Annotated in this window: 55 protein-coding genes and 1 other RNA gene (1 of these 56 cut by a window edge); 26 read left to right on the top strand and 30 right to left on the bottom strand. The window is 67.6% G+C overall.

The window, feature by feature from the left end:
* Positions 1-226 precede the first annotated feature (226 nt).
* The 9 genes from SOM39_RS08510 to SOM39_RS08470 all read right to left on the bottom strand — a co-directional run bounded on the left by SOM39_RS08510 (position 227) and on the right by SOM39_RS08470 (position 10,101).
* Positions 227-1,504, bottom strand: coding sequence for a citrate synthase (locus SOM39_RS08510; protein WP_068853878.1), 1,278 nt, complete (start codon positions 1,502-1,504; stop codon positions 227-229).
* Positions 1,505-1,828: 324 nt separating this feature from the next.
* On the bottom strand, positions 1,829-2,095 hold the full coding sequence (locus SOM39_RS08505; RefSeq protein ID WP_093533653.1) for a type B 50S ribosomal protein L31: 267 nt from the start codon (positions 2,093-2,095) through the stop codon (positions 1,829-1,831).
* 113 nt (positions 2,096-2,208) lie between these two features.
* On the bottom strand, positions 2,209-3,147 hold the full coding sequence (locus tag SOM39_RS08500; protein ID WP_093533652.1) for a nucleoside hydrolase: 939 nt from the start codon (positions 3,145-3,147) through the stop codon (positions 2,209-2,211).
* 144 nt (positions 3,148-3,291) lie between these two features.
* Positions 3,292-5,403, bottom strand: coding sequence for an ATP-dependent DNA helicase RecG (gene recG / locus SOM39_RS08495; RefSeq protein WP_320458056.1), 2,112 nt, complete (start codon positions 5,401-5,403; stop codon positions 3,292-3,294).
* Positions 5,404-5,410: 7 nt separating this feature from the next.
* Complete coding sequence (locus SOM39_RS08490; RefSeq protein ID WP_184127160.1) at positions 5,411-5,797, bottom strand: Rid family detoxifying hydrolase; 387 nt, start codon at positions 5,795-5,797, stop codon at positions 5,411-5,413.
* 56 nt (positions 5,798-5,853) lie between these two features.
* Positions 5,854-8,013: a bifunctional (p)ppGpp synthetase/guanosine-3',5'-bis(diphosphate) 3'-pyrophosphohydrolase gene (locus SOM39_RS08485; protein WP_320458055.1), complete on the bottom strand. Its 2,160-nt coding sequence runs from the start codon at positions 8,011-8,013 to the stop codon at positions 5,854-5,856.
* A 154-nt stretch (positions 8,014-8,167) separates the two neighbouring features.
* Positions 8,168-8,467, bottom strand: a complete 300-nt coding sequence (rpoZ, locus tag SOM39_RS08480) for a DNA-directed RNA polymerase subunit omega (RefSeq protein ID WP_068853884.1) — start codon at positions 8,465-8,467, stop codon at positions 8,168-8,170.
* Between the two features lie 111 nt (positions 8,468-8,578).
* Positions 8,579-9,244, bottom strand: coding sequence for a guanylate kinase (gene gmk / locus SOM39_RS08475; protein WP_093533650.1), 666 nt, complete (start codon positions 9,242-9,244; stop codon positions 8,579-8,581).
* Positions 9,241-10,101 carry a YicC/YloC family endoribonuclease gene (locus SOM39_RS08470; protein ID WP_095363589.1) on the bottom strand — a complete coding sequence of 287 codons (861 nt, stop codon included), beginning with the start codon at positions 10,099-10,101 and terminating at the stop codon, positions 9,241-9,243. The genes gmk and SOM39_RS08470 overlap by 4 nt, the downstream gene beginning before the upstream one ends.
* A gap of 120 nt (positions 10,102-10,221) precedes the next feature.
* Between SOM39_RS08470 and rph the strand changes: the two genes are divergently transcribed.
* From rph to pepQ, 7 genes are all read left to right on the top strand, one after another.
* On the top strand, positions 10,222-10,950 hold the full coding sequence (gene rph / locus SOM39_RS08465; protein ID WP_093533648.1) for a ribonuclease PH: 729 nt from the start codon (positions 10,222-10,224) through the stop codon (positions 10,948-10,950).
* Positions 10,947-11,336 carry a VOC family protein gene (locus SOM39_RS08460; RefSeq protein ID WP_068853888.1) on the top strand — a complete coding sequence of 130 codons (390 nt, stop codon included), beginning with the start codon at positions 10,947-10,949 and terminating at the stop codon, positions 11,334-11,336. The genes rph and SOM39_RS08460 overlap by 4 nt, the downstream gene beginning before the upstream one ends.
* Positions 11,333-11,926 carry an RdgB/HAM1 family non-canonical purine NTP pyrophosphatase gene (gene rdgB, locus SOM39_RS08455; RefSeq protein WP_068853889.1) on the top strand — a complete coding sequence of 198 codons (594 nt, stop codon included), beginning with the start codon at positions 11,333-11,335 and terminating at the stop codon, positions 11,924-11,926. Before SOM39_RS08460 ends, rdgB begins: the two co-directional genes overlap by 4 nt.
* Positions 11,927-11,939: 13 nt before the next feature.
* Positions 11,940-13,145: a radical SAM family heme chaperone HemW gene (gene hemW / locus SOM39_RS08450; protein ID WP_320458054.1), complete on the top strand. Its 1,206-nt coding sequence runs from the start codon at positions 11,940-11,942 to the stop codon at positions 13,143-13,145.
* An 82-nt stretch (positions 13,146-13,227) separates the two neighbouring features.
* Positions 13,228-15,684: a DUF1631 domain-containing protein gene (locus SOM39_RS08445; protein WP_320458053.1), complete on the top strand. Its 2,457-nt coding sequence runs from the start codon at positions 13,228-13,230 to the stop codon at positions 15,682-15,684.
* Positions 15,681-16,028: a PilZ domain-containing protein gene (locus SOM39_RS08440; protein WP_068853891.1), complete on the top strand. Its 348-nt coding sequence runs from the start codon at positions 15,681-15,683 to the stop codon at positions 16,026-16,028. The genes SOM39_RS08445 and SOM39_RS08440 overlap by 4 nt, the downstream gene beginning before the upstream one ends.
* 82 nt (positions 16,029-16,110) lie before the next feature.
* Positions 16,111-17,436 (top strand): Xaa-Pro dipeptidase, encoded by a 1,326-nt coding sequence (pepQ, locus tag SOM39_RS08435; RefSeq protein WP_320458052.1) that lies wholly within the window; start codon positions 16,111-16,113, stop codon positions 17,434-17,436.
* A 662-nt stretch (positions 17,437-18,098) separates the two neighbouring features.
* On the opposite strand, the gene SOM39_RS08430 is transcribed toward pepQ, so the two are convergent.
* Together SOM39_RS08430 and SOM39_RS08425 are read right to left on the bottom strand one after the other, a co-directional pair.
* The gene (locus tag SOM39_RS08430; RefSeq protein WP_320458075.1) at positions 18,099-19,427 is read right to left on the bottom strand and encodes an aminopeptidase P N-terminal domain-containing protein; all 1,329 of its coding nucleotides are present in this window, start codon (positions 19,425-19,427) and stop codon (positions 18,099-18,101) included.
* Positions 19,428-19,434: 7 nt separating this feature from the next.
* Positions 19,435-19,983 (bottom strand): UPF0149 family protein, encoded by a 549-nt coding sequence (locus SOM39_RS08425; RefSeq protein WP_320458051.1) that lies wholly within the window; start codon positions 19,981-19,983, stop codon positions 19,435-19,437.
* Positions 19,984-20,112: 129 nt separating this feature from the next.
* Here SOM39_RS08425 and SOM39_RS08420 point away from each other — a divergent pair, with 129 nt between their 5' ends.
* The 8 genes from SOM39_RS08420 (at position 20,113) to SOM39_RS08385 (ending at position 24,143) form a co-directional block, all read left to right on the top strand.
* Positions 20,113-20,334, top strand: coding sequence for a TIGR02449 family protein (locus SOM39_RS08420; RefSeq protein ID WP_068853894.1), 222 nt, complete (start codon positions 20,113-20,115; stop codon positions 20,332-20,334).
* On the top strand, positions 20,331-20,627 hold the full coding sequence (locus SOM39_RS08415; RefSeq protein WP_068853895.1) for a cell division protein ZapA: 297 nt from the start codon (positions 20,331-20,333) through the stop codon (positions 20,625-20,627). The genes SOM39_RS08420 and SOM39_RS08415 overlap by 4 nt, the downstream gene beginning before the upstream one ends.
* Before the next feature lie 91 nt (positions 20,628-20,718).
* Positions 20,719-20,903, top strand: a non-coding RNA gene (gene ssrS / locus SOM39_RS08410) — 6S RNA.
* A gap of 70 nt (positions 20,904-20,973) precedes the next feature.
* Positions 20,974-21,549 (top strand): 5-formyltetrahydrofolate cyclo-ligase, encoded by a 576-nt coding sequence (locus SOM39_RS08405; protein ID WP_095363585.1) that lies wholly within the window; start codon positions 20,974-20,976, stop codon positions 21,547-21,549.
* 8 nt (positions 21,550-21,557) lie between these two features.
* The gene (locus tag SOM39_RS08400) at positions 21,558-22,034 is read left to right on the top strand and encodes an EVE domain-containing protein (RefSeq protein ID WP_068853897.1); all 477 of its coding nucleotides are present in this window, start codon (positions 21,558-21,560) and stop codon (positions 22,032-22,034) included.
* 25 nt (positions 22,035-22,059) lie between these two features.
* On the top strand, positions 22,060-22,707 hold the full coding sequence (gene rpiA, locus SOM39_RS08395; RefSeq protein ID WP_093533643.1) for a ribose-5-phosphate isomerase RpiA: 648 nt from the start codon (positions 22,060-22,062) through the stop codon (positions 22,705-22,707).
* Between the two features lie 47 nt (positions 22,708-22,754).
* Positions 22,755-23,210 (top strand): DUF192 domain-containing protein, encoded by a 456-nt coding sequence (locus SOM39_RS08390; protein WP_320458050.1) that lies wholly within the window; start codon positions 22,755-22,757, stop codon positions 23,208-23,210.
* An 87-nt stretch (positions 23,211-23,297) separates the two neighbouring features.
* Positions 23,298-24,143, top strand: a complete 846-nt coding sequence (locus SOM39_RS08385; RefSeq protein WP_068853900.1) for a SirB1 family protein — start codon at positions 23,298-23,300, stop codon at positions 24,141-24,143.
* Positions 24,144-24,262: 119 nt separating this feature from the next.
* Here SOM39_RS08385 and SOM39_RS08380 read toward each other — a convergent pair whose 3' ends face one another.
* Positions 24,263-24,454: a rubredoxin gene (locus SOM39_RS08380; RefSeq protein ID WP_068853901.1), complete on the bottom strand. Its 192-nt coding sequence runs from the start codon at positions 24,452-24,454 to the stop codon at positions 24,263-24,265.
* Positions 24,455-24,526: 72 nt separating this feature from the next.
* Between SOM39_RS08380 and thiE the strand changes: the two genes are divergently transcribed.
* Together thiE and hemL are read left to right on the top strand one after the other, a co-directional pair.
* Complete coding sequence (gene thiE / locus SOM39_RS08375) at positions 24,527-25,174, top strand: thiamine phosphate synthase (protein WP_320458049.1); 648 nt, start codon at positions 24,527-24,529, stop codon at positions 25,172-25,174.
* Positions 25,171-26,460: a glutamate-1-semialdehyde 2,1-aminomutase gene (gene hemL, locus SOM39_RS08370; protein WP_320458048.1), complete on the top strand. Its 1,290-nt coding sequence runs from the start codon at positions 25,171-25,173 to the stop codon at positions 26,458-26,460. The genes thiE and hemL overlap by 4 nt, the downstream gene beginning before the upstream one ends.
* A 25-nt stretch (positions 26,461-26,485) precedes the next feature.
* On the opposite strand, the gene azu is transcribed toward hemL, so the two are convergent.
* Complete coding sequence (azu, locus tag SOM39_RS08365) at positions 26,486-26,932, bottom strand: azurin (RefSeq protein ID WP_176472636.1); 447 nt, start codon at positions 26,930-26,932, stop codon at positions 26,486-26,488.
* Positions 26,933-27,057: 125 nt separating this feature from the next.
* Here azu and SOM39_RS08360 point away from each other — a divergent pair, with 125 nt between their 5' ends.
* A complete protein-coding gene (locus SOM39_RS08360; protein ID WP_320458047.1) occupies positions 27,058-27,672 on the top strand; it encodes an HAD-IA family hydrolase in 615 nt (204 codons plus the stop codon).
* 76 nt (positions 27,673-27,748) lie between these two features.
* Here the strand turns inward: SOM39_RS08360 and SOM39_RS08355 are convergent, their stop codons facing one another.
* Positions 27,749-28,978: an acetylornithine transaminase gene (locus SOM39_RS08355; protein ID WP_320458046.1), complete on the bottom strand. Its 1,230-nt coding sequence runs from the start codon at positions 28,976-28,978 to the stop codon at positions 27,749-27,751.
* Positions 28,979-29,052: 74 nt separating this feature from the next.
* Here SOM39_RS08355 and SOM39_RS08350 point away from each other — a divergent pair, with 74 nt between their 5' ends.
* On the top strand, positions 29,053-29,925 hold the full coding sequence (locus SOM39_RS08350; protein ID WP_320458045.1) for an ion transporter: 873 nt from the start codon (positions 29,053-29,055) through the stop codon (positions 29,923-29,925).
* Between the two features lie 93 nt (positions 29,926-30,018).
* Here SOM39_RS08350 and SOM39_RS08345 read toward each other — a convergent pair whose 3' ends face one another.
* The gene (locus SOM39_RS08345) at positions 30,019-30,861 is read right to left on the bottom strand and encodes an SDR family oxidoreductase (RefSeq protein ID WP_217537998.1); all 843 of its coding nucleotides are present in this window, start codon (positions 30,859-30,861) and stop codon (positions 30,019-30,021) included.
* An 86-nt stretch (positions 30,862-30,947) separates the two neighbouring features.
* Between SOM39_RS08345 and SOM39_RS08340 the strand changes: the two genes are divergently transcribed.
* Positions 30,948-31,640 carry a hypothetical protein gene (locus SOM39_RS08340; protein ID WP_320458044.1) on the top strand — a complete coding sequence of 231 codons (693 nt, stop codon included), beginning with the start codon at positions 30,948-30,950 and terminating at the stop codon, positions 31,638-31,640.
* A 188-nt stretch (positions 31,641-31,828) separates the two neighbouring features.
* Here the strand turns inward: SOM39_RS08340 and SOM39_RS08335 are convergent, their stop codons facing one another.
* The 3 genes from SOM39_RS08335 to SOM39_RS08325 all read right to left on the bottom strand — a co-directional run bounded on the left by SOM39_RS08335 (position 31,829) and on the right by SOM39_RS08325 (position 33,316).
* Positions 31,829-32,323, bottom strand: coding sequence for a hypothetical protein (locus SOM39_RS08335; protein ID WP_320458043.1), 495 nt, complete (start codon positions 32,321-32,323; stop codon positions 31,829-31,831).
* A 53-nt stretch (positions 32,324-32,376) separates the two neighbouring features.
* Positions 32,377-32,592, bottom strand: coding sequence for a hypothetical protein (locus SOM39_RS08330; protein ID WP_320458042.1), 216 nt, complete (start codon positions 32,590-32,592; stop codon positions 32,377-32,379).
* 61 nt (positions 32,593-32,653) lie between these two features.
* Positions 32,654-33,316 (bottom strand): phosphotransferase, encoded by a 663-nt coding sequence (locus SOM39_RS08325; protein WP_249833054.1) that lies wholly within the window; start codon positions 33,314-33,316, stop codon positions 32,654-32,656.
* A 56-nt stretch (positions 33,317-33,372) separates the two neighbouring features.
* Between SOM39_RS08325 and SOM39_RS08320 the strand changes: the two genes are divergently transcribed.
* Positions 33,373-35,361, top strand: coding sequence for a bifunctional DedA family/phosphatase PAP2 family protein (locus tag SOM39_RS08320; protein ID WP_093533631.1), 1,989 nt, complete (start codon positions 33,373-33,375; stop codon positions 35,359-35,361).
* Positions 35,362-35,413: 52 nt separating this feature from the next.
* Here the strand turns inward: SOM39_RS08320 and SOM39_RS08315 are convergent, their stop codons facing one another.
* The 3 genes from SOM39_RS08315 to SOM39_RS08305 all read right to left on the bottom strand — a co-directional run bounded on the left by SOM39_RS08315 (position 35,414) and on the right by SOM39_RS08305 (position 38,332).
* Entirely contained in the window at positions 35,414-36,025 is a 612-nt protein-coding gene (locus SOM39_RS08315; RefSeq protein ID WP_320458041.1) for an LON peptidase substrate-binding domain-containing protein, read from the bottom strand.
* A gap of 11 nt (positions 36,026-36,036) precedes the next feature.
* Positions 36,037-37,401 carry a UDP-N-acetylmuramate:L-alanyl-gamma-D-glutamyl-meso-diaminopimelate ligase gene (gene mpl / locus SOM39_RS08310; RefSeq protein ID WP_320458040.1) on the bottom strand — a complete coding sequence of 455 codons (1,365 nt, stop codon included), beginning with the start codon at positions 37,399-37,401 and terminating at the stop codon, positions 36,037-36,039.
* A gap of 367 nt (positions 37,402-37,768) precedes the next feature.
* Positions 37,769-38,332 (bottom strand): adenylate kinase, encoded by a 564-nt coding sequence (locus SOM39_RS08305; RefSeq protein ID WP_320458039.1) that lies wholly within the window; start codon positions 38,330-38,332, stop codon positions 37,769-37,771.
* A gap of 139 nt (positions 38,333-38,471) precedes the next feature.
* Here SOM39_RS08305 and SOM39_RS08300 point away from each other — a divergent pair, with 139 nt between their 5' ends.
* On the top strand, positions 38,472-39,728 hold the full coding sequence (locus SOM39_RS08300; RefSeq protein WP_249833055.1) for a 6-phosphofructokinase: 1,257 nt from the start codon (positions 38,472-38,474) through the stop codon (positions 39,726-39,728).
* Between the two features lie 62 nt (positions 39,729-39,790).
* Here the strand turns inward: SOM39_RS08300 and SOM39_RS08295 are convergent, their stop codons facing one another.
* Positions 39,791-40,294: a hypothetical protein gene (locus tag SOM39_RS08295; protein ID WP_320458038.1), complete on the bottom strand. Its 504-nt coding sequence runs from the start codon at positions 40,292-40,294 to the stop codon at positions 39,791-39,793.
* Between the two features lie 349 nt (positions 40,295-40,643).
* Between SOM39_RS08295 and SOM39_RS08290 the strand changes: the two genes are divergently transcribed.
* Positions 40,644-42,671 (top strand): sodium-translocating pyrophosphatase, encoded by a 2,028-nt coding sequence (locus SOM39_RS08290; RefSeq protein ID WP_320458037.1) that lies wholly within the window; start codon positions 40,644-40,646, stop codon positions 42,669-42,671.
* A 144-nt stretch (positions 42,672-42,815) separates the two neighbouring features.
* Here SOM39_RS08290 and SOM39_RS08285 read toward each other — a convergent pair whose 3' ends face one another.
* Together SOM39_RS08285 and SOM39_RS08280 are read right to left on the bottom strand one after the other, a co-directional pair.
* Positions 42,816-43,178: a YbaN family protein gene (locus tag SOM39_RS08285; protein WP_320458074.1), complete on the bottom strand. Its 363-nt coding sequence runs from the start codon at positions 43,176-43,178 to the stop codon at positions 42,816-42,818.
* 28 nt (positions 43,179-43,206) lie between these two features.
* Positions 43,207-43,794: a biliverdin-producing heme oxygenase gene (locus tag SOM39_RS08280; protein ID WP_320458036.1), complete on the bottom strand. Its 588-nt coding sequence runs from the start codon at positions 43,792-43,794 to the stop codon at positions 43,207-43,209.
* A 181-nt stretch (positions 43,795-43,975) separates the two neighbouring features.
* Between SOM39_RS08280 and SOM39_RS08275 the strand changes: the two genes are divergently transcribed.
* Positions 43,976-44,221: a DUF2789 domain-containing protein gene (locus SOM39_RS08275; RefSeq protein WP_068854771.1), complete on the top strand. Its 246-nt coding sequence runs from the start codon at positions 43,976-43,978 to the stop codon at positions 44,219-44,221.
* Between the two features lie 40 nt (positions 44,222-44,261).
* On the opposite strand, the gene SOM39_RS08270 is transcribed toward SOM39_RS08275, so the two are convergent.
* From SOM39_RS08270 to SOM39_RS08245, 6 genes are all read right to left on the bottom strand, one after another.
* A complete protein-coding gene (locus SOM39_RS08270) occupies positions 44,262-47,186 on the bottom strand; it encodes a TonB-dependent receptor domain-containing protein (RefSeq protein WP_320458035.1) in 2,925 nt (974 codons plus the stop codon).
* 134 nt (positions 47,187-47,320) lie between these two features.
* A complete protein-coding gene (locus SOM39_RS08265; protein WP_320458034.1) occupies positions 47,321-48,283 on the bottom strand; it encodes a FecR family protein in 963 nt (320 codons plus the stop codon).
* A gap of 76 nt (positions 48,284-48,359) precedes the next feature.
* A complete protein-coding gene (locus SOM39_RS08260) occupies positions 48,360-48,860 on the bottom strand; it encodes an RNA polymerase sigma factor (RefSeq protein WP_095363568.1) in 501 nt (166 codons plus the stop codon).
* A 54-nt stretch (positions 48,861-48,914) separates the two neighbouring features.
* On the bottom strand, positions 48,915-49,583 hold the full coding sequence (locus SOM39_RS08255; protein ID WP_320458033.1) for a glutaminyl-peptide cyclotransferase: 669 nt from the start codon (positions 49,581-49,583) through the stop codon (positions 48,915-48,917).
* Positions 49,584-49,627: 44 nt separating this feature from the next.
* Positions 49,628-50,851: a helix-turn-helix domain-containing protein gene (locus tag SOM39_RS08250; protein ID WP_320458032.1), complete on the bottom strand. Its 1,224-nt coding sequence runs from the start codon at positions 50,849-50,851 to the stop codon at positions 49,628-49,630.
* A gap of 9 nt (positions 50,852-50,860) precedes the next feature.
* A complete protein-coding gene (locus SOM39_RS08245; RefSeq protein ID WP_320458031.1) occupies positions 50,861-51,376 on the bottom strand; it encodes a hypothetical protein in 516 nt (171 codons plus the stop codon).
* Positions 51,377-51,561: 185 nt separating this feature from the next.
* Between SOM39_RS08245 and ppa the strand changes: the two genes are divergently transcribed.
* Positions 51,562-52,098 (top strand): inorganic diphosphatase, encoded by a 537-nt coding sequence (gene ppa / locus SOM39_RS08240; protein ID WP_320458030.1) that lies wholly within the window; start codon positions 51,562-51,564, stop codon positions 52,096-52,098.
* Positions 52,099-52,250: 152 nt separating this feature from the next.
* A protein-coding gene (locus tag SOM39_RS08235) for an HDOD domain-containing protein (RefSeq protein ID WP_095363564.1) crosses the window boundary here: on the top strand, positions 52,251-52,884 show its 5' portion. The gene runs 488 nt beyond the window's last position; the window shows 634 of its 1,122 coding nt (coding positions 1-634); the start codon lies at positions 52,251-52,253; its stop codon lies beyond the right edge, outside the window.

Here is a 52,884-nt window from a genome sequence, read left to right as displayed (position 1 = left end):
CCGCCTGCGCTCCACGAAGCGCAGGTGGCCTGAACGCCCCTTGAGAGTGTCCAGAAAAACTTGACCACCACAGATTCACGGCGCCCCCCGTACCCCCACCACCGCCGGCCCTGCGCGCAGCATCCTGCACACGACGGCTGTTGCTTGAAAGCTCCTGCTTGAACGCTGTTGAACCCAAAAAAAAACGCCCCCTTGCGGAGGCGTCTTTTCACGCACTACGGGCTGATCAGCCCTGGTAGTCACGCACGTCGCTACCGGTGTAGACCTGGCGCGGGCGGCCGATCTTCATTTCCGGGTCGACCTGCTGTTCGAGCCAGTGCGCGACCCAGCCGGAGGTGCGGCCCAGGGCGAACATGACGGTGAACATTTCGGTCGGGATCTGCAGCGCCTTGTAGATGATGCCGCTGTAGAAATCGACGTTCGGGTACAGCTTGCGGGCGACGAAGTAGTCGTCCTGCAGCGCGGCCTGTTCCAGCTTCACGGCAACGTCCAGCAGCGGATCCTGCACGCCCAGCTGCTTGAGCACCTTGCCGGTCATCTCGCCGATGACCTTCGCGCGCGGGTCGAAGTTCTTGTACACGCGGTGGCCGAAGCCCATCAGGCGGAAGCCCGAGGTCTTGTCCTTGGCCTTGAGCACGGCCGATTCAACGTTGTCCGCCGAACCGATTTCTTCCAGCATCTTCAACACGGCTTCGTTGGCACCGCCGTGGGCCGGACCCCACAGCGCGGTGACGCCAGCGGCGACCGACGCATACGGGTTGGCACCGGTCGAACCGACCAGGCGCACCGTCGAGGTGGAGGCGTTCTGCTCGTGGTCGGCATGCAGGATGAAGAGCAGGTCCAGCGCCTTGACCACGTCCGGGTTCAGCTCGTACTGGCCATCGGCCGACTCGAAGGTCTGCTTCAGGAAGCGGCTGACGTAATCCAGCGAGGTGTCCGGCGTGTTGGCCGGCAGGCCCTTGCCGTGGCGGTAGATCAGCGCCGACAGGGTCGGCACCTTGGCGATCAGGCGCACGGCGGACTGGCGGCGCTGCTCGGCGTCGGACAGGTCCAGCGAGGCATGGTACTTCGCCGACAGCTGCGCGATGGCAGCGGTCAGGATGGCCATCGGGTGGGCATCCTTGTCGAAGCTGGCGATCAGGGCATTGATCGAGGCATCGACGTTGGCTTCGGCAGCCAGCTCATCGGTGAAGGCCTTCAGCTGCTCGGCGCTCGGACGCTCGCCGTTGATCAGCAGGTAAGCCACTTCGACGTAGCTGGACTTTTCCGACAGCTGCTCGATCGGGTAGCCGCGATACAGCAGCACGCCCTTGTCACCGTCGATGTAGGTGATGGCAGACTTGCAGCTGGCGGTGGCGGTGAAGCCGGAGTCGTAGGTGAAGAGACCGGTTTCCTTGGTCAGCTTCGAAATATCGACGCAATCGTTGCCGAGCGTGGGTTTGATGACAGGCAGAACAACCGACTTGTCGCCGGCATTCAGCGTGACCTGATCAAGATCGGACACTGTGTGCGCTCCTCAAGGGGAAGGCGCCCACCCAAGCGCGTGGGGCAGGCACGTGAAAGTAAGTCCACAGCCTGTGCTGTGGATCACGTCATTATCGCACAGCAACATTTGCCACGCCCTAGGACGGAAGTCGTAGACGCAGACCCCGCTCGCCCTTGCCGCACAAGCACCGGCAAGCACCAGGCGGGCTGGAATGGACACTGCGTTCCGCGTGGCGGGGGAATTTATGAACCGTCGTTCATCCGCCAGCAGGCTTTCCTCCAGGCATAAAAAAACAACGGCCGCCGAGGCGACCGTTGTTTGCGTGCAGCAGCTTCGAAACGCTTATTCGGCAGCAGCAGCCGCAGCCGGCTTGCCAAAACGCTTCTGGAACTTGTCGATACGGCCGCTGGTGTCGATCACCTTGTGCTTGCCCGTGTAGAACGGATGCGAAGCAGAGGAGATTTCGATCTTGACGAGCGGGTACTCGTTGCCGTCTTCCCACTTCACGGTTTCTTTCGTCGCCATGGTGGAACGGGTCAGGATCTTGAAATCGGAGGTAACGTCCTGAAACACGACGTCACGGTAGTTCGGATGGATATCGTCCTTCATGGGGCACACACCGTAAATAAGGTCAGGGAAACGCAAGAGCGGCATTATAGCCGGGGCCGCTCCCTAGGGCAACCCATGGCCATGTTCCGCGTGAAGATACCGCCGCTGCGGCGTCAGGCGACGCCGAGCGCACTCCGGACCTGGGCTTCAAAGCGCCCCTGGTCGTAGGCCATCAGCAGCTCAGTGTTGTCCGGCTGCCCCGTCTGGCGGTTCCAGTCGACAATGGTAGCACCCCGGCTGTGGGTGCCGGCCAGTTCGATGTTCAGCGGGCGCGATTCGACCCGCAGCGCGCCTTCCGGCTGCAGCGCCCAGGCCATGGCCAGGGCGTCGGCGGCGAACCAGCGCTCGCCGCGGCTGTCTTCGGACCACAGGCGGGTCTGGCGCGAGATCAGCTCGTAGAAGCGTGCCTTGTCGCTGTCGAAGGCCAGCCACTGCTCGACATCCTTGTGCAGCAGGCCGTGGGCGACGGTGGCTTCCCAGTCGGCCACTTCGATGTGCGGGAAGCCGGTGAACACCACGTGCGCCGCTTCGGGATCGAAGGCGATGTTGAACTCGGCCGCCGGGGTGATGTTGCCGTGGCAGGTGACCGCCCCGCCCATGACCAGGAAGCGCTTCACGCGCTGCGGCAGGGTCGGGTCGAGCTTGAGCGCCAGGGCCAGGTTGGTCAGCGGGCCGAGGGCCACCAGGAACAGCTCACCGGCGTACTCATGGGACAGGCGCAGGATGGCCAGCGCGGCGTGTTCGGCTTCGGCTTGGCGCTTGGCGGCCGGCAGGTTGACGTCGCCGAAGCCGTCGGCGCCATGAACGTGGGCCGCATCCACCGACGGGTGCACCAGCGGTTCGGGGGTACCGGCGAACACCGGCACGTCTTCACGCCCGGCCACTTCACACAGTTTCAGCGCATTGCGGACCGTGTGGTCCAGGCCGACATTGCCGGCGGCAATGGTGAGGCCGACCACGTCATGGCGTTCGTCGGCAAAGGCCATCAACAGGGCCAGGGCGTCATCGACACCCGGATCGGTGTCGATCAACAGCGGAATCTTCTTGGTCATGCGTGCCGTCTTTATCTAGCGGCAACGGAATGTCTCACCCGCAGATGACAAATACAAGGCCAGCGCCGAAGCCGGTCACGACCAACGGTCGTGATCTACCGGCGGCACAACCACGGTGGATCGGTAGGTAACGACCGTTGGTCGTTACGCTCCTGCGTATCGCACGGCCGATCCAATCCACCGCTCCACCACTCGGTCTGCCACCGCAGGGGCTTCGGCCAGCAGACGCTCAGCCAGCGCATGCACGCCCGGCAGCAGATCCGCGTCGCGGGCCAGGTCGGCCATGCGGAAGCCGGCCAGGCCGGTCTGGCGGGTACCCAGCAGCTCACCCGGCCCGCGCAGTTCCAGGTCCTTTTCGGCGATCACGAAGCCATCGTTGGTCTGCCGCATGGTTTCCAGGCGCTCGCGTGCCATCGCCGACAGCCGCGCCTGGTACAGCAGCACGCAGCGCGACACCGCCGAACCACGCCCGACCCGTCCGCGCAGCTGGTGCAGCTGGGCCAGGCCAAGGCGTTCGGCATTCTCGATCACCATCAACGAGGCGTTGGGCACGTCCACGCCGACTTCGATCACCGTGGTGGCCACCAGCAGGTCGATCTGCCCGGCCTTGAACGCGACCATGGTGGCCAGCTTCTCGCTGGCCTTCAGCCGGCCATGCACCAGCCCCACCCGCACGCCCGGCAGCAACGCCTGCAGCGATTCGAACGTGGCCTGCGCGGGGGTGGCATCCAGCTCGTCATTTTCTTCGATCAGGGTGCACACCCAATACACCTGGCGGCCTTCGCGGCAGGCCAGCGCAATGCGCTCGATCAGTTCGGGGCGGCGATCATTGTTCAATGCCACGGTCTGCACCGGGGTGCGCCCGGGCGGTAGTTCGTCGATCGCCGACACGTCCAGGTCGGCGTATTCGGACATTGCCAGCGTGCGCGGAATCGGCGTGGCGGTCATCACCAGCTGGTGCGGCACGCTGTGCCCACCCGGTCCCTTGTCGCGCAGCGCAAGCCGCTGGTGCACGCCGAACCGGTGCTGCTCGTCGACGATGGCCAGCGCCAGGTCGTGGAACACCACCGATTCCTGCATCAGCGCATGGGTGCCCACCACCACCTGGGCCTGCCCGTTGGCGACCTGTTCGAGCACCTTCGCGCGCGCCTTGCCGGTGACCTTGCCGGCCAGCCAGGCGACCTGCACGCCCAGCGGTTCCAGCCAGCCGCGCAGGTTGGTGAGGTGCTGTTCGGCCAGCAGTTCGGTGGGCGCAGCCAGCGCGACCTGCTTGCCCTGCTCCACCGCCAGCATGGCCGCCAGCGCGGCCACCACGGTCTTGCCCGAGCCGACATCGCCCTGCACCAGCCGCAGCATCGGGCGCGGCTGGGCCAGGTCCTCGCGGATCTGGGTGAACACGCGTTTCTGCGCGGCAGTCAGGGCAAAGGGCAGTTGCTTGAGCAGGGCCTTGGCCAGTTTTCCCGGGCCGGCCAGCGGTGGCGCATGGTGCGCCTGCAGGGCAATGCGTTGGCGGCGCAGGCTCAGGTGGTGGGCCAGCAGCTCTTCCAGCGCCAGCCGGCGCTGTGCGGGATGCGTGCCCGCGGCGAGCGCGGCCAGGTTGGCGTCGGGTGGCGGGCGGTGCACGGTCAGCAAGGCACTGCGCAGCGAGGGCAACGCCAGGCCATCGAGCCAGCCCGTCGGCAGCAGTTCCAGGCTGGATTCTTCGGGCAGGCGGTCCAGCGCCTGCCCGATCAGGCGGCGCAGCGTGGCCGGGCCGATGCCTTCCACCGTGGGGTAGACCGGGTCCAGGCTGTCGCCCAGCGCCGGGTCATCGGTACGGCCGAGCACCTGGTAGCTCGGGTGGACGATTTCCAGCCCCAGCTGGCCCGGCTTGGGCGTGCCGAAGCAGCGCAGGCGGGTGCCCACGGAGAACTGGGCCACCTGCTGCTGGCGGAAGTGGAAGAAGCGCAGCACCAGGGTGCCCTGCCCTTCGTCTTCCACTGCCACTTTCAGGGTCGGGCGGAAGCGCATGCCGCGGTCCACCGCGACCACGCGGACTTCCACCTGCGCCGGCACGCCGTTGCGCAGGTCCTGGATGCGGGTCAGCGCGGTGCGGTCTTCATACCGCAGCGGCAGGTGCAGCCACAGGTCCTGCAGCGAGGACAGGCCGCGCGCCGCCAGCTTGGCGGCCACGGCCGGACCCACGCCGGCAAGCACCGCCAGCGAAGCTTCGCCGGACGGCGCCAGCGCCGGGGTGACCGCCGGTCTGCGTGCCACGTGGCGGTCAGTCGATGACCATCACCGCATCAACCTCGAAGTTGGCGCCCTTGGGCAGGCCGGACACTTCGATGGTGGAGCGGGCCGGGAACGGCGCCTGGAAGTAGTCCTGCATGACCGCGTTGACCTTGGCGAATTCGGCCAGGTCGGTCAGGTACAGGCCCAGGCGGACCACCTTGTCCAGCGAGCCGCCGGCGGCTTCGGCCACGGCCTTGAGGTTGTCGAAGGCGCGGCGGGCCTGCGCTTCGACATCACCGGCACCGACGATGTCGCCGCTGGCCGGGTCCAGCGGAATCTGGCCGGAGAAGTACACGGTGTTGCCGGCACGCACGGCCTGCGAATACGGACCGATCGCGGCCGGTGCGTTTTCGGTGTTGATGATCTGGCGGGACATGGAGTGCCTCGTTATGTCGAACAATGGTGGTCCATTGTATCGGTTTCGATCATTGCCTATTGCCTGCGCACCGACTGGACGACCGACAAGCGCCGCAGCCGGCGCATGACTTCGGCCAGGTGGTTGCGGTCGCGGACCTGGATGTTGAAGGCCAGCACGGCGGCGTTGAAGTCGCGGTCCAGGTAGTCCACACGCTCGATGTTGGAATGGCTCTGCGCGATCGCCGCGGCCAGCTGGGCCAGCACGCCGGTGCCGTTCTCCACTTCCACCACCAGCGCAGTGTCGTAATCGCCGGAGACGGTGGTGTCCCAGCCGATCGGCACCCAGCGCTCGGGCGACTTGCGCAGCTCGGCCAGGTTCGGGCAGTCCAGGCGGTGCACCACGATGCCCTTGCCGGCGGTGTGGTAGCCCATGATCTCGTCGCCGGGAATCGGCTGGCAGCAGTTGGCGAAGCTGACCACGCCGCGTTCGCTGCCGTTGATCAGGATCTTTTCCTGCGAGTGCTTGGAATGCGCGCCGCCGCGCAGTTCGGCATAGGCCATCAGTGCCTGCGCGGCCTGGTTGGGCATCCAGTTGCCCAGCGCCACTTCGGCCAGCAGGGCCTCCAGGCGCGGGTAGCGGTGTTCGGCAAGGAACGCATCCAGGCGCCCCTTGGGCAGCCGTTCGAGCGAGCTGTCCATCGCCTCCAGCGCGCGGTCCAGCATGCGGTGGCCCAGCTGCACGGCATCTTCGTGTTCGAGCTGCTTGAGCTGGTGGCGGATCGCGGTGCGCGCCTTGGAGCTGACCACGAATTCGAGCCACTGCGGCTTGGGCGTGGCCGAGCGCGCGGTGATGACTTCCACGGTCTGCCCACTGACCAGCTTGGTGCGCAGCGGCACCAGTTTCTTGTCCACGCGCGAGGCCACGGCCATGTTGCCCACGTCGGTGTGCACCGCATAGGCGAAGTCCAGCGCGGTGGAGTTGCGCGGCAGGGCCAGGATCTTGCCCTTGGGCGTGAACAGGTAGACCTCGTCCGGGAACAGGTCGACCTTGACGTTGTCGAGGAATTCCAGCGACGAACCGGCGGCGCGCTGCGAATCGATCAGTTCCACGATCCAGGCGTGCGCACGGCTCTGCGCGCTGTTGGGGGTGTCGCCACCGAACTTGTAGGTCCAGTGCGCGGCCACGCCGCGCTCGGCAATCAGGTCCATTTCCTCGGTGCGGATCTGCACTTCGATCGGCGAGCCGTACGGGCCGAACAGCACCGTGTGCAGCGACTGGTAGCCGTTGGCCTTGGGAATGGCGATGAAATCGCGGAAGCGCCCATCCAGCGGCTTGAAGGTGGCATGCACCGCGCCCAGCGCGTGGTAACAGTTGGGCACGCTGCGCACGACCAGGCGGAAGCCGAACACGTCCATGACCTGGTCGAAGGATTTGTTCTCGTCGCGCATCTTGTTGTAGATGCTCCACGGGGTCTTGATCCGGCTGACCAGGCGGTGTTCCAGCCCTTCCTTGGCCAGCCGCTGCGACAGCTGCACTTCCACCTGCGCCATTGCCTCGCGGCGTACCACCGGCTGGCTGCGGATGTGCTTTTCCAGGATCGCGTGGCGCCACGGGTACAGCGCCTTGAAGCCCAGGTTCTGCAGCTCGCTCTTGACCAGGCTCATGCCCAGCCGCTGCGCGATCGGGGCGTAGATCTCCAGGGTCTCGCGCGCGATGCGGCCACGCGCCTCGGTGCTCTGCGCGCCCAGCGTGCGCATGTTGTGCAGGCGGTCGGCCAGCTTGATCATGATCACGCGCAGGTCGCGCGACATCGCCAGCAGCATCTTGCGGAAGCTTTCGGCAGCCGCTTCCTGGCGGTCACGGAACTTCAGCTTGTCCAGCTTGGTCACCCCATCGACCAGCTCGGCCACGGCTTCGCCGAATTCGGCGGCCAGTTCTTCGCGGGTCAGCGGGGTGTCTTCGATGGTGTCGTGCAGGATCGCGGCGATCAGCGCTTCCACGTCCAGGCCCAGCTCGGCCAGTACCTGCGCCACCGCCACCGGATGGGTGATGTACGGCTCGCCCGATTTGCGGGTCTGCCCGGCATGCGCGGAGGCCCCTACCTCCCAGGCGCGACGCAGCAGCGGCAACTGCTCGGGCGGCAGGTAATGGGCTGCGCGTTCAAGCTGGAGGACATAGTCGGGTACGGCCGCGCCGGGAGACGTGGCGACCTTGGCAGAGGGGCCTGGGTTCATGGCTGGAAGACTATTCCAGCGACGGGATAACGGCAAACTATTGCGTTCGGGCAATCGTCAAATGCGTCACCACCAACGGCGCGACCTGCCGCTCAAAAGCAGACAGCCCGCACATGGCGGGCTGTCTGTTGCAACAACGGATGATCGGATGGGATCAGTCGTCGTTCTTGGACATGTCTTCGTCGGCGACGACTTCGGCAGCGGCCCATTCCAGTGCTTCACGCTCGGCACGCTCGCGCTCGGCCTTCTCGACTTCGTCGATCAGGGCGTTGTCGATCTTGCGGGCGGCAATTTCGCGCAGCGCCAGCACGGTCGGCTTGTCTTCGGTTTCGCTGTTGTCCAGGGTGGCCTGGACACCGTTGGCCAGCTGACGGGCGCGCTTGGACGCCATCATGACCAGCTCGAAACGGTTATCGACGACTTCCAGGCAATCTTCTACGGTGATGCGGGCCATGCGGGCTCCCGGCAGCCGGCAGGGGCTGCTCATCGAATGAGGGAAAGGGGACGGATTGTACCGGCCAGGGCTGGACAAAATCAAGCCGACCGGCTACCCGCCCCTTGTGAATCAGTCAGTTGCCGTTGCGTCCTGGGTCAGCAGGGCCTGGATCAAGCCCGCGTGGCGGACCTTCTGGGACTCCCGGCGCAGGCGGCTGGCGGTGAAGATGGCGCACAGCTCGTCCACGGCGGTCTCGAACACTTCGTTGACGATGACGTAGTCGAAGTCGTTGAAATGCAGCATTTCCTCGCGGGCGGCGGCCAGGCGCTGGGCGATCACCGCCTCGCTGTCCTGCCCACGCTTGCGCATGCGGTCCTGCAGGGCCTGTTTCGACGGCGGCAGGATGAACACCGTGACCGTGCCGGGGACCAGCTGGCGGACCTGCTGGGCGCCCTGCCAGTCGATCTCCAGCAGCACGTCCTGGCCGGCCGACAACTGCGGCTCGACCGACTGGCGGGCGGTGCCCTTCCAGTCCCCATGCACCCAGGCGTGTTCGAAGAAGTCGCCGGCGGCGATCATCCGCTCGAATTCGGGCGCACTGACAAAGTGATAGTGCTCGCCGTTCACTTCTCCCGGGCGCATCGCACGGGAGGTGAACGAGATGGACAGGGCGATCTGCGGGTCGCGCGCCAGGGTGGCGTTGACGATGCTGCTTTTACCGGCCCCGGACGGGGCGGCCACGATGTACAGCGTGCCGCGGGCCGGTTCCGGGCTCTGGAGGGGCTGGCTGCTCATTCGATGTTCTGCACCTGTTCGCGGATCTGGTCGATCAGCACCTTCAGCTCGACGGCGGCATTGGAGGTGCGGCTGTCCACCGACTTGGAGCCCAGCGTGTTGGCTTCGCGGTTGAACTCCTGCAGCAGGAAGTCCAGGCGGCGGCCGACCGGCTCGCGCTGGGTCAGCACGCGGCGGATTTCCACGATGTGGCTGCGCAGGCGGTCCAGCTCCTCGTCCACGTCCAGCTTCTGCAGCCACAGCACCAGTTCCTGCTCGGCGCGGCCGGGATCGACCGGGTGCGGCAGGTCAGCCAGCCGGGCCGACAGCTTGGCGCGCTGGCCATCGCGGATCAGCGGAATCAGGGTGGTGACCTCGGCGGCGATGCGCTCCACGCCATCGACGCGCTCCTGGATCGCCGTGGCCAGCTTGTCGCCCTCGCGCTCACGCGCGGCGACGAAACCGTCCAGGCTTTCTTCCAGCAGGGCCAGGGCCTCGGCCTGAAGGGCGGCGGCATCGACAGCCTCGCCCTGCATCACGCCCGGCACCTGCAGCAGCTCAGTGAAGCTCACCTGCAGGCTGGGGAAGCCCGGCGCCAGCCGCGAGGCCAGCTCGCCGAGCTGGGCCAGCAGCGCATCGTTGACCACCAATGCCCCGGTGACCTCCGGCGCGCGCAGGCGCACCACCAGGTCGATCTTGCCGCGGCTGCAGCGGTTGGCGACACGCTCCCGCAATTGCGGCTCAAGCGCACGCAGCTCCTCGGGCAGGCGCACGCCCACCTCCAGGAACCGGTGGTTGACCGAGCGCAGCTCACAGGCCAGCGTGCCCCAGGGTGTGGCGCGCTCGCCGCCGGCATAGGCGGTCATGCTTCGAATCATGCGGGTTTCCGGTGCTCTCAAAGTGCAAATGGTACCCTAGCGGTTCCTTTGGAGCCTCCTCGCCTGCCGGTCCCCGGTCCGGGCGCGGTCCCGCATCCCTCGTCTTACCGGAAGCCATCCATGTCCGATCCCCGTCCCAGCGGCCGCCAGGCCGACCAGTTGCGCGAAGTGCGCATCGAACGCGCCTTCACCCGCCATGCCGAAGGCTCGGTGCTGGTCAGCTTCGGTGAAACCCGCGTGCTGTGCACCGCCAGCGTGGAAAACCGCGTGCCGGGCTTCCTGCGCGGCAAGGGCGAAGGCTGGGTCACGGCCGAATACGGCATGCTGCCGCGCTCCACCCACACCCGCAACGACCGCGAAGCGGCGCGCGGCAAGCAGGGCGGCCGCACCCTGGAAATCCAGCGCCTGATCGGCCGCACCCTGCGCGCCTGCATTGATCGGAGCGCACTGGGCGAACGCACCATCACCCTGGACTGCGACGTGCTGCAGGCCGATGGCGGCACCCGCACCGCCGCCATCACCGGTGCCTACGTGGCGCTGGTGGATGCGGTGAACTTCCTCATCAAGCGCGGCGACATCAAGCGCAACCCGATCTTCGGCGCCGTGGCTGCGGTGTCGGTCGGCATCTACCGCGGCACCCCGGTGCTGGACCTGGACTACGCCGAAGACAGCGACTGCGACACCGACATGAACGTGGTGATGAACGACGGCGGCGGCTTCATCGAGCTGCAGGGCACCGCCGAAGGCCACGCGTTCCGCCGCGATGAGCTGGACGCGCTGCTGGCGCTGGCCGAAAAGGGCATCACCGACCTGTTCGCGGCCCAGCAGGCCGCACTGGCACAGCCGTGAGCCGGCGCCTCGCCCTGGTCACCCTGGTGGTGGCCGATTACGACGAGGCGATCGCCTGGTACACGGGCAAGCTCGGCTTCCATCTGATCGATGACATCGACCAGGGCAGCAAGCGCTGGGTGGTGGTCGGTCCTACCGACGGCAGCGCCGCGGCGCTGCTGCTGGCCCGCGCCAGCAATGAAGAGCAGCAGAGCCGGGTCGGCAACCAGACCGGTGGCCGGGTCGGTTTCTTCCTCAACACTGACGACTTTTACCGCGACCATGCCGCGATGACCGCGCGCGGCGTGGAATTCCTCGAAGCCCCGCGCGAGGAGCCCTACGCCACGGTTGCGGTGTTCCGCGACCTGTACGGCAACACGTGGGACCTGCTGGAGCCCAAGCAATGAAACTGGTACTGGCCAGCGGCAACGCCGGCAAGCTGAAGGAACTGCAGGCCATGCTGGCCGGCCTGCCGCTGGAGATCGTGGCGCAGGGCGCGCTGGGCGTGAGCGATGTGCCGGAAACCGGCCTGACCTTCGTCGAGAACGCATTGATCAAGGCCCGCCATGCCTGCGCCAGCACCGGCCTGCCGGCGCTGGCCGACGATTCGGGCCTGATCGTGGATGCGCTGGACGGCGCGCCCGGTCTGTACAGCGCGCGTTATGCCGGCAGCCCGACCGATGACGCGGCCAACAATGCCAAGCTGCTGGACGCCATGCGCGATGTACCGGCCGAGCGCCGCACCGCGCGCTTCTACGCGGTGATCGTGCTGCTGCGCCACGCCAACGACCCTCAGCCGCTCATCTGCGAAGGCAGCTGGGAAGGCGAGATCCTGGACGAACTGCGCGGCAGCCACGGCTTCGGCTACAACCCGCTGTTCCTGGACACGGTGCTGGGCCAGACCGCCGCGGAAATGGCACCGGATGTAAAGAACGCGATGAGCCACCGCGGCAAGGCATTGCAGGTGTTGAAGCAGAAGCTGTCGGCGTTGATCTGAAATGATGGGCACCATGTCAGACCACGATTGTTTGCCGGGCGGGAACTGCGACCACGACCACGCGGTGTCGCTGGTACCGCCGCCGCTGTCGCTGTACGTGCACCTGCCGTGGTGCGTGCGCAAGTGCCCGTATTGCGATTTCAACTCGCACCAGGCCAAGGGCGAACTGCCGTTCGAGTCCTACATCGACGCGCTGATCCGCGACCTCGACCAGGACCTGCCGCTGGTCTGGGGCCGGGTGGTGAACAGCGTGTTCTTCGGCGGCGGCACGCCCAGCCTGTTCCCGCCGGAGGCGATCGACCGCTTCCTGCAGGCAGCTTCGGCACGGCTGCGCTTCGCCCCGAACCTGGAGGTGACGCTGGAAACCAACCCGGGCACGGCCGAGCACGGCCGCTTCGACCGCTACCGCGCGGCCGGGGTGAACCGGATCAGCTTCGGCATCCAGACCTTCAACGATGAGGCGCTGCAGCGGCTGGGCCGCATCCACGACAGCGGCGAAGCCGAGCGCGCGGTGAAGCTGGCCCAGGATGCCGGCTACGACAACTTCAACATCGATCTGATGTACGCGCTGCCGCAGCAGACCCTGGCCCAGGCCGAGCACGACCTGGAACGCGCGTTCGCGCTGCAGCCCACCCACCTGTCGCACTACCAGCTCACCCTGGAGCCGAACACGGTGTTCTTCGCGCGGCCGCCGCAGGGCATTCCCGACGATGATTCGGCCTGGGACATGCAGGAGCACTGCCAGCGCCTGCTGGCCGAGGCCGGCTATGCCCAGTACGAAGTGAGCGCGTACGCGCGCCCCGGGCGGCAGAGCCAGCACAACCTGAACTACTGGCGCTTCGGCGATTACCTGGGCATCGGTGCCGGCGCCCACGGCAAGATCAGCTCCGGCGCCGGGCAGCACGTGCTGCGTCGCTGGAAGCACAAGCACCCGCAGACGTTCATGGACACTGCCGGCATGGCCGCGTCGATCGGCGGCGACGAGGTGATCGGCGCCGACCGCCTGCCGTTCGAATACATGCTCAACCTGCTGCGGCTGCACGAGGGCTTCCGGTTCAAGGACTTCGAGTCGCGCACCGGGCTGGACCGGGCGAGCATCGCCGCGCCGCTGCAGACCGCCCTCGCCAACGGCTGGATGACGGTACAGGGCGACCATGTGCAGCCGACCGAGCTGGGCCGGCGTTTCACCAACGACGTGGTGGAGTTGTTCCTGGGCTGAGGATGTCGGGAGATCCCTTCTGGCGGGGACCCCGGGAAAACGTTAGATTCTGTGCTCTCAGGGGAGCCGGAACCTACAACGGATGTCTGCGTCCGCACCTTCATCGTCATCCGATCCGACCCGGTTCGCCGGGGTCAATGCACCGCCACGCGTGCGCCGCCTGCTGGCGGCGCTGCACGCGCTGGCCGTGCAGACCCTGAGCACCCCGCTCAAGCTGACCATCGTGGAGCTGGAGCGCGAGCTGTTCCGCGACGCCGAACGCGCCCGCAACAGCCAGATCCAGGCCGACATCTACGCCCAGGCCCGGCGCCTGCACGACGTCAACGCGCAGTTCGCGCCGCGCTTCCTGGACGCGCTGGCCACGGCCCTGGCCAACCTGCGCGAACCGCGGGTGCGGCACGTGCCCGCCCCGAGCGCGCCGGTGGCGGCCACCACGCTGACCCTGGTCACCGACACCGATATCGACCGCGACATCGTGCTGGCCGACATCACCCGGCGCGAGGCGCAGCGCTCGGCCAGTGCGCTGCAGCTGCTGGGGCAGCGCTTCGGCGTGCTCGCCGCCGGCCCGGCGTTCGACGCCGAGGACCTGCCGTTCGGGCCCTACGTGCTGTGCCGGATCACCCGTGAGCTGGGCGAGGAATTCGCGCTGGGCCTGGAAACCCAGCTGGCGCTGTTCCGCGTGTTCGACCGCCAGCTGCTGGAACGCCTGGGCGAGCTGCTGGAACGCGCCAACGTGCTGCTGACCCATGAGGGCGTGCTGCCAGGGCTGGTCTACACCCCGTACCTGGCGCGCTCGGCCACCACGCGGCGGATCGTCACCGGCCCCGAGCGCGGGACCGGCGCGGCGCCCCCGCGCGAACCCGGCGGGGCGGGCGGACGCCCGCTCACCGGCTGGAGCGGTTCTGCCAGCAGCGGCAGCTGGGCGGCGATGACCAGCGAGGTGATCGGCCAGATGGCGCCGCCGGCGCCGGCCGTGGCCGCTGCAGCGCCCGCGGATGTCGCCCCGGTGGACATGAACGCCCCGGCGTTGTCGGCCCTGCACCACCTGCTGGACGCCGCCCGGCATACCCAGGGCCCGGCGGGTCTCGGCCATGGCATTCCAGTGACGCCGGGCCAGCCCGGTACCGCCGCCGGCCCTGACACCGGTGGCGTGGAGGGAGCACAAGCCGCAACCGGGGCGTCGCCCTATCCGGAGGCCGCAGGGGCAGGTGATCGGCCGGAACCGGTCGCGATCTCCAGCGGCAACCTCCACGCCACATTGGCCAAGCTGCAGGCGCAGTCGGCCGGCGTGCGCCGCACCATGGCCGACCTGCACAACGCCCTGCTCGCCCAGATGCGCGCCGACCACGGCCCACAGGCCGCGCTGACGGTCAAGGACACCGACACCTTCGACCTGCTGGACATGCTGTACGGGCAGATCCACCGCGAGGTCCGCCCCGACGCGGCCGCCGTGGACCTGCTCACCCGCCTGCAGGTGCCGGTGGCGCGCGCGGCGCTGTCCGACCCTGCCTTCTTCGTGCGCGACCAGCACCCGGCCCGCGAGCTGCTCAACGCGGTGGCAGAAGCCGGCGCCAACTGGCTGGGCGAGGAGGATGTCGATCCGCAGCTGGTGCAGAAGCTGGACCGTGCCGTCGACAAAGTGGTCACCGACTACGAGGGCGATGCGGCGGTCTTCGAAGCGGCCAACGACGAGATCCAGCAGCACTTCCGGGCCCTGGCGCACAAGGCCGAGCTGGCCGAGCGCCGCCACGTGGAAGCGGCGCGCGGCAAGGAACGGCTGGAATCGGCCAAGCAGCAGGCCGGCGCCAGCATCGAACAGCTGTGCGCGCAGGCCGCGCCGCCGCGGTTCGTGCAGTCGCTGCTGAAGCAGGCCTGGTCGGACGTGCTGACCCTGACCCTGCTGCGCAGCGGCGAAGGCTCCGAGCAATGGCAGGCGCGCGAGCAGGAAACCGCACGCATCGCCGAGGTCACCTGCCAACCACCCGGCAGCGCCGGGAGTGATACCCAGCTCGGCGAGCAGGTCGAAGCGGCACTGCTGCAGGTCGGCTACCACCAGGACGAAGCGGCGGCGATCGCGCGACGGCTGTCCACCCCGGGCGGTGAAGACGACAGCAGCTCACGCACCGAACTGACCGCGCGCATCCGTGCGCGCACCCGGCTGGGGGAGCAGGCCGAAGGCACCGAAGCCCGGCGCGAGGCGCCGCTGGCGCGCAGCCCTGCCGAGGAAGACTGTTACCGCCAGCTGCGCACGCTGCCGTTCGGCACCTGGTTCGAATTCACCACCAACCAGCAGGGCGACATGCGCCGCCAGCGGCTGTCCTGGTACAGCCTGATCACCGACAACGCGCTGTTCGTCAATCCGCGCGGGCAGAAGGTGGCCGAGCATTCGCTGGACAGCCTGGCCCGGCTGATGGTGCACGGGCAGGCGCGCCTGGTCAGCGAGGGCAAGAGCCGCCTGATCGACCGCGCCTGGCAGGCCACGCTGCGCACCCTGCGCTCGCTGGCCGGCACCCCGGCCACTGCAGAGACTGACGAATGAACGACGACACCCGCCGCGCGCCCCGCCGACAGGTGGCCGAGCAGGTGCCGGTGACCGACACGATGGCCGAGGCGGTGATCGGCCGGCTGGGCAATGTGTCTGAAACCGGCATGCTGATGATCTGTTCGGTGCCATTGACGCCGGACGGCAACTACCAGTTCCGCTTCGCCATCCAGGGGCCGAACGGCCAACCGGTGCAGGTGGACGTGGGGGCGCACCTGCTGTGGATCGAACAGAGCAATGCGCCGGGCCAGTCCTGGGCGGGCTTCCGCTTCCTCACGCTGAGCCGCGAGCACCGCGACCAGCTGCGCGCCTGGATCGCCGAGGAATCTTCGGCGGTGTGAGTGCCGGTTCCGGCACAGCGCGCACGGGCTGATTGCGGCAGAATCAGGGGCTGCATTCCGCACTGCCCTGTGAGCTTCCGCGATGAACCAGCCCGACCTCGCCGCCCTGTATTCCCATCATGTCCGCGTGCTGTGCCAACGCGCCGACGAGGCGCTGGCGCGCGGCGGCTTCGACCACCTGGTGATTCCCAGCGGCACGCTGCACTATCAGGCCTTCGATGACCGCGATTACCCGTACGCGGTGAACCCGAACTTCAAGGCCTGGCTGCCGCTGACCAAGGTGCCCAACAGCTGGGTGGTATATACGCCGGGCCAGCGCCCGAAGGTGATCTTCCACCAGCCGTTCGATTACTGGCACGTGGTGCCCGATGCGCCGAACGGCTGGTGGGTGGACCATTTCGACATCGAGATCATCCGCACGCCGGACGAGGCGCTGGCGCTGCTGCCACGCGATGCGGCGCGCTGCGCGATCCTGGGCGAGCCGCAGAGCGCGCTGGGCGCGTTCGCCCCGAACAACCCCGAGCCGGTGATCCACTACCTGGACTGGCACCGGGCGTACAAGACGGCGTATGAAATCGCGCTGATGCGCCAGGCCCAGCAGCTGGGCGTGCGCGGCCACCGCGCGGCCGAGGCGGCGTTCCGCGCCGGTGCCAGCGAGTTCGAGATTCACATGGCTTACTGCCGCGCGGTCGGCCAGGATGCGAACGAGCTGCCCTACGGCAACATCATCGGGCTGAACGAACACGCCGCGGTGCTGCATTACACCGACCTGGGCCGCAGCGCGCCGCAGCCGCTGCGCAGCTTCCTGATCGACGCCGGCGCCAGCGCGTACGGCTACGCCAGCGATATCACGCGCACGTATGCGGCCGCCGGCCACGACGAGTTCCAGGCGATGATCGATGCGGTCGATGCGGCCCAGCAGAAAATGGGTGCCGGCGTGCGGGCGGGCGTGGATTACAAGCAGCTGCACATCGATGCGCATCTGTCGCTGATGGGCATCCTGAAGGACTTCGGGGTGCTGAAGGTCTCGCCGGAAGCGGCGCTGGCCACCGGCGTCAGCGCGGCCTTCTTCCCGCACGGCCTGGGCCACCTGATCGGCCTGCAGGTCCACGACGTGGCCGGCTTTGCGGCAAGCGACCGCGGCGGCCGCGTCGAGCGCCCGGAAGGCCACCCGTACCTGCGCCTGACCCGCGCATTGGAACCGGGCATGGTGGTCACCATCGAACCGGGCGTGTACTTCATCGACATGCTGCTGGACGAAGTGAAGCAACGCGGCCAAGGCGACAGCATCGACTGGGCTCGCGTGGATTTCTTCAGGCCTTACGGTGGCATCCGCGTTGAAGATGAAGTGCTGTGCACCGAAGGCGATGCGGACAACCTGACCCGGCCGGAATTCGCCAAGGCGTAACGTTGATCGACGCTTGCCCATGCAGCCGGGCTGTTGCCCGGCTGCTTCATGCATTTTGGCGAACAGCCGGTGCGCATCGCGTGGCCTGAGCTGGGCCGGCGGGTGCGGGTTTGCGGGACACGCCGTGAACCCATCCATGGGGGCTTGTAGAAAACATCCATGTTTTCTACAGTCCCGCAAACCCGCCCCCGCCGACCCTCGACGGTGTGTTGGGGACCACGGGAAGATCAACGGCAGTGCCGATCATTTTCATGCGTCAACGGACGAGGTGGTGTTCCGTGCCGTCGTTTGGGAACCGACGCTACCGCCCCCAGCTCCATTCACGTACCCGCCGCATAACCGGCCTCAACCCCATTCGCGCACCCGCCGCGTAGGGGCACGCCATGCGTGTCTGCTCTTGCCATCCGCACGCTGCCATCTGTCGGGGGAGGCCGGCGGGCAGCCCATGTAGGGACTGTCAAAAACATGGATGTTTTTGCCAAGCCCCCATGGGTGAAGGCGCACTGCTTGCGAGGCACTGCCTCGCGTGCGACTGAACGCACAGCCGCTGGCGGCTGGGCCGGGGCCCGGAGGGCGGTTTACGGCGTGTCCCGTAAGGGGCTGCCCGTCGGCCTCCCCGGCACGTAGCAACCGAAACGCTGCTCTAAGCGCAAACCCTGCAGTCAGCGACTAGAAGCCATCTCCGCTTCAATCTCATCAGCACTTCGCGCCAACCCAGCTGTCAGAACGTGATGCCCGCTGTCGGTGATCACTACGTCATCCTCGGTGCGAATGCCGATGCCGCGCCAGCGCGCTTCCACGCTGCGGTCGTCGGCGCTGATGTACAGGCCCGGCTCGATGGTGAACACCATGCCCGGTTCCAGCAGCCGCGAATCGCCCGCGAGGCGGTAGTCGCCCACGTCGTGCACGTCCAGGCCCAGCCAGTGCCCGGTCTTGTGCCGGTAGAAACGCTGGTAATGGCCGTCGGCGATGTTTTCTTCCAGCGTGCCGGTGAGCAGGCCCAGCCGCAGCAGGCCTTCGGTGAGCGTCTGTACCGCCGCCAGATGGCCCGCCTCGTAGGGCACGCCCGGCTTGGCCTGCGCGAGTGCTGCCGCCTGCGCCGCACCGACCAGATCGTGCAGCGCGCGCTGTTCGGCCGTGAAGCGACCATTTACCGGGAACGTGCGCGTGATGTCACTGGCGTAGCCGCGGTACTCGGCGCCCGCATCGATCAGCACCAGCTCGCCATCGCGGCTGCGCGCGTTGTTGGCGCGGTAATGCAGGATGCAGCCGTTGGCGCCGGTACCCACGATGCTGCCGTAGGCTGCCCACGCATCATTGGCGCGGAACTCGCGCTCCAGGTCCGCCTGCAGCTCGTACTCGTGGATGCCCGGCCGCGCCACGCGCATCGCCATCCGGTGCGCCTGCACCGTGATGTCGGCCGCGCGCTGCATCAAGGCGATTTCCGCGCCCGACTTGAACAACCGCTGCTCGTGCAGCAGGTGGCCCAGCTCCAGGAATTCATGCGGCGGCTGCGCGCCATGCCGCACCTGCGAACGCACCCGGTTGACCCAGCCGATCAGCTTCAGGTCGAACTCGGCGTCGCGCCCGAAGTGGTAGTACACCCGCGAGCGCCCTTCCAGCAGGCCCGGCAGGATGTCGTCCAGATCGTCGATCGGGTACGCATCGTCCATGCCGTACTGCGCCACCGCGCCTTCCTGTCCGGCGCGTGCGCCATCCCAGGCTTCGCGGTCGGCGTCGCGCTCGCGGCAGAACAGGATCACTTCGCCGTGGCGGCGGCCAGGAATCAGCACCAGCACCGCATCCGGCTCCGGGAAGCCGCTCAGGTACCAGAAGTCCGAATCCTGCCGGAACGGATAGTGCGTATCCAGGCTGCGCACCCGCTCTGACGCGGCTGGCAGCACCAGGATGGCGTCATCGCCCGCCATTTCCATCAGCGCCTGGCGGCGCCCCGCGTATTCGGCCGCGGTGATGCCGGTCAACTCGCGGATATCCATCTCAGTTCAGGCGCTGCCGGTGGCGCACGGCCATCACGCAGTCACCGTGCAGGATCAGCACCGCCACGCGGATGAATTCTTCGATTTCGGCGAGCGCGTCCTCGTCGTCATCGTTGCCGCTTTCAAAATCCTCGCTCGAGGCCTGGGCCAGCTTGGCCAGATCGTTGAGCGCCTCTTCGCCTTCTTCGGACAGGGTGGGACGCTGCTGGCCCGCACCGAGGCCGAAGCCGCCCAGGAACGCACGCGCCCAGGTGAACAGCGCATCGGCCTGCGCGGCGGTGTCATCGCTGTCGCTGAGCAGCAGCTCGAAGGCGAAATCGCGGTCCTCCAGCTGCGCCACGCTGGCGCCCAGCAGCCGGTCCAGCGCATGGCCTGCGGTCGGGGTGGGCAGGTTGTCGTCGGCCAGCACACGGGCCGGCCATTCGGGCACCGGCGCGCCGCCGGCCGCCAGCCAGCCGCACAGGCCTCCGTGGAGCTCCGCGGCAGTAGCGCCCAGGCCGGCCGCCTGGCTGGCCTGGTTTACGTCGTTGACACTCGGAAGTTCGGTCATCTTGGGGCTCGATCTGATGGGTCGGCGGCGCCGCCGGCAACCCTGGGTTGGCAGCGTCACAGTGTATCAATCCGCCCCTTGTCATTATTAGCTTGACCGCCTCCACCCCGCTTGCCTATCGTGCCGGACATGGAACCCGCCGATGCCATCGCCCAATTGCAGGCCTTTGCCGCCCGGGTGGAGGCGTTGCTGGACCGCAACCAGCGCTTGGCCGAGGAAAACCGCAGCCTGCGCCACCAGCAGGAACAGCTGGTCAACGAGCGCTCGCAGCTGCTGGCCAAGAACGAGCAGGCGCGCTCGCGGGTGGAAGCGATGATCACCCGGCTCAAAAGCCTGGAGCAGCACACATGAGCCAGACCGAACCGGTCAGTGTCCGCATCCTGGACCGCGAATACACCGTGGGCGTGGGCGCCGAAGAGCGCGAAAGCCTCACCGCCGCCGCGCGGCTGCTGGACGCCAAGATGCGCGAGATCCGCGGCAGCAACCGCATGGCCGCCGTGGACCGCGTCGCGGTGCTGGCCGCGCTGAACCTGGCGCATGAACTGCAGCAGCTGCGCGACGACCATGCGCGCCAAGGCGTGGCCCTGCAACAGACGCTGGCCGATCTGAACAGGCGGTTGGACCGGGCCCTCGACGCGGGCTGAACTGCACGCGTTTTTCATTGTTCTGAATTGGCACGTAATTGGACCGACGAACGGGGTATCCGATCCGGTCCGGTTGGCTATAATGGCCATGCGTTCTCTGCTGTGAACGACGGCGTGTGCAAACATTCGCCTTGTCCCTTAATTACGACCACGGGTGCGCGACGTCGCCGGGAGTGCAGGTCCGCCTTGTAGCGGGAAGCCCAATGGAGGCCCAGCGTACCCACTTGAACCCCGGGTTCAAGGTCGTTTCGCACGCATCGTCACCGCGGAGAATGCAGTATTCCTGCAAGAGCGACGTTCCACTGGAACGTCGCTCTTGTTTTATCCGGCCTCAACGGACCCAGGCATGACCGACCCGCGCTCCGCACTGCGCCAGCAGCTGCGCCAACGCCGCCGAGACATTCCCGCCGCGCAGCGCCTGGCCGCCGCCGAACTGCTAGCCGATGCCCTGCTTGCATTGCCCTTCGCGCCCACCCACGGCTTCGTGGCCGGGTACTGGGCACTGGATGGCGAAATCGCGCTGCACCGCTGGCAGATGCGTCTGCCCGACACCGCCACCTACTGCCTGCCCGTGCTGGCCGGCGACACGCTGCGCTTCGCGCCGTGGCGCCCGGGCCAGCCGCTGACCAGCAACCGCTTCGGCATTCCAGAACCCGACATCGCCGTAGGCGACACCCTCGCGCCGGACCAGATGACGCTGGTGGTAGCCCCGCTGGTGGGCTTCGACGCGCAATGCCGGCGGCTGGGCATGGGAGGCGGCTGGTATGATCGCAGCTTCGCATTCCGCAACCAGCGCCCGGCCCCGCCGTGGCTGGCCGGCGTCGGTTTTTCGGTGCAGCAGGTCGATGACCTGCCCGTGCAGCCGTGGGACGTTGGCGTGGATGCGATCTGTACCGACACCACCACGTACCTTCCCCGATAGAACGACGCATGACCGCACGCAAGCGCTACTGGCTGATGAAGTCCGAACCGGACGCCTTTTCCATCGATGACCTCAAGCGCGTGGGCCAGGAACCCTGGAACGGCGTGCGCAACTACCAGGCGCGCAACTTCATGCGCGATGGCATGAAGGTCGGCGACGGCATCCTGTTCTACCACTCCAACACCAAGGTGCCGGGCATCGTGGGAATCGCCACGGTCGCCACCGAGGCGTATCCGGACGATACCCAGTTCGATCCGAAATCGGACTATTACGATCCCAAGGCCACCCGCGAAACGCCACGCTGGCTGCTGGTGGACGTGGCCTTCGAGCGCAAGCTGCGCGACACCATTTCGCTGGACGAGATCAAGCTGCATGCCGACGCGCTGGGCGAAGGGTTTCCCCTGATCGCGCGCGGCAACCGCCTGTCGATCCTGCCGGTGACCGCCGCGCAGTGGAAGCTGCTGCTGTCGCTCGAAAAACACTGACCTTTTCCTTCACGAGTTTCCCGCCATGTCCGAAGCCAAACGCCTCGCCGCAGAAAAAGCCCTCGAATACGTCGAAGACGGCATGATCGTCGGGGTCGGCACCGGCTCCACCGTTGCCTACTTCATCGACGGCCTGGCCCGCATCCAGCACCGCATCAAGGGCACCGTGTCCAGCTCCGAGCAGAGCACCGCGCGCCTGAAGCAGCACGGCATCGAGGTGCTGGAACTCAACCACACCGGCGGCCTGTCGCTGTACGTGGACGGCGCCGACGAGTGCGACGGCAACAAGTGCCTGATCAAGGGCGGTGGCGCCGCGCTGACCCGCGAGAAGATCATTGCCGAGGCCAGCGAGCGTTTCGTGTGCATCATCGACCCGAGCAAGCAGGTGCCGGTGCTGGGCAGATTCCCGCTGCCGGTGGAAGTGATCCCGATGGCGCGCAGCCTGATCGCCCGCCGCATCATGGACATGACCGGCGGCCAGCCGGCCTGGCGCGAAGGCGTGGTGACCGACAATGGCAACCAGATCCTGGACATCCACCACCTGCAGATCACCGACCCGGTGGCGCTGGAGCGCGAGCTCAACCAGCTGCCCGGCGTGGTCGCCGTGGGCCTGTTCGCGCGCCGCCCGGCCGATGTGGTCATTGTTGGCGGTGAACCGCCGATGGTGTTCTGATATCCACCGTCGGCACGCCCGTGCCGGCTCTTCTGCGAGGACCGCCCATGCCCTTCATTCGCCTGCTGCTGCCGCTGCTGTTGCTGCTCACGTTGTCCGGCTGTGCCAGCGCCGGTGCCAGCCATTGGGTGGAACTGGGCGGGGCCCGCTACCAGGTGGAACTGGCCACCAACGATGAAAGCCGCACGCGCGGCCTGATGTTCCGCGACGAGATGCCCGCCGACCACGGCATGCTGTTCGTGCACGACCGCCAGGAGCTGCAGGCGTACTGGATGAAGAACACCAAGATCGCGCTGGACATCCTGTATTTCGATGACCAGCGCCGCCTGGTGAGCCAGCAGCGCGATGTACCGCCGTGTTCGGCCGGCGACCGCTGCCCGCCCTACCCCAGCAGCGGCCCGGCCCGTTACGTGCTGGAACTCAACGCCGGCCAGGCCGAGAAGCTGGGCCTGCAGGATGGCGCGGTGCTGACCTTCGGCCCGGGTATCGCCGACAAGCCCTGAACCGGGCTGGCGGGCACGCCCCGCCAGTCCCGGAGTTTTCACGCGATCCCGCTTGAATCGGGCCGCGTTTGTCGCCAGTCTGTGTCCATGCAGGCGCCAATGACATTGCCGGCGTGGGACTCCCTGGCCGAACTGGACGACGAGGCGCTGCCGCTGTTGCCCACGGCGCTGCTGATCGCCCGCGACGAATACCCCGACCTGGACCCGCAGGTCTATGACGCGCTGGTGCAGAGCCACGCCGACCACCTGCGCACCGAGGTGGACACGATCGAGCATTGGCCGCTCAAGATCGCGGCGGTCAATCGCCACCTGTTCGATGAACTCGGCTATGGCGGTGACCATGGCGAGTATTACGACCCCCGTAACAGCTACCTCAACCAGGTGTTCGAACGCCGGCTGGGCAACCCGATCTCCCTGGCCATGGTGCAGATGGAAGTGGCCCGGCGGCTGGGCATCCCGCTGGACGGCGTGTCCTTCCCCGGCCATTTCCTGGTGCGGCTGCCGGTGGACGACGGGATGCTGGTCATGGACCCGTTCAACGGCGGGCGGCCGCTGGACGTGGAGGAGCTGCGCGAACGCGCGCGCTCGCACCTGGGCGGCGAAGTGCCCGACGACAGCGTGCTGGCGCAGATCCTGGATGCGGCCCCGGCGCGGGCGATCCTGATGCGGATGCTGCGCAACCTGCACGGCGTATATGTGGAGCGCAGCGAGTGGGACCGCGCCGCGCGCAGTGCCGACCGCCTGCTGAAGCTGGCCCCGGAACAGGACGATGCCCTGCGCGACCGCGGCCTGGCCTACCTGCAGCTGGATTACCAGGCCGGCGCGCGCCAGGACCTGGCGCTGTACCTGCAACGCAACGGCCAGGCCAATGATGCGCAGTGGGTGCGCGAGAAGCTGGTGGAAATGGGTGGCCGGGTACCGCGGCTGCATTGAACATGGGACGCCCGCCGGGTAGAGCCGACTGTCAGTCGGCTGCTCTTGGCGGGGCAAAACGCAGCAGCGCTGCGCGCTGCAGCCGACTGACAGTCGGCTCTACCCGCCAACGCTGCCGGTTAATCAATCTCGACCATCTCGAAATCGTCCTTGGTCACGCCGCAGTCCGGGCAGGTCCAGGTGTCAGGCACGTCTTCCCAGGCGGTACCCGGGGCGATGCCCTCTTCGGGCAGGCCATCGACTTCCCTGTAGATGAAGCCGCAGACAACGCACATCCAGGTGCGGAAGGTGGTGGCGGTGGCGTCGGTCATCGGATAATCAGGCGTTGGGCAGTACGGTCATAGGCCATTGTCCCACTCCCGCCGTTCTACCGGTAGCCATCGATGACGCTCCCTGCTTCCCCGGCCGCGCCCGCGCGCGGCGTGTACCTGATCACCCCCGACGAGGCCGATACCGCCCGCCTGCTGGTCCGCGTGGCCCCGCTTCTGGCCGCCGGCCCAACCTGGCTGCAGTACCGCAACAAGACCGCCGGCGACGCGCTGCGCCGCGAGCAGGCGCTTGCCCTGCAGGACCTGTGCGCCGCGCACGGCGTGCCGCTGATCATCAACGATGACCCGGCCCTGGCCCACGAGGTCGGCGCGGCCGGCGTGCACCTGGGCGGCACCGATGGCGACATCGGCGCCGCGCGCGCCCTGCTCGGCCCGGCCGCCATCATCGGCGCCTCCTGCTACGACCAGCTGGCCAATGCCGAACGGGCGGTGGCCGCCGGGGCCAGCTACGTGGCCTTTGGCGCCTTCTTCCCGACCACCACCAAGGTCACCAGCAGCCGCGCCCACCCGGACCTGCTGCGGCAAAGCGCCGCACTCGGGGTGCCGCGGGTGGCGATCGGGGGGCTGACGCCGGACAATGTGGGCCCGATCATCGCCGCCGGCGCCGATCTGGTGGCCGTGGTCAGCAGCGTCTTCGCCGCCAACGACCCGGTGGCCACCCTGCACGCCTACCTTGCTTGTTTCCAGGACCTTTCCGCATGAAGCACGACCAGTCCCACGCCCTGTTCACCCGCGCCCAGGAACTGCTTCCGGGCGGCGTCAATTCGCCGGTGCGCGCGTTCAAGTCGGTGAGCGGCGAGCCGTTCTTCGTTGAGCGCGCCGACGGCCCGTACCTGTACGACGTCGACGGCAACCGTTACATCGACTACGTGGGCTCGTGGGGCCCGATGATCGTCGGCCACAACCACAGCGCCGTGCGCCAGGCGGTCAAGCACGCGATCAACAACGGCCTGTCGTTCGGCGCGCCGTGCGCGGCCGAAGTGACCATGGCTGAAACGCTGACCCGGCTGGTGCCCTCGTGCGAGATGGTGCGCATGGTCAATTCGGGTACCGAAGCCACCCTGTCGGCGATCCGGCTGGCGCGCGGCGCTACCGGCCGCAGCCGCATCGTGAAGTTCGAAGGCTGCTACCACGGCCACGGCGACTCGTTCCTGGTCAAGGCCGGCAGCGGCATGCTGACCCTGGGCGTGCCGACCTCGCCGGGCGTGCCGGCCGGCCTGAGCGAACTCACCCTGACCCTGCCCTACAACGATTTCGAGGCGGCCACCGCGCTGTTCGCCGAGCAGGGCGCGGACATCGCCGGCCTTATCATCGAACCGGTGGTGGGCAACGCCAACTGCATTCCGCCGCGCGACGGCTACCTGCAGCACCTGCGCGCGCTGTGCACGCACTACGGCACGGTGCTGATCTTCGATGAAGTGATGACCGGCTTCCGCGTCGCGCTGGGCGGCGCGCAGGCGCATTACGGCATCACCCCGGACCTGACCACCTTCGGCAAGATCATCGGCGGCGGCATGCCGGTGGGTGCCTATGGCGGCCGCCGCGAGCTGATGTCGCAGATCGCCCCGGCCGGCCCGATCTACCAGGCCGGCACGCTGAGCGGCAATCCGGTGGCCATGGCCGCGGGCCTGGCGATGCTGGAACTGGTGCAGGAACCGGGCTTCCACGACCGCCTGTCGGCGGCCAGCGCGCGCCTGTGCGCCGGGCTGGAAGCTGCGGCGGCCGATGCGGGTGTAGCGGTCACCACCAACCAGGTGGGCGCGATGTTCGGGCTGTTCTTCACCGACCAGAAGGTAGAAACCTACGCCCAGGCCACGGCCTGCGATACCGCCGCGTTCAACCGCTTCTTCCACGCGATGCTCGAGCGCGGAGTGTTCCTGGCGCCGTCGGCGTATGAGGCCGGCTTCCTGTCCAGCGCGCACGATGACAGCATCATCGACGCAACGATTGAAGCCGCGCGCGAGGCGTTCAAGGTCGCCAAGGGCTGAGCAGCCCGGAGGATTGTGTTCGGCATCAGCCGAACACAAACCTGCCTTTCATCATCGCGAAGTGCCCGGGGAACGAGCAGAAGAACGTGTAGTCCCCGCCTTTGCGCAATGCCGCGGTAGGGAACGTCACGCTGGTGCTCTGCCCGCCGCCGATCACCGCCGTATGTGCCAGCACACGCGGATCCTTCTTCGGCAGGTAGCTGTCGGCCAGCGTCATCCGCATGCCCGCCAGCGCCACCGGCTGGTAGTCCGCCGCCTGGGTCAGCACCCAGTTGTGCCCCATCGCCGTGGCCGCCAGCTTGCCGGTGTGGCGCAGGGTCAGCTTCACCTGGCTGCAGTCGCCGGCCACTTTGATCTCCTTGCTGCTGAAGCTCATCTGGTCGGTGCTGTCGATGCTGACCGCACACACGCGTGCCTGTGCGACGGGCGCCAACGCCAACCCTGCCAGGATCATGGGGACAAACAGTTTCACGGCGTTCTCCATCCTTCAGTCACTGCAATTCTAGGCAGGTCCACCAAGGGCGTGGTGCGACGGGATGTCGCAGCGAACCCCGACAGTGCGGTAACGTCGGCTGTCGCTTCGCACATGAGTGGAACATGCCGGTTGCCCTGGACTGCCTGCTGCTGGACTTCGATGGCGTGCTGGTCAACTACGCGCGGCACCTGCGTGTGCGCCACCTGGCCGAGTCCTGCGGATGCACGCCCGCACAGGTGCACGCGGCACTGTTCGACAGCGGACTGGAACAGCAGTTCGACCTGGGGCTGGACAGCACGCGCTACCTGCAGCAACTGGGTGATGCACTCGGCGTGACCATCAGTCTCGCCCAATGGCAGGACGCGCGCATCGCCGCCTCACCGCCGCAGACCGGCGTGGTCGAGCGCGTGCAGCGCATCGCGCAGGTGATGCCGATCGCCATCCTCACCAACAACGGCGCACTGATGGCGCAGACCATTCCACGCATCCTGCCTACGCTGGCGCCGATGCTGGAAGGGCGCATCCTGTGCAGTGGCGAACTGGGCGGGCGCAAACCCGACCCGGCGATGTTCCTGAAAGCGGTGGAACGGCTCGCCGCACGTCCCGCCCGCACCCTGTTCGTCGACGATCTGTTCGTCAATGTGCGCGGCGCGCGCCTGGCCGGGCTGCAAGCCGACACCGCGAACGACAGCCGTAGTTTCGGCAAGCTCATGCACCGGTTCGGCATCAACGCCTGATGCAGGGCAGCCGACGTGTAGAGCCGACTGTTAGTCGGCTGCTCTTAGTCGGCTACCGTCAGCCGGCGGCCCTTCCTCAACGCGACGCGACGAACGACTGCACCGCAGCCCGCAACCGCTTCAGGCCTTCGGCAATCTCTTCATCGCTGATGTTCAACGCCGGCACGAACCGCAGCACATCCGGCCCGGCCTGAAGCGTCAGCAGCCCATGCTCGGCAGCATGATCCAGGATCGCCCCGGCCTGCCCGGCGAAATCCTTGTCCAGCACCGCGCCCAGCATCAGGCCGCGGCCGCGCACCTGGCTGAACACCTTGAACTCGTCATTGATTTTCCCCAGCCCATCGCGCAGCGCCTGCGACTGGCGGCTCACGTTGCGTGCGATCTCCGGCGACGACAATTTACGCAGCGCCACGCGCGCCACCGCCGCCGCCAGCGGGTTGCCGCCGAAGGTGGTGCCGTGCGCACCGAACTGCATGGTCTCGGCCACCTTGGGGCCGGCCAGCATCGCGCCGATCGGGAAGCCGCCACCCAGCGCCTTGGCCAGGGTCACGATGTCCGGTTTGATCTCGTCCTGCCAGTGCGCGAACAGCGTGCCGGTGCGGCCCATACCGACCTGGATCTCATCGAGCACCATCAGCGCGTTGTGCTGGTCGCACAGCTCGCGGATGCGCTTCATGAAGCCCGGCTTGGCCGGCATCACCCCGCCTTCGCCCTGGATCGGCTCCAGCATCACCGCAGCGACGTCGCCGGCGGCCATCGCCGTTTCCAGCTGCACTTCATCGTTGAAGTCCACATAGCGGAAGCCACCGGGCAGCGGCTCGTAGCCTTCCTGGTACTTCGGCTGTGCGGTGGCGGTCACCGCCGCCAGGGTGCGGCCATGGAAGCTGCCACGGAAGGTCACAATGACGCGCTGGTGGGCCGGACGGCCCTGCGAGGAGGCCCACTTGCGCACCAATTTGATCGCCACTTCGTTGGCTTCGGCGCCGGAATTGCACAGGAACACGCGCTCGGCGAAGCGCGAGGCGGTGACCAGCTCCTCGGCCAGGCGCAACGGCGGTTCGCTGTAGAACACGTTGCTGGTGTGCCACAGCTTGCCGGCCTGCTCGATCAGCGCGGCCTTCAGGTCCGGATCGTTGTGGCCCAGGCCGCACACGGCAATGCCGGCGGCCAGGTCGATGAACTCACTGCCCTGGTTGTCCCAGACGCGGGCGCCCTGGCCGCGTTCGAGCACCACCTGGCGCGGCTTGTACACCGGCAGGTAGTAATGCGACAGGGACAGGAGCGGATCGGGGGCAGCAGCGGTCATGGCGGTCAGGGGTCCGAGGGGTCCGGGAAGGGGGTCCATTCTCCCCCTCCACCGGCTGGGGCACAATGCGGCCCATGCACCCCCTGCGCGCCCCCCAGCTGAACCCCGCCACCGACTCCGGCTGGCGCCGGACCTGGTTCGACATCATCTACCGCCACGACACCCGGCCGTCGCGCAACTTCGACCTGCTGCTGGTCTACGCCATCATCGCCAGCGTGCTGGTGGTGATGTTCGACAGCGTGCAGCGTTTCCATATCGAACATGCCAGTTGGCTGTACGTGGTCGAGTGGGGGTTCACGATCCTGTTCACCGCCGAATACCTGCTGCGGCTGGTGGTGGTGAAGCGGCCGCTGCGCTACGCCTTCAGCATCTGGGGCATCATCGACCTGGCCTCGATCCTGCCCACCTACCTTTCGCTGTTCATTCCCGGTGCGCAGAGCCTGCTGGTGGTACGTGCGCTGCGCATCCTGCGCGTGTTCCGCATCCTCAAGCTGACCCGCTACATCGAAGAAAGCGGCGTGCTGATGGAATCGCTGTGGCGCAGCCGGCGCAAGATCCTGTTGTTCCTGTTCACGGTGATCACCATCACGATCATCGCCGGCACCCTGATGTACGTGATCGAAGGGCCGAACCATGGCTTCACCAGCATTCCCAGCGCAATGTACTGGGCGGTGGTGACGATGGCCACGGTGGGCTTTGGCGACATCGTGCCGCAGACGGTACTGGGCCGCTTCGTGACCTCGGTGCTGATCCTGATCGGCTACAGCATCATCGCCGTGCCTACCGGCATCTACACCGCGGAGCTGGCCAATACCATGCGCGATGCCGAACGCGCCGCCAAACGCGATGCGCGCGGGTGCCCGGCGTGCGGACTGGAAGGGCATGAGCCGGATGCGAAGCATTGCCGGCAGTGCGGTGAGCGGCTGCCGGAAGCGTTCAATCAGTGATCGGGTCTACGTGGGACACGCATGGCGTGTCTCTACGCTTCCCGGCCGCGTAGCGACACGCCACGCGTGTCCTGCGCACTGCCTGCCACCCCGTCAATCCAGGAACAGATCCGGCAGCAACGGGCGCGAGGGATCCACCGCGTACCCGGAAAGATCCGTAACTCCAGCCTCCGCCAACACCTCATCATCCAGCAGGAAGTTGCCGCTGAACCCGGCCGCCTCGCGGGTCAATACCGCATGCGCGGCGTCGGCCAGGATCTCTGGTGTGCGGCAGCCGCCCACGTCCACGCCGGGAATCATGTTGATTGCGTCAGTGGCGATCACCGTGCGCGGCCACAGCGCATTGACCGCCACGCCCTGCGGCCCGAACTCTGCCGCCAGGCCCAGCGTAACGAAGCTCATGCCCATTTTGGCCAGCGTGTAACCGGTATGTGGGGCCCACCACTTCGGGTCCAGGCTCGGCGGCGGCGCCAGGGTGAGGATGTGCGGGTTGGGCGCCTGCAGCAGGTGCGGCAGGCAGGCCTGCGCGCACAGGAAACTGCCGCGCGAATTGACCTGCTGCATCAGGTCGAACCGCTTCATCGGCGTATCCAGCGTGCCGCGCAGCCAGATCGCACTGGCGTTGTTGACCAGGATGTCGATGCCACCAAAGGTATCCACGGTGGCCGCCACCGCCGCGCGCACCTGGTCTTCTTCGCGGATGTCGCACTTCAGTGCCAGGCCCTGCCCGCCCGCGGCGGTGACCGCTTCGGCGGCGCTATGAATGGTGCCCGGCAGTTTCGGATTGGGGACCGCAGACTTGGCGGCGATCGCCACGTTGGCGCCATCGCGTGCGGCGCGCAGAGCAATCGCCAGGCCGATACCGCGCGAGGCGCCGGTGATGAATAGGGTTTTCCCTTGCAGACTGGCCACGTCGATCAACTCCTGCGGTCTCATGATCGGCCAAGTATGCCGCGCCCACGCGCAATTAACCGCCCCTTGACGATAGTTACTGCCCCGGTTACTGCTGCGAGGTATTCACCATGCGCCGTTCCCGCTGTTTGTTCATTGCCGTCGGCGTGGTCCTGATCGCCACCGCCTGCCAACGCGAGCCGACCGCCGCCGCGCCCGATGCAGCACCTGCTGGCACCGCCAACACCCCCACCGCCCAATCACCCGCCAACGGCACCCTGCGCTGGAGCAACGCGGTGGTCTGGAGTGGCGACCTCAATGTCTGCCGCCAGGGCGAGGCCGCAGCCACCCGCGAGTGCTTGATGAAGGCGATGCTGGCCGGTGGTGCGAGTGACGATGCCGTCACCGCCGCCGAGCAGCTGAGCAGCGCCGGCGAGCTGGCCCATGTGGTCGCCTGGCATGACCAGGACGGCGTCGGCGTAGCAACGGTGAACTACCCGTTCCGCGCCAATACCAACGAGGGCACCCGGCTGATCGATGCCAGCGGCAAGCGCATTGACGTGGACAACGTGCAGCTGGACGACACGCTGCGCGCCGACCCAGCCGTACAGGCGCTGCTGGCCGCCGATCCGCAGGCGACACCGTTCGCCCCGGCACAGGCGGCGGGCACCGCCCCGCTGGACGGCGGCGGCGTTCGCCTGCTGTACCGCACGCCACTGCGCGAGTGCCACGCCTGCCCCGACCTGGGAAGCGTGCAGATGGGCTATGACTTCGACGCCAAGCGCAATTTCATCGCGCAGCAGCTGGTGCCCGTGGCACCGTAAGCATGTCGGTGCATCAGAGTCCGTAGAGGGAATCGAAGAATTCCCTCCACAGCCGTGCGACCCGTTGCCGTGCTCCACGCCGCAGCCCTTGATTCGCGTGCCAAACTCGGGACCGCACGTACCGGCGCGAGGGTGATCAGCGAGCTCTGAGCTGGTTGTGCTCCTACAAACCGGAACCGCCGGCTTCCCTAACGTAACGCACGCTCCGTCCTTAGCCGACTCTCCAGAACAGACCTGACGTATCGGGACCGCGTGGTAGTCGCATCCGCATATTGCGCAAGCAAGCTCATCGCTTCAGAACGCATTTCCGCTCCACCCGACGCCAGGAACACGTAGAACGCTGGTTCGACGTACTCCGGAGACCTAAGCATGAACAACTTGCATTCGTCGATTGACAGCGCTTCGGCAAAATCAGCCCACTCAATGTAGCGCTTCCAGAACAGTGGCGCACTCCATTTGCCACAGGTGGTGGTGGCCAACTTCAAGAGCTCGGACAGTTGATCTGCACATGCATCGACCAACTCATCAGACAAATCCAAAGTCGCCACTCGGCCGGGGTCGACGGCCTGCCAGCAGAAAACAATGAAATCCGCGATGAGCGCATCACTCGCATGATCAGCCAGGCGGCGCCTGTAGTCGGCGAGTGCCGCTCCTATATCTGCGGGTTCAACAAAATTGCTCATTACCTCACCTTCCCTGCGGCTTTGACCCCAGAATTCACAATCTCATTGGTGCATCAGAGTCCGTAGAGGGAATCGAAGAATTCCCTCCACAGCCGTGCAACCTGTTGCCGTGCCCCGCGACCCAGTGCGGCAACAACGGTTGCGACCGCTGCGCATACCAAGAGAACACCACACACCATCAGCCCCATCCAACCGGGCATGGCGTAATACGCCCAGATGCCGAGCGCGAGCGCTGCCAGTGCGAGGGCTATGTGGACCGTCTTGTGCATGGTTTATTCCCCTATCCCAGGATGCCGGCGCCGTTCCATGTCCGGTACCTGCCACGCCAGGTCACGGCTTCGGCCCCTGCCCCTCATTGTCTTCCCAGTGCAGGATCTTCCGGGTCACGAACCGGTACACCGGCTTGCCGGTGCGGAACCACAGGTCGCGCACCCACGAGTGGCGCTTGAGCACGCGCTTTTCCACCGGGGTCAGCGACTCACGGCAGTACATGCGCTTGTGCTTAAGCAGGTGGCGCAGGTCTTCGCGGGCCAGCAGGCGCATCCAGCGCGAGCGCGGGTTGCCGATCACGGCCAGCTGGAAGTCGATCAGCGCCGGGCTGCCGTCTTCGCGCACCAGCCAGTTCGCTTCCTTGGCCAGGTCGTTGTGGGCGATGCCGTGGCGGTGCACCTTCTGCAGCAACCGGCGTGCGGCGCGGAAGTAGGCTACGTCGCCGCGAGGCGGGCGCTGGTACATGGCGTCGCCGGCCATGAAGCTGCGGTCCAGCCAGCGGCCGTTCCAGGCCAGCAGCGCCGGGGTGTCCGGCATGCCATCCAGATGCGCCAGCGCGCGGGCTTCACGCCGGGCCAACCACCAGGCCGGCAGCCGCAGCCACCACGGGGTGGCGAGCAGGTCGCGGCGGACGAAGCGCGTGCCGCCCTCCTCCATCAGCAGGATGCGGCCAAAACTGTCGGCTTTGAGGGCGTGTGCGGCAGGCGGGAGCGGGCGATTCATGCCGGCCATTCTAGCTGGCCGGGAGTCAGTCACTTTGGCCCCTCTATAATCCCCGGATGGACTCGTCATGGATCGATGCCACGCTTGCGTGGATCTCAGCTCACCCCGTGCTTGCCGGTGCGGTCATCTTCCTCATCGCCTTCTGCGATGCCGTCATCGTGCTTGGCGCCATCGTGCCCGCGCTGCCGCTGCTGTTCGCAGTGGGCGTGTTCATCGGCCTGGGCCAGATCTCCGGACCGTACGCCGTGGCGTGCGCGGCGCTGGGTGCGTTCGCCGGCGATGGCATCAGCTACTGGATCGGCCGGCGCTGGGGTGACCGGCTGCGCGGCTTCTGGCCGTTCAGCCGCTACCCGCAGCTGCTCGACCGTGGCGAGACGATGTTCCGCCGCAATGCCTTCAAGAGCATCCTGGTGGCGCGCTATGTAGGCGCGATCCGTCCGTTCGTGCCGGCCATCGCCGGCATGATGAACATGCCGGCCATGCGTTATGTGCAGGCCAGCGGCATCGCCAGCCTCTCCTGGGCGGTGCTGTTCCTGGCCCCGGGCTGGGTGCTGGGCGAGGCCTACGACGCGGTGGCCGCCGTGGCCGGTCGGCTGGTGATGGTGCTGGCATTGGTCGGCGTGGTGATGGGCGTGGTCTGGGCGATCGTGCTGTACGGCTACCGCTGGTCGGCCGCGCGCATGGACAGCTGGCTGGCCGGCCTGCTGCGCTGGTCGCAGCGCCACCCCACCCTGGGTCGCTACTCGGTGTCGGTGTTCGACCCGCAGCGCCGTGAATCGGTACCGCTGGCGATGCTGGCATTGATGCTGCTGTTGCTGGGCTGGTGCTGGTTCGCCTTGCTGATGGCGGTGGTGGCCCATGGCGAACCGCTCAGCCTGGACCTGGCCGTGCACCAGGCGATGCTGGCGCTGCGCAATCCGCTGGCCGACTACCCGATGGCGGCACTGGCCTCGCTGGGCGCCTGGCCGGTATTGCTGCCTGCCACGGCAGTCACCATGGGCTACCTGATCTGGCGCCGGCGCTGGATGGCGGCCGCGCACTGGCTGGCCGCACTGGCCTTCGGGCTGGCGCTGACCAAGCTGCTGGGCGCCACGGTGACCGTGGTGCGCCCGCCGGGGGCGAGCAGCGGCTTCGGCTTCCCGTCGGTGTCGGTGACCATGGCCACCATCACCTTCGGTTTCTTTGCGGTACTGATCGCGCGCGAGCTGCCCGGCCGCACCCGCGTGTGGCCGTACCTGCTGTCGGGCATCATCGTCAGCCTGATCGGCTTCTCGCGGCTGTACCTGGGCGCGCACTGGCTGAGCGACGTGGTCGGCGGGATGCTGTTCGGCATCTTCTGGCTGCTGGTGCTGGGCATTGCCTACCGCCGCCGCTTCAACCGCTCGTTCTGGGTCAAGCCGGTGTCGTGGCTGTTCTACGGCACTTTCGCGGTGGCCGCGCTGTGGTATGCGCCGCGCAATACCGAGGCGAAGCTGGAGCGTTTCGAGCCGGCCCAGCCGGCGCCGGCCAATGTGGCCGCGCAGGACTGGTGGGGCAGCCAGTGGCGCGCCCAGCCTTCGCGCCGCAATGAATTCGACGACGACCAGCGCTGGCCGCTGGACGTGCAGGTGGCCGGGCCGCTGGCGCCGCTGCGCGAGCGCCTGGAAAGCCAGGGCTGGCGCGTGCAGCCGCAGGCGGGTTGGGAACAGGCGCTGCTGATGCTGGACAAGTCGGCCACTCCGGACGAAGTGCCGGTGCTGCCGGCCACGCTGGATACGCAGGTCGAATCGCTGCTGCTGCTGCGCCCGGGCAATGCGCCCAACGAGATCTTCGCGCTGCGCCTGTGGCCGGCCGCTACCCAGCTGCAGCCGGGCGACCAGCCGTTGTGGCTGGGCAGCGCGCAGACGCTGCACTACCAGCACTTCCACCTGATCGGGATGTGGCGCCCGATGCGCGGCATCGATCCGTCGCTGAAGGCGGTGCGCGAGGCGCTGGAAGGGTTGCCGCAGGAGGTCGGAACGCATCCTGAAACCGGCATGCCGGTGTTGCGCGTGCGGACGTATTGAGGGCGACCACGACCAACGGTCGTGATCTACCGGTCGGGGTCACCCGGTTCGGTTACCAGTTCTCGTCGATCGGCGTTGAGTTGGCCGGCATCCAGCGCAGCAGCGCGTCAAGACGCTGGTGCGGGTCGTCGTGCTGCAGCAGCTGCAAGCGCTGCGATTCCTCCAGCGGCAGCAGTTCGGCCAGCCGCCAGCCGACCCAGGCGGCCTGGTCCAGCAGCGCCGGATGCGCGGGCGCGAACGCGTTGCCGGCCTGTTCGATGATGTGGCCCAGCACGGTGGACAGGAGCGCATGTTCCGGGCGCAGTTCGTCGTCGTGGTCGGGCGTGCTCCATTCCACCTCGGCCATGATCAGGCCGTTGTCGCGTACCCGCACCTGGCGCACATGGAACCGGCGATGGCCGCGAAGGCGCAGCACCAGCACGCCGTCGTCGCCCATGTCGAAATCGTCGATGCGCGCTTCCACCCCGTGCGCGGCCGGGGTGGCCGGGGCCCCGACTTCATCACCTTCCAGGATCAGGCAGACCCCGAAGTGGGTGTTGTTGCGGCTGCACTCGCGCAGCATGTCCAGGTAGCGGCGCTCGAACACGCGCAGGCCCAGCGTGGCGCCGGGCAGCAGCACCGCGTGCAACGGGAACAGCGGCAGCGTGGCAACGGAATCGGTCATGGCCAACCCGATCACCGCGCCTGCAGCTGGGCCAGGAAGCGGCGCGGCGCGCCGTCGAAGCCGCCGTTGGACATGAACACCACATGGTCGCCCGGCTGCACGGTGGCACCGAGTCGTGCCAGCAGTGCGTCGGTATCGGGCACGGCGTGCGCGTCGCCGCGCACGGCGGCGATCACGCTGGCCGCATCCCAGGCCAGTTCCGGCCGGTGCAGGAACACCACCGCGTCGGCCAGCGCCAGCGAAGGGGCCAGCGCATCGGCGTGGGCGCCCAGCCGCATCGAGTTGCTGCGCGGCTCCATCGCGACCACGATGCGGCGCGCGCCGATCTTGGCGCGCAGGCCTTCCAGCGTGGTGCGGATGGCGGTGGGATGATGGGCGAAATCGTCGTAGACCGTGATGTCGTCGGCCACGCCGATCACTTCCATGCGCCGCTTGACGCTGCGGAACCGTGCCAATGCCGGGATCACGCTGGCCGGTGCAACGCCTACCGCGTGCGCGGCGGCCAATGCGGCCAGGCCGTTGAGCACGTTGTGGCGACCCAGCAGCGACCAGCGCACTTCGCCCAGCGCCACGCCACGGTGGTGCACGATGAAGGCGCTGCCGTCGGCATTGACCAGTTCGGCATGCCATTCCAACCCGGGATCGAAACCGAAGCGTTCCACCGGCGTCCAGCAGCCCATCGCCAGCACTTCGGCCAGGTAGGTGTCTTCACCGTTGACGATCAGCCGTCCGCGCGCGGGCACGGTGCGCACCAGGTGGTGGAACTGGCGCTGGATCGCGGCCACGTCCGGGAAGATGTCGGCGTGGTCGTATTCGAGGTTGTTGAGGATGGCCACCAGCGGGCGGTAGTGCACGAACTTGCTGCGCTTGTCGAAGAACGCCGTGTCGTACTCGTCGGCCTCGACCACGAACTCGCGGCCCTGCCCCACCCGTGCGGACACGCCGAAATCCTCGGCCACGCCGCCGATCAGGAAGCCTGGCTCGCGGCCGGCGGCCTGCAGCAGCCAGGTCAGGATGGTGGTGGTGGTGGTCTTGCCATGGGTACCGGCCACGGCCAGCGTGTCGCGGCCTGGCAGCACCTGTTCGGACAGCCACTGCGCGCCGGAGATGTAGCGCTGCCCGGCATCCAGCACCGCTTCCACGGCCGGGTTGCCACGCGACAACGCGTTGCCGACCACGACTTCATCGCAATCGCGGGCCACGCTGTCGGCGCGATAGCCCGGGTCCAGGGCGATGCCCAGCTGTTCCAGCTGGGTGGACATCGGCGGATAGATCGCCTGGTCGCTGCCACGGACCGTATGGCCCAGTTCCCGCGCCAGGGCGGCCACGCCGCCCATGAAGGTGCCGGCAATTCCAAGAATGTGGATCGTGCTCATCACCCGATTGTCGCCCAAAGCCCACTCTGAAGGGGAGACGCAAAGCATCTGGGGGTAGCCCCTGAGTCAGGGGGCGGCCGCGCAGCGGCCGGGGTATGGACGCAGACAATGGGGCCCGCTGTTTGCAGAGCAGACTGTGGGACGACAGCGCGCGGCTTTACGCGTGCTGTCAGGGAATTCCCGATAGCGGTGTACTGTGAACACGTACACAATTCAGCGCGCCAGCCGCACTACCCCCGATGGTCCTACTCCCCAAGAGGCCGTCCCCAGGGGGGGCTCATGGTGTGGGGCCCTGAGCAGGCCCGATCGCTGGCGCTCTACACCGCACGCCCGGTTCCGATAGGACCGGGCGTGCGCGTGTAGGTTGTCAGCGCTTGAGCGCTGCCTGGATGCGCGCTTCCACGTTGGCGAGCTCGCCAACGCCATCAACGCGCGCCAGGGTGCCGCGGCCCGCATAGAAATCCACCACCGGCGCGGTCTGGTCGGTGTAGACCTGCAGGCGCTTGCGCACCGATTCGGGATTGTCATCGGCGCGGCCCTGTTCCTGGGCGCGGCCGGCAATGCGCTCGACCAGCAGTTCGCTAGGCACATCCAGCTGCACCACCGCATCCAGCGGCTGGCCGATCTTGGCCAGCACGGCGTCCAGCGCGTTGGCCTGCGCCACGTTGCGCGGGTAACCGTCCAGGATGAAGCCATTGGCCACGTCTGCCTGGCCCAGGCGCGATTCCAGCATGCCCAGCAGGATGTCATCGGACACCAGGTTGCCGGCATCCATCACGGCCTTGGCCTGCTTGCCCAGCTCGGTGCCGGCAGCCACTTCGGCGCGCAGCAGGTCACCGGTGGAAATGTGCGCAATGTTCAGGTGTTCCTTCAGGCGCGTCGCCTGCGTCCCCTTGCCCGAACCGGGCGGTCCCAACAGAACCAATCGCATCAACCTGACTCCAACTTGGTAAAAAACGGAAGGGCGCGCGCCCGGGATTGTCCACAATCACGCTGCACCGCAATACGCGCACTTTACCTCATACCGGTAATGTCCCTGCAATGTCCTTCCCCCCGACAAAGGTCCCACCATGTCCAAAGGTACCCTGCTGTACGCCCAGTCAGGCGGCGTCACCGCCGTCATCAATGCCACCGCCTCGGCGGTGATCAGCACCGCCAGGGCCAAGGGAATCAAGGTCTTGGCCGCGCGCAACGGCATCCTGGGCGCGCTGCGCGAGGAGCTGATCGACACCTCGAAGGAGTCGGCCGCGGCGATTGCGGCGCTGGCCCATACCCCCGGCGGCGCCTTCGGCTCCTGCCGCTACAAGCTCAAATCGCTGGAGGCCGACCGGGCCCGCTACGAGCGGCTGCTGGCGGTGCTGCGCGCCCACGACGTGCGCTGGTTCCTCTACAACGGCGGCAACGATTCGGCCGATACCGCCTGGAAGGTGTCCCAGCTGGCCAAGGCCTTCGATTACGACCTCACCTGCATCGGCGTGCCCAAGACCATCGACAACGACCTGGCGGTGACCGACACCTGCCCGGGCTTCGGTTCGGCGGCCAAGTACACCGCCGTGTCGGTGCGCGAGGCGGCGCTGGACGTGGCGGCCATGGCCGAAACCTCCACCAAGGTGTTCGTGTACGAGGCCATGGGCCGGCATGCGGGCTGGCTGGCGGCTGCGGCCGGGCTGGCCGGAAACGGACCGGACGAAGCCCCGCATATCATCCTGCTGCCCGAGCGCGCCTACGACGAAGCCGCGTTCCTGGCCAAGGTGAAGCAGGTGGTGGAACGCGTGGGCCACTGCGTGGTGGTGGCCTCCGAAGGCATCCAGACCGCCGATGGCCGGTTCGTGGCAGATGCCGGCGGCGGCAAGGATTCGTTCGGGCACACCCAGCTGGGCGGGGTGGCTTCGCAGTTGGCCGCGCGGGTCAAGGACACGCTGGGCTACAAGGTGCACTGGACCCTGCCCGACTACCTGCAGCGCTCGGCCCGGCACATTGCCTCGAAGACCGACTGGGAACAGGCGCAGGCGGTGGGCAAGGCGGCGGTGCAGTACGCGCTGAAGGGCCAGAACGCGGTGATGCCGGTGATCGTGCGCAGCAGCGACGCCCCGTACCGCTGGAAGATCGAGCCGGCGCCGCTGCACAAGGTGGCCAACCACGAGAAGAAGATGCCGGCCGGCTTCATCCGCCGCGATGGCTTCGGCATCACCGACAAGGCCCGCGCGTACCTGTCGCCGCTGATCAAGGGCGAGGCACCGCTGCCCTACGGCACCGATGGACTGCCGAAGTACGTGACCCTGAAGAATGTGGCGGTGAAGAAAAAGCTGCCGGCATTTGAGGCGTAACGGGCCTGCGGGCACTGTGCAGCCACGCAGTGCGTGGCTCTACGGGCTTTTTGTTGCGCGCGTTACGGGCAGGCCTTGCCTTCCACGGTCATCTTCGCCGCGAACATCGGAATCTCCGCGATCTGGCCGGCAGCGGCCTGCTTCTTGGCCTCTTCCAGGTAGATGCGCGACTGGCCCTGGCCATCGAGCTGCAGCTTCTGTTCCATCGGCAGGCGCCAGACCCTCACTACTGCCTGCTGGGTGGGACAGGCCGCGCTGGGCACGCGGATCACGTCGTTGAGCTTCCAGCCCTTGGCTTCGCTGGGCTGCGCCTTGTCGAAGTCGACGAACTTCGCGCGTGGCTGGCATTGCTCGCTGGTGCGGGCGACCGCGAACCGGTAGGGCTGCGCTGCGTCGCCGGTAAAGGTGCCTTCCAGGCGGGCGCAGGCTTCGGGGATCTGGCGCAGGGTGTGGGTGACGTTCACTGCCTGGGCTGCGCCGACCGGACGCTGGCGTTCGGGGGTTTCGGCGGCAGTAGCCGCAAGGGCAGGAAGCAGGGCCAGCAGGATGAGGTGGCGGGGGGACATGCGGGAAGCCTCCGTTGGGGTGGAGTGAGGGTGGCTTGGGGGGGATGAACGGTGTGGCAAGGGGGCGCACGCGGACTGATGGGATTGCGCCAACCGCGGAGCCGACCAACGGTCGGCGCTACAACCTCGTGCGCCTTGGATCAGGGCTTCGTTGGGCTGTTCGGCGCAAGCGCTGGGCAGGGGCGATGATTTCACTGCATACTCGGGGGCACCAGGGATTGCTGAACAAAGCCACACGCTTGATGACCGGGTACGGTCTGAACGGGTTGGTCCATCGTTGCAGCCCGTTGTGCCCCGCGTGGTGAGGTTCGTCCGTCAACTGGATGCCATCCATCACCCGGGAGGGGACATGCTGGAACGTTATGGGCTTTCTCTGGCGCTGTTCTGCGCCATTCTCGCGATTCTCTACGGCATCGTGTCGGCACGCTGGATCCTCCGGCAACCGGCGGGCAATGCCCGGATGCAGGAAATCGCCGCCGCCATCCAGGAAGGCGCGCGCGCCTACCTCAACCGCCAATACCTCACCATCGGCATCGCCGGCGCGGTGCTGTTCGTGCTGGTCGGCATCTTCCTCAGCTGGTACACCGCGATCGGGTTCGCGATCGGTGCGGTGCTGTCCGGTGCGGCCGGCTACATCGGCATGAACGTGTCGGTGCGGGCCAACGTACGCACCGCCGAAGCCGCACGCCATGGCCTCAGTGCCGCCATGGACGTGGCGTTCCGTGGCGGTGCGATCACCGGCATGCTGGTGGTCGGGCTGGGCCTGCTCGGCGTGGCCGGCTATTACGCGCTGCTGCTGCGGATGGGGCTGGACACTGCCGCAGCGCTGCATGCGCTGGTTGGATTGGCATTCGGCTCCTCGCTGATTTCGATCTTCGCCCGGCTGGGCGGCGGTATCTTCACCAAGGGTGCCGACGTGGGCGCTGACCTGGTCGGCAAGGTCGAAGCCGGCATTCCCGAGGACGACCCGCGCAACCCGGCGGTGATTGCCGACAACGTGGGCGACAACGTCGGCGACTGCGCCGGCATGGCTGCCGACCTGTTCGAAACCTACGCGGTGACGGTGATCGCCACCATGCTGCTGGGCAGCCTGATGATCGCCGAAGCCGGTCGCAACGCGATCCTGTATCCACTGGTACTGGGCGGGGTGTCGATCATCGCGTCGATCATCGGCGCGCTGTTCGTGAAGGTGAAGCCGGGCGGCTCGATCATGGGCGCGCTGTACAAGGGCGTGATCGTGTCGGGCGTGCTGGCCGCCATCGCCTTCTACCCGATCACCCTGCAGCTGATGCCGGACAACGCCCACGGGGCAACGAACCTGTACATCTGCGCGCTGATCGGGCTGGTGCTGACCGGGCTGATCGTGTGGATCACCGAGTACTACACCGGCACCCAGTACAAGCCGGTGCAGCACGTGGCACAGGCCTCCACCACCGGGCACGGCACCAACATCATCGCCGGCCTGGGCGTGTCGATGAAGTCCACCGCGCTGCCGGTGATCACGGTGTGCCTGGCGATCTGGCTGGCGCACCTGCACGGCGGGTTGTACGGCATCGCCATCGCGGCCACCGCGATGCTGTCGATGGCCGGCATGATCGTGGCGCTGGATGCGTACGGGCCGATCACCGACAACGCCGGCGGCATCGCCGAAATGGCCGAGCTGCCCCCGGAGATCCGCAACATCACCGATCCGCTCGATGCGGTGGGCAACACCACCAAGGCGGTGACCAAGGGCTATGCGATTGGTTCGGCGGCATTGGCCGCGCTGGTGCTGTTCGCCGATTACACCCACAACCTGCAGGCCGCGCACCCGGGTGAAGTGTTCGCCTTCGACCTGTCCGACCACACGGTGATCATCGGCCTGCTGATCGGCGGGTTGATCCCCTACCTGTTCGGCGCGATGGCGATGGAAGCAGTGGGCCGCGCCGCCGGTGCGGTGGTGGAAGAAGTGCGCCGGCAGTTCCGCGAGATTCCCGGGATCATGGAAGGCACCGGCAAGCCGCAGTACGACCGCGCAGTGGACATGCTGACCCGCTCGGCGATCCGCGAAATGATCGTGCCTTCGCTGTTGCCGGTCGCGGTGCCGGTGGTGGTGGGCCTGCTGCTGGGGCCGCGTGCGCTGGGCGGGCTGTTGATCGGCACCATCGTGACCGGCCTGTTCGTGGCGATCTCGATGACCACCGGCGGCGGTGCCTGGGACAATGCCAAGAAGTACATCGAAGACGGCCACTTCGGCGGCAAGGGCAGCGAGGCGCACAAGGCCGCGGTGACCGGCGATACCGTGGGTGATCCCTACAAGGACACCGCCGGCCCGGCGATCAATCCGCTGATCAAGATCATCAACATCGTGGCGCTGCTGCTGGTGCCGTTGTTGTAACGTCTATCGGGTCCCCGACCAAGGTCGGGGACCCCCAGACCAGGCGACCACGGATCGTAGTGACACGCCATGCGTGTCAACGCCATGATCCTGCGCACGTAACCCGCCGTGCGTGTCCCATGGGGTGTCGCCCCACCCGCACCATCACGGCAACGGGGTCGGGCGTGACAGCACGTAGGCTGCGCTCGCCGCGAAAAATACGCCTACGCCAAGCAGCAACGGCCACGACGGCCTCGCGCCCCAGCAGAACATCGCAAACCCGAATGCCATGCCGCCGGCGGCAAATGCCTTGCCCTTGCGGCTCACCGCGCCCTGCTCGCGCCAGGCGCGCAGCGACGGGCCGTAACGCGGATGCTCCAGCAGCTTGCGTTCGAAGCGCGGTGAGCTGCGCGCGAAACAACCCACCGCCAGGATCAGGAAGATGGTGGTGGGCATCACCGGCAACAGCGCCCCGATCACCCCCAGCGCCACCATGACCCAGCCCAGGCAGAACCAGAGCCAGCGCATCAGCGCGACACGGCGCGCACGCCCCTGCTCATGCGAATTCCAGCTCCACGTGAACATGCACGCTGCGGAACGCGGCATCGGCCGCATCTATCATCTGCTGCTCTTCGACGTCGGTGAGTACGACGCTGTCCAGCGCGGCGGTGAACTCGCGCCAGTGGCGTGCGGCACCATCGGGATGCGCGGCCAGGTGGCGTGCGCCGAAGTCCGCATCCAGGCCCAGCTGCGCGGCCATCTTGTACAGGATGGTGCCGCCCAGGTTGGAGCCTTCGGCCACGTACAACCAGCCCAGTGCGGCAGCCAGTGGCAGGTCCGGGTCCAGCCGCAGCGGCACCGGGGCCGGCAGGGTCTGTTCCAGATCGCGCAGGTCACGGGTGACCTGCGGCAGCCGCCGGCGTTCGGCCAGGTCGGGCAGCAGCGCATCCAGCGCGGCGTTTGCGTACAGGCCATCGATATCGCGGTGGAAGCGGTACTGGACCCGCAGGAAGCGCGCGAACCGCCCACGGTCGGCGAAGATGTCGCCGGCCATGATGCGCTTGTCCAACGCGCCGTGGCTGTCTCGGGTGGCGGCCTTCAGGCGCTGGCTGCGGGTCGCTTCAAGGGTATCGGTGGCGTTCATGGCGTTCTGGCAGAAAGAAGGTGGCAGCGCCGGGCAAGGTCCGGCACAGGGATAAGACGCCTGTCGCGCAGACTACCCCAACCCGGATTGCCGGTGCTGCCCTCCCCCCCATTCCGGCGATGCCATCCTCACCTTGGGGTGTTGATAATGGAGCATTCTTTCGCCCACAAGGATTGCCATGATGGACACCACCGAATCGCGCATGACCAACCTGTTCGAGCAGTTGGGGTTGGACTCCAGCCCGGAGGCCATTGCGGCGTTCATCCGGGCGCACCAGCTGCCCGGCGACGTGACCTTGGCCGAAGCCACTTACTGGAGCGATGCGCAGCGTCAGTTCCTGCGTGAAGAGCTGAAGGAAGATGCGGATTGGGCGATCGTGGTGGATGAGTTGAACGAGGCGCTGCACGCGGATGCGACCGCCCGATAGCGTACCCGCGAGCCGGGCAGAGCCCGGCTCGCGGGTTTTCTCAATACCGCCAAGTGACCGCCAGGCGCATGATCCGGCCCGGGGCCGGCATTACACCCAGCGCCAGCGGGTCGAGGTAGTAGCGGTCGGTCAGGTTGTCCACGTTGAAGTCGACCGCCAGCTGCTCGCTGGCCTGCCAGCTGGCGAACACGTCCACGATGGTCGCCGGCTGGTACAGCTGCTGGATCGCCGACAGGCCCACGTTCCATTCCTTGTCCAGTTTGCTGATCGGACCGCTGTTGTGGATCACGCGGGTGCCGAAGCTCAGCCGCTGGTCCAGCAGCCGTGAGCCCAGCGTCAGGTTGACCGTGTAGCGCGGCGGATTCTGGGTGTTGCTGTAGGACCCCTCGAACCCACCGTCGACGCAGTCCGGCGTTTTGGCCAGTTCCTCGTTCTTTCGCTGCACACCGTATGCGCGGCGCTCGGCGGCGATGTCCGGGGCGCAGGTCTTGGCTTCGAAGTAGTAATGCGCCGACAGATCGGCGAACACCTTGCCGGCGTCATAGCTGGACTGGAACTCCAGCCCGGAGACCTTGAAGCGGTCGATGTTGCGGATATAGCCGGCCGACAACGTGCGGTAGTCGCGCGTGATCAGGTCGTCGATGCGGGTGTTGAAGTAGGCCAGCTTGAACGCGGCCTGGTCGCCTTCGGCAAACAGATCATGGCGCACGGTGCTGGCGCCCACTTCCCAGGTGCCCGCGCGCTCGGGCTTGAGTTCGCCGCCCACCGGCTTGGCCGCGGTGAACAGGCCCAGGGTGCTTTCGAACAGGCTGGGCAGCTTCACGCCTTCGGCGTACTTGAGGTAGACCAGGGTGTCTTCATCGGCGTGCCAGGTGACGCTGGCGGTGGGCATGAACGCGTTGTCGGTACGGCGGATCGGCTGCGACCAGGTCCAGCTGGTGGGCACGACCAGGTCTTCGGTGGCGGTGACATCGTGAAAATTCCAGCCGGTGATGTCGGCCACCGTGCCCTTCTTGTACGGCGAAGCCAGCAGCGAGGCCTCGGTGAACTGGCCGTTCGCATCCGGGTACCAGTTGAGCATGGCGATCCGCTGCGCGCGCCACGCCGGCAGCGCCGGGTTGCCGTTGAGCAGCTGGGTATAGCGGTACTTGCCGATCACTTCCTCGGTTTCCGGGGTGGCCAGGCGGTTGCGGTCGTGGATGCTGACGCGGTTGAAGCGGCCACCCACCAGGATGTCCCAGCGCTCGCCCGGCTGCCACTTCATCGAGGCCACCGCGCTGTATTCCCTGCGCGTGGCATTGCGGAGGAAGCGGTTGTTGACCAGGTCATCGTGCATGATCGGCGCGCTGTCGCCGGGACCCACGTCTTCATCGCTGAAGGACAGCCCGTAGTCGAAGGTGAACAAACCGGCGCTGTCGGTAGTCATCACCATGGTGTTGGACACGTCCAGGCCGAACCGCGTCTGGCTCATGTCGTTGCGGTAGGCATCCTTGTAACCGGGGTCGGTGTTGAAGGTCGGGCCGTCATACCATTCGGTGCGGCGGTCGAAGTACCACGGGGTGATGCCGGTCAGGCCGTTGTACATCAGGCTGTCGGCCTGGGTGTACCAGAGGTTGGCCTTCAGGTCGACGATGTCGTTGCCCGGGTTGAAGCGGTAGCGCAGGTTGTAGGCATCCAGGTCCACGCTGCCCGGCTCCCACTGCGGCACGCGGTCGCGGTCCACGCGGATGATCTGCGAGGCCATGATTTCACCCTGGCGGCCGCTGTAGTGTCGGTAGCCGGCCTCCAGCGTCTGCACGTCATCGATCCGCCAGGTCCCCTTGAGCAGCACCGAGTTGGACTTGGAGGAGGTGTTGAACACTTCGGTGTTGGGCGGGTTCAACGGTGCCAGGGTGCGCCGGGTCTGCGGGAAATCGTCGTAGCCATGCTTGCCCGAATAGTAGTTGCCGGTATCGCGCCAGGCGTAAGCCGCCACCAGGTCAAAGCTTTCCCAGTGCTTGCCGCCGGCGATGTTGAAGAACTGCCCGCCGAGGCTGCTGCGGTCGGTACCGGGGGTGCCGTTGTAGGCGGGAAGGTCACGCGCGCTGCCGTTGGAGATGCCGCTGCGCACGCGCAGGCCGGCGTCCTGGCCGTCGCGCAGCACGTCGCCGATGTTCAGCGTTTCCATTTCCACCACGCCGCCGATGCCGCCCGACGCATTGGCGCCCAGGCTGGGGCCCTTGGTCACGGTGAGGCTGGAAATCAGGTCCGGGTCGAGGTAGGTGCGCTGCGACTGGCCGGCATAGCCGCGGTAGGTGTCCATGGTGGACTGCCCGCCGTCGATGATCACCGGGATGCGGCTCTGGCCCTGGATGCCACGGATGTTGAGGTCCAACGCGTTGGCCGTGCGCGGATCACCGGCGGTCACGCCGACCACGCCCTTGACGATGTCGGCGGTGGAGGTGCCACGGAAGCGCTCGAGGGTGGTCCGTGGCACATACACGCTCGAACCGCTGCTGCGGTACTGCTCGAGCGCACGCTCGGCGGTGCCTTCGGCGCTGGCCTGGTCACCGGCCACGCGCAGGGGCGCGGTGTGGATCACGCCATCCTCGCCCTGGCCGCGCGGCGCGCGTTCCAGGGTGACCGCGCCCGGCCCCAGCGCGCGCGGTGCCAGGCCACTGCCCTGCAGCAGCTGCGCCAGTGCGGCCTGCGCATCCAGCGCGCCGTATACCGCGGTGGAGCTGGCACCGTTGGCGAGTGCGGCCGGGTAGGCCACCTGCACACCGGACTGGCGCATGTAACTGCGCAGCGCATCGGCCAGCGGTTGGGCGGGGATATCGAACGGGCGGGTGGCGGCCAGTGGGGCGGTGTCGCCGGACTGGGCCAGTGCCGGCAACGCGGTGGCCGAGGCCAGGCCGGCGGCCAACAACGCGGTGCACAGGCGGGACGGGCGCAGCATCGGCGCCGGTCGGGAAATGGGAAGCATGTTGAAACCTGTTGAGAGGCGATGCCGCGAAAGCACGGCTTCCCCGCACGGGGTGCGGGCGCTGCGACGTACGTGGCGGCGGCGGGTACGTTCGGGGGTAAGACGTGCGGGGCGATCCCTTCCCCAAGGCGCATTCAGCGCGCGGGGGTGGCGCTCACGATCGCCACGCCCATCGGCAGGCGGGTGATGCGCAGCCCGGCCGACATCGCCAGCGCATCCAGCGCCTGCTCGGGCTGGTCCACGCGCAGTGCGGCGTTGACGGCGGGCAACGACGACAGGTCGCCGCGCACGAACGTGGGGCCTTGGCGATAGCGCGCAATCTGCGCGACCGCATCGGCCACGCCGCTGGCATCGAGCAGCAGCTCGCCGTCGCGCCATGCGGCAATGCGGTCGGGGGCCAGGTCGTCATGGCGCACCACCCGGCCGCCAGGCGCAAAGCCGGCGCGCTGGCCAGCCAGCAGGTAGGTCCAGCCGCCGTTGGGCGAGGCCGCGACGCGGACCTGGCCCTGCGAGACTTCCGCTTCCACTCCCTGCGGGGTGCTGGCCACCGCGAACGCCGTGGCGATGTCCTCCACCACACCGGCCTGTGCGGTCACCTGGAACGGCTGGGCGCGCCCGGGCGCAACTTCGAACCAGGCGCGCCCGCGCAGCAGGCGGATGCTGCGGCGCTGGTCGTCATAGTCCACGGCAATCGCCGAATCGGCATCGAGCACCGCGCGGCTGCCATCGGGCAGGGCGAGCGTGACCACGTCGTGGCTGCTGCGGTAATCGGCACGCAGGCGCAACCAGGCTTCGGGTGACACCCACACCAGCGCCAGCGCGGCGGCAGCGGCCAGCACCAGGCGGGGAACGCGACGACGGCGGACATGCGGACGCTTCGCCGCCGCCGGCGGCTGCGCCACGGCCTGCCACAGCTGGCGCTCGTATTCGAACGCGCGGCGGTGCCCGGGCAGGCTGAGCCAGTGTTCGAAGGCCTGCATGCGCGGCGCGTCCACGGCGCCGGAGGCCAGCCACGTGATCCACGCCTGCGCCTGTTCGGCAAGCAGGTCGGGCGGGGTGGGCGCGGTCGGGTCGGTAGGCAGGTCGTGCGGGCTCATGGCTGGCAAGGGTGCGAAGGGCAGCGCCGATACCATCAAGACGTGTGGGAACGGCACTTCCCCAAGCCCCCGCGCGTCACCGCCCGCTGCGCGCCCACGCCAGCCGCTGCAACGCAGCGCGTACATGGTTTTCCACGGTCGTGACCGACACGCCACGGCGCCGGGCAATTTCCGCCTGGGTCAGCCCCTGCAACCGGTTGAGGCGGAAGATCGTGCGGGTCGGTTCGGGAAGGTGGTCGGCGGCGGCGAGCACGCGCTGCAGCTCGTCCTGGGCCATGGCCTGTTCTTCCGTGGACAGCACTTCATCCGGCCCCCACAGGTAGTGGTCGGCCAACAGCCGCGTCTGGCGGCTGCGTTCCCGGCCCTGGTCGGTGGCCAGGTTGGTGGCCAGACGGTACAGATAGGCCCGCGGGTTGTCGATGGTCACCCCGGCATCCACCCCGCGCGCCTTGAACCAGATGGCCTGGATCACGTCTTCGGCGCTGCCGTCGCTGCCCAGTATCCGCTGCACCCGACGCAGCAGCGCCGGGCGTTCGCGGATCAACAGGTCGGTCAGGGTGGATGCGTTGGAGGACATGCAGAGGTGGCCCGGTGCGGCGGCATCTTACCCCTCAAATGAGAATGCGTCACGTTAAGCGCGCGGCCGGCGCACCGCCCGCACCTTGCCGCTGCGCCCGCCGCCGGCGTAGAACAGGCCCGCGCCATCGGCCTCCAGACCGCTGACATGCAGGCCCTCGGGCATGCGCAGCTGCTCCAGCACCTGCCCGCTCTGGGCATCCACGCGTCGGATGTCGCTGCGTTCGCCGTCGTCGGTGCCATGCCAGAGCTGGCCATCGACCCAGGTCACGCCGGTGACGAAGCGGTCCGATTCAATCGTGCGCAGCACCTCGCCCGTGGCCGGATCCACCTGGTGGATGCGGCGTTCGCGGTATTGCCCCACCCACAGGCTGCCTTCGGCCCAGGCCATGCCCGAATCGGTGCCGCCGCCAGGCGCGGGAATCGAGGCCAGCACGTTGCCGGTCTGCGGGTCGATCCTGTCGATGCGCGCTTCGGCGATCTGGTAGAGGTGGGTACCGTCGAACGCGGTGCCCGCATCGCAGGGCACGGCCAGCGTGCGTACCGGGGCGCCGCTGTCCGGATCGAAGGCCAGCAGCGCCGGGCCGGTGGCGGCCCAGACATGGCGGCCATCGAAGCTGACACCGTGGATGCAGTCGGCGCCGTCAAAGGGACCATATTCGCGGGCCACCTCGGCGTCGTGCACGCGCGGGGCAGCGGCGGGGTTCAGCGTTCCAGTGTTCATTGCAGCATCTCCTGGCACATCGGAAGGGGTGCCTGGCAACCACCCTAGTCGCCCGGCAGCGCTGCCGGGAGTAACAAGATCGTCGTGAATCCGGACAGCGGCATGGCCCACCAGCGCTGCGTGCGCCCGCCCCCGGTCGCGCGTGCCTGGCCGGTGCTTTCCAGTGCCGCCAACGCGCGCTGCACCGTGCGCTGGCTGGCGCCCAGCGCCAAGGCCAGTGCCGAACTGGACCAGGCCGCCCCATCGGCCAGCAATGCGGCAACGGCGCCCTGCTCGCCTTCGATCGGCGGCGCCAGCACCACCACCGCGATGCCGGGCGCGGCTGCCAGCCGGTAGCCGTTGGCGGTCGCTTCCACCGACAGCAGTCCCTTCACCGCAGCGCGGACGCGCCCCATTTCCACCCGGAGCCGCGCACGGTGGCTGTCGTCGCCATCACGGGTGCGGAATACCTCGGCAATCAACACGTCGCGGTCGACATTCCCCGGCCACGCCTGGCCGACGGCTCGCAGCAGTGCAAACAGCAGCGGCCGGCGTGCCAGTGACCGCCAGCGCCCTCCCATCCACACACCGCGCCGGCAGCCATCCACCACACAGGCCGGTGAGGCCAGCAGGTCCTGCACGGCCTGTAGATCCAGCAGGCGGTCGGCCGCCTCCCGGGCCACCTGGCGTGCCGCCGGCTTGGCCAGATGACTGCGGGCCTGCACGACCTCTGCGTGCAGGGCGGCGATGCCCGAGGCCTGCGCGGCGGCGGCAGCCGCGTCCAGCGCCGCCGTCGCCTGCGACACCCGCAACGCGCGCGCCGCCAAGGCCGCTTCGGCCAGCCCGGCCATGGCGGCCAGGGCCGGCGTCAGCGCCCTGCCCTGCACCTGTGCCAAGGCCGATTCAGCCTCCTGCCGACGCCCGAGCAACAGCCAGCGGCGGGCCAGGATCAACCAGGCCTGCAGCGCATTGTGCGGATCGGCGCGCTCCTCCAATGCGTGGGCGGCAGCCAGCAGCGGCGCGGGGGTACCGGCAAGATCCCGCAGCGCCAGCCCCACTTCCGCCTCCGCCACCACACAGCGCGCCCGGGCCAGCACCTCATCGGCGCCAAAGCCGCGGTGGGCCAGCCGCAGCAGTTCCCGGGCCCGCTGCAGCTCGCCCAGCTGAGCCATGGCCACGCCGCGCAGCGCCAGTGCCGGCGGGTCGCTGCGCAGGGCCACATGCCCCAGTGCGGTCAGTACGTCGCCAGCGGCAAGGGCACGTGCGGCGGCGGCGAGCAGGGAGTCCATGCGAGCAGGCTAGCGCAGGCAGTCTCCCAGTGCCTCGAACACGGTTTTTCCCGTACCGGGCAGCCGCTGGAACAACGGCTGCGGTCCGTCCAGTGCCGCCAGCAATGCCGCCACGGTGGTGCCGCCGCCGGTCGGGAAGTGGCACAGCCAGGTGGGCTGCTGCCGCTCCAGGGCGCCGGTCGCCGGGTCCACCCGCAGCTCGCTTGCAGCGAAGGCCCAGCCGCAGACATTGACCCTGCCCGTGGCCCGTTCGACCGAGCAGCGCAGTTTCAGCGGCTGGTAATCGGTGTACTCGCCTTCGCAGAAGGTATCGGGGCAGACATCGTCGAAGCCGGTTTCAAGACGATGGCGCAGGTCGCGGAAGGCGGACCAGTTCGCCTGCGGCGTGGGGTAATCGACCAGATCGACGTGCAGGGGCGCAGCGGGCGGCGGACTGGCGGCGGCCGGGCCGGCAACGGTCAGCGCCAGCAGGATCAACGCGGCCAGGGCGTCGGAGGGGTGGCGGGAAGGCAGTGGAAGGGTCATGGGCGTACTCCGTGAAGGGACCTCCACCGTGCGCCTGCCCAGGTCCGGGCGGGATCAGCCGGGTGCGCTGGCGGCGGTCGGCGATCGCCACTGCGGCGGGTCGGATAGTCCCCACCCTGCACGTTGGCCGGCAAAGGCATAAAATGGGAGGTCTTATCGCGCCATCCCCCCTCTCGGAGCACACCATGGGTCTGGAACTCGTCTCGCCCGGCAAGAACCCGCCGGAAGAAATCAACGTCATCATCGAGATCCCGAAGGACTCGGAGCCGGTCAAGTACGAAGTGGACAAGGAAACCGGCGCGATCTTCGTCGACCGCATCCTCTCCACCCCGATGCGCTACCCCTGCAACTACGGCTACGTGCCGAGCACCCTGTGCGGCGACGGCGATCCGGCCGACGTGCTGGTCGTGCTGCCGCTGCCGCTGGTTCCGGGTTCGGTGGTGCGCTGCCGTCCGGTGGGCGTGCTGAAGATGAGCGACGAAGCCGGCGGCGACGAAAAGATCCTGGCGGTGCCGATCTCCAAGGTGTTCAGCGGCTACGCGCACGTGGAAGACATCGAGCAGGTGTCCAAGCACTGGCTGGAGCGCATCGGCCACTTCTTCGAGCACTACAAGGACCTGGAGAAGGGCAAGTGGGTCAAGCTGGATGGCTGGGGCGGCGCCGCCGAAGCCAAGCAGATCCTGGTTGACGCGCACCAGCGCTACCTGTCCAGCAACAGCTGAGGCTGAATGACCCTGCTCCGGCGCTGGTCGCCGGAGCGATGGGCATCACGTTTTTACAATGCGGCGCATCACTGTTTGCGCCGGATTGGGTACATTGCGACTTCTACACCGTCCACGGTGGGGTTCACCGTGGTCACCCAGGGGATTGTGTCGTGCGTATTCTGCTAGTTGGGGACGAAGCCAGCCTGTCGGCTGAGCTGATGGATTTCATTGCCGATCTTGGGGAAGAGTGGCAGCCGTTGCGGGCACCCGATGGCCAGACGGCCATGAACATGGTGGCGTCCACGCCGGTGGATGCGGTGATCGCCTGCCCCTCCCTGCCCGATCTCAACGCGACCACGCTGCTGGGCCAGATCCGGACGCTGCGTCCGGAGACGATCCGCATCGCGCTGGTCGACGCGGCCCAGGGCAACCGCCCGCCGCCGGCACGCCTGATCGGCGTTGCCCACCGTTTCCTGCCGCTGCCGCTGGCACCGGAAGTGCTGCTTGAAGCGCTCACCAGCCTGGAAGAGCTGCGCGAACTGCTCGACAGCGCGCGCCTGCGCAGCGCCATCGGCCGCATCGAGAAGCTGCCCTCGCCGCCGCACCTGTACCTGAGCCTGACCCAGGCGCTGGAGCACGACGACGACACCGACACGGCCGATGTCTCCAAGCTGGTGTCGGCTGATCCGGCGATCGCGGCCAAGGTGCTGCAGCTGTCCAACTCCGCCTTCTTCAACAGCGGCCGCACCATTTCCGACCTGCGCACCGCCGTGACCCGGCTGGGCCTGTCGACCCTGCGCGACC

The sequence above is a fragment of the Stenotrophomonas sp. CFBP8994 genome (assembly GCF_034044835.1).
GTDB classification, from domain to species: Bacteria; Pseudomonadota; Gammaproteobacteria; order Xanthomonadales; family Xanthomonadaceae; genus Stenotrophomonas; species Stenotrophomonas rhizophila_A.
The sequence above is the reverse complement of the archived record's forward strand: the minus strand, read 5'-3'. Positions and strand labels throughout refer to the sequence as shown.

Bases quoted from the DNA above. Each gene is read 5' to 3' on its own strand.
- SOM39_RS08390 (WP_320458050.1), top strand. From the start codon at position 22,755: ATGCCCTTCATTCGCCTGCTGCTGCCGCTGCTGTTGCTGCTCACGTTG.
- SOM39_RS08445 (WP_320458053.1), top strand. From the start codon at position 13,228: ATGTCTGCGTCCGCACCTTCATCGTCATCCGATCCGACCCGGTTCGCC.
- SOM39_RS08290 (WP_320458037.1), top strand. From the start codon at position 40,644: ATGCTGGAACGTTATGGGCTTTCTCTGGCGCTGTTCTGCGCCATTCTC.
- SOM39_RS08405 (WP_095363585.1), top strand. From the start codon at position 20,974: ATGACCGACCCGCGCTCCGCACTGCGCCAGCAGCTGCGCCAACGCCGC.
- SOM39_RS08415 (WP_068853895.1), top strand. From the start codon at position 20,331: ATGAGCCAGACCGAACCGGTCAGTGTCCGCATCCTGGACCGCGAATAC.
- hemL (WP_320458048.1), top strand. From the start codon at position 25,171: ATGAAGCACGACCAGTCCCACGCCCTGTTCACCCGCGCCCAGGAACTG.
- SOM39_RS08335 (WP_320458043.1), bottom strand. From the start codon at position 32,323: ATGAGCAATTTTGTTGAACCCGCAGATATAGGAGCGGCACTCGCCGAC.
- thiE (WP_320458049.1), top strand. From the start codon at position 24,527: ATGACGCTCCCTGCTTCCCCGGCCGCGCCCGCGCGCGGCGTGTACCTG.
- SOM39_RS08325 (WP_249833054.1), bottom strand. From the start codon at position 33,316: ATGAATCGCCCGCTCCCGCCTGCCGCACACGCCCTCAAAGCCGACAGT.
- SOM39_RS08345 (WP_217537998.1), bottom strand. From the start codon at position 30,861: ATGAGACCGCAGGAGTTGATCGACGTGGCCAGTCTGCAAGGGAAAACC.
- SOM39_RS08270 (WP_320458035.1), bottom strand. From the start codon at position 47,186: ATGCTTCCCATTTCCCGACCGGCGCCGATGCTGCGCCCGTCCCGCCTG.
- SOM39_RS08300 (WP_249833055.1), top strand. From the start codon at position 38,472: ATGTCCAAAGGTACCCTGCTGTACGCCCAGTCAGGCGGCGTCACCGCC.
- SOM39_RS08255 (WP_320458033.1), bottom strand. From the start codon at position 49,583: ATGAACACTGGAACGCTGAACCCCGCCGCTGCCCCGCGCGTGCACGAC.
- SOM39_RS08320 (WP_093533631.1), top strand. From the start codon at position 33,373: ATGGACTCGTCATGGATCGATGCCACGCTTGCGTGGATCTCAGCTCAC.
- SOM39_RS08385 (WP_068853900.1), top strand. From the start codon at position 23,298: ATGCAGGCGCCAATGACATTGCCGGCGTGGGACTCCCTGGCCGAACTG.
- SOM39_RS08360 (WP_320458047.1), top strand. From the start codon at position 27,058: ATGCCGGTTGCCCTGGACTGCCTGCTGCTGGACTTCGATGGCGTGCTG.
- rpiA (WP_093533643.1), top strand. From the start codon at position 22,060: ATGTCCGAAGCCAAACGCCTCGCCGCAGAAAAAGCCCTCGAATACGTC.
- SOM39_RS08440 (WP_068853891.1), top strand. From the start codon at position 15,681: ATGAACGACGACACCCGCCGCGCGCCCCGCCGACAGGTGGCCGAGCAG.
- SOM39_RS08245 (WP_320458031.1), bottom strand. From the start codon at position 51,376: ATGACCCTTCCACTGCCTTCCCGCCACCCCTCCGACGCCCTGGCCGCG.
- SOM39_RS08355 (WP_320458046.1), bottom strand. From the start codon at position 28,978: ATGACCGCTGCTGCCCCCGATCCGCTCCTGTCCCTGTCGCATTACTAC.
- pepQ (WP_320458052.1), top strand. From the start codon at position 16,111: ATGAACCAGCCCGACCTCGCCGCCCTGTATTCCCATCATGTCCGCGTG.
- SOM39_RS08470 (WP_095363589.1), bottom strand. From the start codon at position 10,101: ATGATTCGAAGCATGACCGCCTATGCCGGCGGCGAGCGCGCCACACCC.
- SOM39_RS08260 (WP_095363568.1), bottom strand. From the start codon at position 48,860: ATGTCCTCCAACGCATCCACCCTGACCGACCTGTTGATCCGCGAACGC.
- SOM39_RS08295 (WP_320458038.1), bottom strand. From the start codon at position 40,294: ATGTCCCCCCGCCACCTCATCCTGCTGGCCCTGCTTCCTGCCCTTGCG.
- SOM39_RS08340 (WP_320458044.1), top strand. From the start codon at position 30,948: ATGCGCCGTTCCCGCTGTTTGTTCATTGCCGTCGGCGTGGTCCTGATC.
- SOM39_RS08425 (WP_320458051.1), bottom strand. From the start codon at position 19,983: ATGACCGAACTTCCGAGTGTCAACGACGTAAACCAGGCCAGCCAGGCG.
- SOM39_RS08350 (WP_320458045.1), top strand. From the start codon at position 29,053: ATGCACCCCCTGCGCGCCCCCCAGCTGAACCCCGCCACCGACTCCGGC.
- SOM39_RS08490 (WP_184127160.1), bottom strand. From the start codon at position 5,797: ATGTCCCGCCAGATCATCAACACCGAAAACGCACCGGCCGCGATCGGT.
- SOM39_RS08380 (WP_068853901.1), bottom strand. From the start codon at position 24,454: ATGACCGACGCCACCGCCACCACCTTCCGCACCTGGATGTGCGTTGTC.
- gmk (WP_093533650.1), bottom strand. From the start codon at position 9,244: ATGAGCAGCCAGCCCCTCCAGAGCCCGGAACCGGCCCGCGGCACGCTG.
- SOM39_RS08265 (WP_320458034.1), bottom strand. From the start codon at position 48,283: ATGAGCCCGCACGACCTGCCTACCGACCCGACCGCGCCCACCCCGCCC.
- SOM39_RS08330 (WP_320458042.1), bottom strand. From the start codon at position 32,592: ATGCACAAGACGGTCCACATAGCCCTCGCACTGGCAGCGCTCGCGCTC.
- rdgB (WP_068853889.1), top strand. From the start codon at position 11,333: ATGAAACTGGTACTGGCCAGCGGCAACGCCGGCAAGCTGAAGGAACTG.
- SOM39_RS08250 (WP_320458032.1), bottom strand. From the start codon at position 50,851: ATGGACTCCCTGCTCGCCGCCGCCGCACGTGCCCTTGCCGCTGGCGAC.
- SOM39_RS08280 (WP_320458036.1), bottom strand. From the start codon at position 43,794: ATGAACGCCACCGATACCCTTGAAGCGACCCGCAGCCAGCGCCTGAAG.
- SOM39_RS08285 (WP_320458074.1), bottom strand. From the start codon at position 43,178: ATGCGCTGGCTCTGGTTCTGCCTGGGCTGGGTCATGGTGGCGCTGGGG.
- SOM39_RS08500 (WP_093533652.1), bottom strand. From the start codon at position 3,147: ATGACCAAGAAGATTCCGCTGTTGATCGACACCGATCCGGGTGTCGAT.
- hemW (WP_320458054.1), top strand. From the start codon at position 11,940: ATGTCAGACCACGATTGTTTGCCGGGCGGGAACTGCGACCACGACCAC.
- mpl (WP_320458040.1), bottom strand. From the start codon at position 37,401: ATGAGCACGATCCACATTCTTGGAATTGCCGGCACCTTCATGGGCGGC.
- rph (WP_093533648.1), top strand. From the start codon at position 10,222: ATGTCCGATCCCCGTCCCAGCGGCCGCCAGGCCGACCAGTTGCGCGAA.
- rpoZ (WP_068853884.1), bottom strand. From the start codon at position 8,467: ATGGCCCGCATCACCGTAGAAGATTGCCTGGAAGTCGTCGATAACCGT.
- SOM39_RS08505 (WP_093533653.1), bottom strand. From the start codon at position 2,095: ATGAAGGACGATATCCATCCGAACTACCGTGACGTCGTGTTTCAGGAC.
- SOM39_RS08400 (WP_068853897.1), top strand. From the start codon at position 21,558: ATGACCGCACGCAAGCGCTACTGGCTGATGAAGTCCGAACCGGACGCC.
- SOM39_RS08420 (WP_068853894.1), top strand. From the start codon at position 20,113: ATGGAACCCGCCGATGCCATCGCCCAATTGCAGGCCTTTGCCGCCCGG.
- SOM39_RS08275 (WP_068854771.1), top strand. From the start codon at position 43,976: ATGGACACCACCGAATCGCGCATGACCAACCTGTTCGAGCAGTTGGGG.
- ppa (WP_320458030.1), top strand. From the start codon at position 51,562: ATGGGTCTGGAACTCGTCTCGCCCGGCAAGAACCCGCCGGAAGAAATC.
- SOM39_RS08315 (WP_320458041.1), bottom strand. From the start codon at position 36,025: ATGACCGATTCCGTTGCCACGCTGCCGCTGTTCCCGTTGCACGCGGTG.
- SOM39_RS08485 (WP_320458055.1), bottom strand. From the start codon at position 8,013: ATGAACCCAGGCCCCTCTGCCAAGGTCGCCACGTCTCCCGGCGCGGCC.
- SOM39_RS08305 (WP_320458039.1), bottom strand. From the start codon at position 38,332: ATGCGATTGGTTCTGTTGGGACCGCCCGGTTCGGGCAAGGGGACGCAG.